Annotated in this window: 58 protein-coding genes, 1 riboswitch and 2 other annotated features (2 of these 61 running past the window's edge); of the genes, 28 read left to right on the forward strand and 30 right to left on the reverse strand. The window is 52.6% G+C overall.

Annotation, left to right across the window (positions count from 1 at the left end; genetic code table 11):
• Together KNP79_RS05920 and KNP79_RS05925 are read right to left on the reverse strand one after the other, a co-directional pair.
• Positions 1 to 784 carry the 5' portion of an endonuclease/exonuclease/phosphatase family protein gene (locus KNP79_RS05920; protein WP_215191555.1) on the reverse strand. Its footprint begins 8 nt before the window's first position, so the window shows 784 of its 792 coding nt (coding positions 1–784); it begins with the start codon at positions 782 to 784; the stop codon falls past the left edge of the window.
• Positions 785 to 836: 52 nt separating this feature from the next.
• Positions 837 to 2,465 carry a PTS transporter subunit IIBC gene (locus tag KNP79_RS05925; RefSeq protein WP_215191557.1) on the reverse strand — a complete coding sequence of 543 codons (1,629 nt, stop codon included), beginning with the start codon at positions 2,463 to 2,465 and terminating at the stop codon, positions 837 to 839.
• 221 nt (positions 2,466 to 2,686) lie between these two features.
• Here KNP79_RS05925 and KNP79_RS05930 point away from each other — a divergent pair, with 221 nt between their 5' ends.
• The 3 genes from KNP79_RS05930 to KNP79_RS05940 all read left to right on the forward strand — a co-directional run bounded on the left by KNP79_RS05930 (position 2,687) and on the right by KNP79_RS05940 (position 4,544).
• Positions 2,687 to 3,451, forward strand: coding sequence for a TrmH family RNA methyltransferase (locus KNP79_RS05930; protein ID WP_114164885.1), 765 nt, complete (start codon positions 2,687 to 2,689; stop codon positions 3,449 to 3,451).
• 58 nt (positions 3,452 to 3,509) lie between these two features.
• Positions 3,510 to 3,965: a GNAT family N-acetyltransferase gene (locus tag KNP79_RS05935; RefSeq protein ID WP_021068095.1), complete on the forward strand. Its 456-nt coding sequence runs from the start codon at positions 3,510 to 3,512 to the stop codon at positions 3,963 to 3,965.
• Between the two features lie 90 nt (positions 3,966 to 4,055).
• Positions 4,056 to 4,544, forward strand: a complete 489-nt coding sequence (locus KNP79_RS05940) for a hypothetical protein (protein ID WP_215191559.1) — start codon at positions 4,056 to 4,058, stop codon at positions 4,542 to 4,544.
• Between the two features lie 32 nt (positions 4,545 to 4,576).
• On the opposite strand, the gene KNP79_RS05945 is transcribed toward KNP79_RS05940, so the two are convergent.
• A complete protein-coding gene (locus tag KNP79_RS05945) occupies positions 4,577 to 5,086 on the reverse strand; it encodes a hypothetical protein (RefSeq protein ID WP_215191561.1) in 510 nt (169 codons plus the stop codon).
• Between the two features lie 115 nt (positions 5,087 to 5,201).
• Between KNP79_RS05945 and KNP79_RS05950 the strand changes: the two genes are divergently transcribed.
• A complete protein-coding gene (locus KNP79_RS05950) occupies positions 5,202 to 5,858 on the forward strand; it encodes a TVP38/TMEM64 family protein (RefSeq protein ID WP_138860076.1) in 657 nt (218 codons plus the stop codon).
• Between the two features lie 28 nt (positions 5,859 to 5,886).
• Here the strand turns inward: KNP79_RS05950 and queF are convergent, their stop codons facing one another.
• Genes queF through queC form a run of 4 tightly spaced genes read right to left on the reverse strand, consistent with a single transcriptional unit; the run spans position 5,887 to position 8,178 of the window.
• Positions 5,887 to 6,375 (reverse strand): preQ(1) synthase, encoded by a 489-nt coding sequence (gene queF / locus KNP79_RS05955; RefSeq protein WP_021068099.1) that lies wholly within the window; start codon positions 6,373 to 6,375, stop codon positions 5,887 to 5,889.
• 11 nt (positions 6,376 to 6,386) lie between these two features.
• A complete protein-coding gene (gene queE, locus KNP79_RS05960; protein ID WP_251132891.1) occupies positions 6,387 to 7,082 on the reverse strand; it encodes a 7-carboxy-7-deazaguanine synthase QueE in 696 nt (231 codons plus the stop codon).
• Positions 7,082 to 7,537, reverse strand: a complete 456-nt coding sequence (gene queD, locus KNP79_RS05965; RefSeq protein WP_021068101.1) for a 6-carboxytetrahydropterin synthase QueD — start codon at positions 7,535 to 7,537, stop codon at positions 7,082 to 7,084. Before queD ends, queE begins: the two co-directional genes overlap by 1 nt.
• The gene (gene queC / locus KNP79_RS05970; RefSeq protein WP_034780758.1) at positions 7,534 to 8,178 is read right to left on the reverse strand and encodes a 7-cyano-7-deazaguanine synthase QueC; all 645 of its coding nucleotides are present in this window, start codon (positions 8,176 to 8,178) and stop codon (positions 7,534 to 7,536) included. Before queC ends, queD begins: the two co-directional genes overlap by 4 nt.
• A 208-nt stretch (positions 8,179 to 8,386) precedes the next feature.
• Between queC and nhaC the strand changes: the two genes are divergently transcribed.
• The 5 genes from nhaC (at position 8,387) to KNP79_RS05995 (ending at position 13,196) form a co-directional block, all read left to right on the forward strand.
• Positions 8,387 to 9,763 carry a Na+/H+ antiporter NhaC gene (gene nhaC, locus KNP79_RS05975; RefSeq protein ID WP_034780760.1) on the forward strand — a complete coding sequence of 459 codons (1,377 nt, stop codon included), beginning with the start codon at positions 8,387 to 8,389 and terminating at the stop codon, positions 9,761 to 9,763.
• A gap of 80 nt (positions 9,764 to 9,843) precedes the next feature.
• Complete coding sequence (locus tag KNP79_RS05980; RefSeq protein ID WP_138860072.1) at positions 9,844 to 10,434, forward strand: DNA-3-methyladenine glycosylase; 591 nt, start codon at positions 9,844 to 9,846, stop codon at positions 10,432 to 10,434.
• A 69-nt stretch (positions 10,435 to 10,503) separates the two neighbouring features.
• Positions 10,504 to 11,016, forward strand: a complete 513-nt coding sequence (locus KNP79_RS05985) for a type 1 glutamine amidotransferase domain-containing protein (protein ID WP_034780765.1) — start codon at positions 10,504 to 10,506, stop codon at positions 11,014 to 11,016.
• Positions 11,017 to 11,132: 116 nt separating this feature from the next.
• Positions 11,133 to 12,272, forward strand: a complete 1,140-nt coding sequence (locus tag KNP79_RS05990; protein ID WP_251132892.1) for an MFS transporter — start codon at positions 11,133 to 11,135, stop codon at positions 12,270 to 12,272.
• 90 nt (positions 12,273 to 12,362) lie between these two features.
• On the forward strand, positions 12,363 to 13,196 hold the full coding sequence (locus KNP79_RS05995; RefSeq protein WP_215191565.1) for an undecaprenyl-diphosphate phosphatase: 834 nt from the start codon (positions 12,363 to 12,365) through the stop codon (positions 13,194 to 13,196).
• 165 nt (positions 13,197 to 13,361) lie between these two features.
• Here KNP79_RS05995 and bshB2 read toward each other — a convergent pair whose 3' ends face one another.
• The 3 genes from bshB2 to pdxK are packed head-to-tail and all read right to left on the reverse strand — an operon-like array spanning position 13,362 to position 15,261.
• A complete protein-coding gene (bshB2, locus tag KNP79_RS06000; RefSeq protein ID WP_215191567.1) occupies positions 13,362 to 14,015 on the reverse strand; it encodes a bacillithiol biosynthesis deacetylase BshB2 in 654 nt (217 codons plus the stop codon).
• Positions 14,012 to 14,383, reverse strand: a complete 372-nt coding sequence (locus tag KNP79_RS06005; RefSeq protein ID WP_034780768.1) for a YojF family protein — start codon at positions 14,381 to 14,383, stop codon at positions 14,012 to 14,014. The genes bshB2 and KNP79_RS06005 overlap by 4 nt, the downstream gene beginning before the upstream one ends.
• Before the next feature lie 53 nt (positions 14,384 to 14,436).
• Complete coding sequence (gene pdxK / locus KNP79_RS06010; protein WP_034780769.1) at positions 14,437 to 15,261, reverse strand: pyridoxine/pyridoxal/pyridoxamine kinase; 825 nt, start codon at positions 15,259 to 15,261, stop codon at positions 14,437 to 14,439.
• Between the two features lie 187 nt (positions 15,262 to 15,448).
• Here pdxK and cbpA point away from each other — a divergent pair, with 187 nt between their 5' ends.
• Positions 15,449 to 16,084, forward strand: a complete 636-nt coding sequence (gene cbpA / locus KNP79_RS06015) for a cyclic di-AMP binding protein CbpA (protein ID WP_034780770.1) — start codon at positions 15,449 to 15,451, stop codon at positions 16,082 to 16,084.
• Positions 16,085 to 16,118: 34 nt separating this feature from the next.
• Here the strand turns inward: cbpA and KNP79_RS06020 are convergent, their stop codons facing one another.
• From KNP79_RS06020 to KNP79_RS06030, 3 genes are all read right to left on the reverse strand, one after another.
• A complete protein-coding gene (locus KNP79_RS06020; protein ID WP_215191569.1) occupies positions 16,119 to 16,643 on the reverse strand; it encodes a GNAT family N-acetyltransferase in 525 nt (174 codons plus the stop codon).
• 55 nt (positions 16,644 to 16,698) lie between these two features.
• Entirely contained in the window at positions 16,699 to 17,586 is an 888-nt protein-coding gene (locus KNP79_RS06025; protein WP_034780782.1) for a diacylglycerol/lipid kinase family protein, read from the reverse strand.
• A gap of 93 nt (positions 17,587 to 17,679) precedes the next feature.
• The gene (locus KNP79_RS06030) at positions 17,680 to 18,054 is read right to left on the reverse strand and encodes a hypothetical protein (protein ID WP_034780785.1); all 375 of its coding nucleotides are present in this window, start codon (positions 18,052 to 18,054) and stop codon (positions 17,680 to 17,682) included.
• Between the two features lie 159 nt (positions 18,055 to 18,213).
• On the opposite strand from KNP79_RS06030, the gene KNP79_RS06035 reads away from it, so the two are divergent.
• From KNP79_RS06035 to KNP79_RS06050, 4 genes are all read left to right on the forward strand, one after another.
• Positions 18,214 to 18,645 carry a MarR family winged helix-turn-helix transcriptional regulator gene (locus KNP79_RS06035; protein WP_034780788.1) on the forward strand — a complete coding sequence of 144 codons (432 nt, stop codon included), beginning with the start codon at positions 18,214 to 18,216 and terminating at the stop codon, positions 18,643 to 18,645.
• A 122-nt stretch (positions 18,646 to 18,767) separates the two neighbouring features.
• Complete coding sequence (locus KNP79_RS06040; RefSeq protein WP_029596264.1) at positions 18,768 to 19,403, forward strand: FMN-dependent NADH-azoreductase; 636 nt, start codon at positions 18,768 to 18,770, stop codon at positions 19,401 to 19,403.
• Between the two features lie 80 nt (positions 19,404 to 19,483).
• A complete protein-coding gene (locus tag KNP79_RS06045; protein ID WP_215191571.1) occupies positions 19,484 to 20,161 on the forward strand; it encodes a uracil-DNA glycosylase in 678 nt (225 codons plus the stop codon).
• A 122-nt stretch (positions 20,162 to 20,283) separates the two neighbouring features.
• Positions 20,284 to 20,480 (forward strand) — a binding site (T-box leader).
• A 53-nt stretch (positions 20,481 to 20,533) separates the two neighbouring features.
• Positions 20,534 to 22,096 (forward strand): aromatic amino acid hydroxylase, encoded by a 1,563-nt coding sequence (locus KNP79_RS06050; RefSeq protein ID WP_215191573.1) that lies wholly within the window; start codon positions 20,534 to 20,536, stop codon positions 22,094 to 22,096.
• A gap of 40 nt (positions 22,097 to 22,136) precedes the next feature.
• Here the strand turns inward: KNP79_RS06050 and KNP79_RS06055 are convergent, their stop codons facing one another.
• Positions 22,137 to 23,126 (reverse strand): alpha/beta hydrolase, encoded by a 990-nt coding sequence (locus tag KNP79_RS06055; RefSeq protein WP_215191574.1) that lies wholly within the window; start codon positions 23,124 to 23,126, stop codon positions 22,137 to 22,139.
• A gap of 36 nt (positions 23,127 to 23,162) precedes the next feature.
• Positions 23,163 to 23,984, reverse strand: coding sequence for a Cof-type HAD-IIB family hydrolase (locus KNP79_RS06060; RefSeq protein WP_021068121.1), 822 nt, complete (start codon positions 23,982 to 23,984; stop codon positions 23,163 to 23,165).
• 123 nt (positions 23,985 to 24,107) lie between these two features.
• Between KNP79_RS06060 and KNP79_RS06065 the strand changes: the two genes are divergently transcribed.
• From KNP79_RS06065 to KNP79_RS06080, 4 genes are all read left to right on the forward strand, one after another.
• Entirely contained in the window at positions 24,108 to 24,800 is a 693-nt protein-coding gene (locus KNP79_RS06065; RefSeq protein ID WP_034780802.1) for a response regulator transcription factor, read from the forward strand.
• Positions 24,797 to 26,176 (forward strand): sensor histidine kinase, encoded by a 1,380-nt coding sequence (locus KNP79_RS06070; RefSeq protein WP_214754904.1) that lies wholly within the window; start codon positions 24,797 to 24,799, stop codon positions 26,174 to 26,176. The genes KNP79_RS06065 and KNP79_RS06070 overlap by 4 nt, the downstream gene beginning before the upstream one ends.
• 64 nt (positions 26,177 to 26,240) lie before the next feature.
• On the forward strand, positions 26,241 to 26,606 hold the full coding sequence (locus KNP79_RS06075; protein ID WP_215191576.1) for a DUF1499 domain-containing protein: 366 nt from the start codon (positions 26,241 to 26,243) through the stop codon (positions 26,604 to 26,606).
• Positions 26,603 to 28,027 (forward strand): dihydrolipoyl dehydrogenase family protein, encoded by a 1,425-nt coding sequence (locus tag KNP79_RS06080; protein ID WP_215191577.1) that lies wholly within the window; start codon positions 26,603 to 26,605, stop codon positions 28,025 to 28,027. Before KNP79_RS06075 ends, KNP79_RS06080 begins: the two co-directional genes overlap by 4 nt.
• Before the next feature lie 35 nt (positions 28,028 to 28,062).
• Here KNP79_RS06080 and KNP79_RS06085 read toward each other — a convergent pair whose 3' ends face one another.
• The 3 genes from KNP79_RS06085 to KNP79_RS06095 all read right to left on the reverse strand — a co-directional run bounded on the left by KNP79_RS06085 (position 28,063) and on the right by KNP79_RS06095 (position 29,937).
• Positions 28,063 to 28,839, reverse strand: a complete 777-nt coding sequence (locus KNP79_RS06085) for a flagellar motor protein MotB (protein ID WP_214788341.1) — start codon at positions 28,837 to 28,839, stop codon at positions 28,063 to 28,065.
• Positions 28,817 to 29,599: a flagellar motor stator protein MotA gene (motA, locus tag KNP79_RS06090; RefSeq protein WP_034780808.1), complete on the reverse strand. Its 783-nt coding sequence runs from the start codon at positions 29,597 to 29,599 to the stop codon at positions 28,817 to 28,819. The genes KNP79_RS06085 and motA overlap by 23 nt, the downstream gene beginning before the upstream one ends.
• Before the next feature lie 86 nt (positions 29,600 to 29,685).
• On the reverse strand, positions 29,686 to 29,937 hold the full coding sequence (locus KNP79_RS06095; RefSeq protein ID WP_233005246.1) for a hypothetical protein: 252 nt from the start codon (positions 29,935 to 29,937) through the stop codon (positions 29,686 to 29,688).
• 141 nt (positions 29,938 to 30,078) lie between these two features.
• On the opposite strand from KNP79_RS06095, the gene KNP79_RS06100 reads away from it, so the two are divergent.
• Positions 30,079 to 31,458 carry a TrkH family potassium uptake protein gene (locus tag KNP79_RS06100; RefSeq protein ID WP_214797436.1) on the forward strand — a complete coding sequence of 460 codons (1,380 nt, stop codon included), beginning with the start codon at positions 30,079 to 30,081 and terminating at the stop codon, positions 31,456 to 31,458.
• 17 nt (positions 31,459 to 31,475) lie between these two features.
• On the opposite strand, the gene KNP79_RS06105 is transcribed toward KNP79_RS06100, so the two are convergent.
• Positions 31,476 to 32,546, reverse strand: a complete 1,071-nt coding sequence (locus KNP79_RS06105; protein ID WP_138860057.1) for an SDR family oxidoreductase — start codon at positions 32,544 to 32,546, stop codon at positions 31,476 to 31,478.
• Complete coding sequence (locus KNP79_RS06110) at positions 32,543 to 34,717, reverse strand: PAS domain-containing sensor histidine kinase (protein WP_034780811.1); 2,175 nt, start codon at positions 34,715 to 34,717, stop codon at positions 32,543 to 32,545. Before KNP79_RS06110 ends, KNP79_RS06105 begins: the two co-directional genes overlap by 4 nt.
• A 119-nt stretch (positions 34,718 to 34,836) precedes the next feature.
• Between KNP79_RS06110 and KNP79_RS06115 the strand changes: the two genes are divergently transcribed.
• Positions 34,837 to 35,337, forward strand: a complete 501-nt coding sequence (locus KNP79_RS06115) for a restriction endonuclease (protein ID WP_233005248.1) — start codon at positions 34,837 to 34,839, stop codon at positions 35,335 to 35,337.
• 217 nt (positions 35,338 to 35,554) lie between these two features.
• Complete coding sequence (locus tag KNP79_RS06120) at positions 35,555 to 36,034, forward strand: LURP-one-related family protein (protein ID WP_034780813.1); 480 nt, start codon at positions 35,555 to 35,557, stop codon at positions 36,032 to 36,034.
• Between the two features lie 67 nt (positions 36,035 to 36,101).
• On the opposite strand, the gene KNP79_RS06125 is transcribed toward KNP79_RS06120, so the two are convergent.
• Positions 36,102 to 36,725: a DUF1836 domain-containing protein gene (locus KNP79_RS06125; RefSeq protein ID WP_034780815.1), complete on the reverse strand. Its 624-nt coding sequence runs from the start codon at positions 36,723 to 36,725 to the stop codon at positions 36,102 to 36,104.
• Positions 36,726 to 36,874: 149 nt separating this feature from the next.
• Between KNP79_RS06125 and KNP79_RS06130 the strand changes: the two genes are divergently transcribed.
• Positions 36,875 to 37,525: a diacylglycerol/polyprenol kinase family protein gene (locus KNP79_RS06130; protein ID WP_034780817.1), complete on the forward strand. Its 651-nt coding sequence runs from the start codon at positions 36,875 to 36,877 to the stop codon at positions 37,523 to 37,525.
• 154 nt (positions 37,526 to 37,679) lie between these two features.
• Positions 37,680 to 38,600, forward strand: a complete 921-nt coding sequence (gene murB / locus KNP79_RS06135; RefSeq protein WP_034780819.1) for a UDP-N-acetylmuramate dehydrogenase — start codon at positions 37,680 to 37,682, stop codon at positions 38,598 to 38,600.
• Between the two features lie 89 nt (positions 38,601 to 38,689).
• Here the strand turns inward: murB and ald are convergent, their stop codons facing one another.
• The 4 genes from ald to trhO form a co-directional block, all read right to left on the reverse strand.
• Entirely contained in the window at positions 38,690 to 39,820 is a 1,131-nt protein-coding gene (ald, locus tag KNP79_RS06140) for an alanine dehydrogenase (protein ID WP_034780820.1), read from the reverse strand.
• Between the two features lie 131 nt (positions 39,821 to 39,951).
• A complete protein-coding gene (locus tag KNP79_RS06145; RefSeq protein ID WP_215191579.1) occupies positions 39,952 to 41,175 on the reverse strand; it encodes a PucR family transcriptional regulator in 1,224 nt (407 codons plus the stop codon).
• Positions 41,176 to 41,277: 102 nt separating this feature from the next.
• Complete coding sequence (locus tag KNP79_RS06150; RefSeq protein ID WP_131434844.1) at positions 41,278 to 41,703, reverse strand: divergent PAP2 family protein; 426 nt, start codon at positions 41,701 to 41,703, stop codon at positions 41,278 to 41,280.
• Between the two features lie 117 nt (positions 41,704 to 41,820).
• Positions 41,821 to 42,762 carry an oxygen-dependent tRNA uridine(34) hydroxylase TrhO gene (gene trhO / locus KNP79_RS06155; RefSeq protein WP_034780826.1) on the reverse strand — a complete coding sequence of 314 codons (942 nt, stop codon included), beginning with the start codon at positions 42,760 to 42,762 and terminating at the stop codon, positions 41,821 to 41,823.
• A gap of 222 nt (positions 42,763 to 42,984) precedes the next feature.
• Between trhO and KNP79_RS06160 the strand changes: the two genes are divergently transcribed.
• Complete coding sequence (locus KNP79_RS06160; RefSeq protein WP_034780827.1) at positions 42,985 to 43,635, forward strand: TVP38/TMEM64 family protein; 651 nt, start codon at positions 42,985 to 42,987, stop codon at positions 43,633 to 43,635.
• Between the two features lie 21 nt (positions 43,636 to 43,656).
• On the opposite strand, the gene KNP79_RS06165 is transcribed toward KNP79_RS06160, so the two are convergent.
• Positions 43,657 to 44,958 carry a Na+/H+ antiporter NhaC family protein gene (locus KNP79_RS06165; protein ID WP_215191581.1) on the reverse strand — a complete coding sequence of 434 codons (1,302 nt, stop codon included), beginning with the start codon at positions 44,956 to 44,958 and terminating at the stop codon, positions 43,657 to 43,659.
• A 52-nt stretch (positions 44,959 to 45,010) separates the two neighbouring features.
• Positions 45,011 to 45,106: riboswitch (SAM riboswitch) on the reverse strand.
• Between the two features lie 96 nt (positions 45,107 to 45,202).
• Positions 45,203 to 46,882 carry a GGDEF domain-containing protein gene (locus tag KNP79_RS06170; protein ID WP_251132894.1) on the reverse strand — a complete coding sequence of 560 codons (1,680 nt, stop codon included), beginning with the start codon at positions 46,880 to 46,882 and terminating at the stop codon, positions 45,203 to 45,205.
• A gap of 152 nt (positions 46,883 to 47,034) precedes the next feature.
• Positions 47,035 to 47,247 (forward strand) — a binding site (T-box leader).
• 52 nt (positions 47,248 to 47,299) lie between these two features.
• On the opposite strand from KNP79_RS06170, the gene argS reads away from it, so the two are divergent.
• The gene (argS, locus tag KNP79_RS06175; RefSeq protein WP_215191583.1) at positions 47,300 to 48,982 is read left to right on the forward strand and encodes an arginine--tRNA ligase; all 1,683 of its coding nucleotides are present in this window, start codon (positions 47,300 to 47,302) and stop codon (positions 48,980 to 48,982) included.
• 37 nt (positions 48,983 to 49,019) lie between these two features.
• Here the strand turns inward: argS and KNP79_RS06180 are convergent, their stop codons facing one another.
• Together KNP79_RS06180 and KNP79_RS06185 are read right to left on the reverse strand one after the other, a co-directional pair.
• On the reverse strand, positions 49,020 to 49,598 hold the full coding sequence (locus KNP79_RS06180) for a metallophosphoesterase family protein (protein ID WP_034780835.1): 579 nt from the start codon (positions 49,596 to 49,598) through the stop codon (positions 49,020 to 49,022).
• Complete coding sequence (locus tag KNP79_RS06185) at positions 49,595 to 50,086, reverse strand: YajQ family cyclic di-GMP-binding protein (protein WP_034780837.1); 492 nt, start codon at positions 50,084 to 50,086, stop codon at positions 49,595 to 49,597. Before KNP79_RS06185 ends, KNP79_RS06180 begins: the two co-directional genes overlap by 4 nt.
• Before the next feature lie 70 nt (positions 50,087 to 50,156).
• On the opposite strand from KNP79_RS06185, the gene pulA reads away from it, so the two are divergent.
• The gene (pulA, locus tag KNP79_RS06190; RefSeq protein WP_215191585.1) at positions 50,157 to 52,151 is read left to right on the forward strand and encodes a type I pullulanase; all 1,995 of its coding nucleotides are present in this window, start codon (positions 50,157 to 50,159) and stop codon (positions 52,149 to 52,151) included.
• Between the two features lie 17 nt (positions 52,152 to 52,168).
• On the opposite strand, the gene KNP79_RS06195 is transcribed toward pulA, so the two are convergent.
• Positions 52,169 to 52,333, reverse strand: coding sequence for a YycC family protein (locus tag KNP79_RS06195; RefSeq protein WP_021068148.1), 165 nt, complete (start codon positions 52,331 to 52,333; stop codon positions 52,169 to 52,171).
• Between the two features lie 140 nt (positions 52,334 to 52,473).
• Here KNP79_RS06195 and KNP79_RS06200 point away from each other — a divergent pair, with 140 nt between their 5' ends.
• Positions 52,474 to 53,265 carry a hypothetical protein gene (locus KNP79_RS06200; protein ID WP_034780841.1) on the forward strand — a complete coding sequence of 264 codons (792 nt, stop codon included), beginning with the start codon at positions 52,474 to 52,476 and terminating at the stop codon, positions 53,263 to 53,265.
• 101 nt (positions 53,266 to 53,366) lie between these two features.
• A protein-coding gene (locus KNP79_RS06205; protein ID WP_215191587.1) for an MMPL family transporter crosses the window boundary here: on the forward strand, positions 53,367 to 55,383 show its 5' portion. 107 nt of this gene lie beyond the right edge of the window; 2,017 of the gene's 2,124 nt are visible here — the first part of the coding sequence; its start codon is at positions 53,367 to 53,369; the stop codon falls past the right edge of the window.

Raw genomic sequence — 55,383 nt, forward strand, 5'->3', positions numbered from 1 at the left:
AAAATGCCGTTGCTTCGACACCGGCATGATCCGAGACGATCAGACCGTTCTCGCCGTCAAAGACGACGGCATGGCGTGAGACGTGGATCGGGGCGTTCGTCAGCATCAAGTCGATGCGAAGCGCCTGCTTGTTCTCGTCCCAGCCGGCAATCTTGCCTTGGACGGTCGCATCGCCTTCACGCTCGGTCGCTAAATGGAACAAGTCTTGAAGACCGTGCTCAATCAAGTAATCGTAACCTTCGCCACGGATGAACGCGTCGTTGTTGAAGTCGCCGAGCAGTAAGGCGCGGTCGTCGTCCTCTACGCGGCGCAACAGTTCATCGAGCTGATGGCGCACCGGTTCATCGGCATCATGCCACCAACCGAGGTGACACGAGTAAACCGCCGTCGGCGCGTCCATGCCGTCCACGACCGCCTTGACGATTTTCCGAGATTTGTAATCGTTCGGGTCGGTCGTCTGGGAGACGAAGAACGATTCGGTCGACACGAACGGGGTGCGCGACAAAATCGCGACGCCCTCCTCGTAGATGTCGTATCCATAATGGGCGAAGTCCCACGTCATGTAGTAATCGACGCCTTGCTCTTTCAAACGCTCGACGAGCACATAGGCGAAGTTGTTCTCTCGAATCAAGCCGTCGATGAGTGGGGCCTCTTTATGTTGATTCACTTCTTGGAGTGCGATGATGTCATATTCCTCGCTCGCGATCCGTTCAACGATCGAGTCGATTTTCTCTTGTTGACGGTCCTCTAACCAGGCGTGACAGTTCAGCGTTAAAATATTCACGATAGTCCTCCTTTAGAAAAAACAGGCCAACTCGTACGAGCTGGCCTGTTGATTATGCACCGATGACGTCTTGAATATCAGACTTCAATACGTCGGCTTTCGGGCCGTAGATTGCTTGGACACCGCGGTCTTTCAAGATGAGACCCATGGCGCCGTTCTTTTTCCATTCGCTCTCTTCTGAGACGAGCGACATGTCTTTGACTGTGACACGGAGACGCGTCATGCAGGCATCGACGTCTTCGATGTTCTCTTCCCCACCGAGTAGAGCGATAATCCCCATGACCTGTTCGTTGCCTGTCACGTTCGACTTCTCTGTTGTTTCTTCCATGTAGTTCCCGTTACGGCCAGGCGTCGGAAGGTTCATCTTCTTGATAAAGAAGTTGAACACACCGAAGTTCAAGAAGAAGAAGGCAGCCGAGACGAGGAAGAAATTAATCAAGTCTTGCAACAGTCCCGCTTTGACAATCATCGGGATGCGTGTGAGCAATTCAATCGCACCGAACGCGTGGACACGAAGGTCGATGACATCCGCCAAAGCGAAAGCGGCACCGGCCAAAAGCGCGTAGATGACGTAAAGGACTGGCGCGACGAACATGAACATGAATTCGATTGGTTCTGTGACACCCGTCAAGAAGACGGCGAGACCAGCCGACAAGAACATCGGCTTGTATTGCGCTTTTTTGTCTTCGTCGACGTTGCGGTACATCGCGTAGGCTGCACCAATCAAGGCAGCGAATGACAAGATGACTTGACCGACTTTGAAGCGGGCTGGGACGACGTCAGCGAGCAAGGCGTTGTAAGCAGCTGTATCACCAGCGGCGCGCAGGTTAACGAGGTCTGTGACCCAAGCCAACCAGAGCGGATCTTGACCCGCAACGACCGAACCGGCTGTCGCACCTGTCAAAATCGTGTACGTGCCACCGAGTTCCGTGTAGTTCATCGGCACAGTGAGCATGTGGTGAAGGCCGAACGGCAAGAGGAGACGCTCGAGCGCCCCGTAAATGAACGGTGCGAGGACCGGTGCCGTGTTACGTGACGTCGCGATCCATTCACCAAAGCTGTTGAGCGCACCTTGAATCGTCGGCCAAATGATGGACAACGCGATGGCGGCAACGACCGAACCGAGGATGACGACGAATGGCACGAAGCGCTTCCCGTTGAAGAACGAGAGGGCGTTCGGCAATTTGTTGAAGTTATAGAACTTGTTATAAAGGGCTCCACCGAGGAAACCGGCGATGATTCCGACGAACACGCCCATGTTGAGGGCAGGTGAACCGAGTACCGATGTGAAGTAGTCAGCGACGACAAGGTCAGCCCCGAAGAGAGACTGGACTGTCGCTTCCGGGTCTTGGAGCATCGCTCCGTTGACGCCGAAGATGGCGCCTGTGACACGGTTGATCAAGATAAAGGCGATGAGTGCAGCGAAGGCACCACCGGCTTTATCTTTCGCCCATGAGCCACCGATGGCGACCGCGAATAAGATATGTAAGTTGACGATGATTCCCCAACCGAGGTCTTCGATGATGCGTGCCGTCGTGAGCAAGATGCTGACGTCTCCGGCTGACATGCCAATCAATTTACCAATCGAGATCATGAGACCTGCGGCCGGCATGACGGCGATGACGACCATTAAGGCCTTACCGAGTTTCTGCCAAAAGTCGAACGAGATGAGTTGTTTCATGCTATACGCTTCCTTCCTGTACGGAACTTTTTATCTGTCTATGGCGACTGTCAATGCAATCGCTTGCATAGATAATTGTAATCGATTGCATAACTTTGTGCAACCGTTTTCCTAATTTTCATGGATTTTCATAACGAGAGGATATTCGACTCGTTTCTCACCTAGCTTGTCAGTCGGAACGAATCTCGCTACAATACTAAAGGTTGAAAGGGGCGAGAACGATGGGATGGAGACAGACAACATCGGCATTATCAAAAGAAGAGCAAGCGGCATTACTCGATGAATTGTTGCAGTCGGGCCTGTTATTAGAAGAGGATCGACTGCTGTACAGCATGTTGATGCCCGACCGCGTCAAGCGTATGCAGGAAGTGCTGGAGTTACGGACGAACCATATCACGATTTTGACGGAAGGGGTCGATGACCCGCACAATCAGTCGGCCGTGCTCCGTTCGGCGGACGCGTTCGGTGTCCAGACGTTGCACGTCGTCGAGGGACGGGCCAAGTTCAAGCCGAACTCGATTATCGCCAAAAGCGCCGATCGCTGGGTCGACGTGGTCGAACATCCTTCAATCGAGGACGCAATCGATCGGTTGAAGGCGGACGGTTACCAAGTGCTCGCGACGGCACTCAGTGAAGAGGCGGTCCCACTTGAGGACATCGATGTGTCAAAACCGACCGTGCTCTTGTTCGGGAACGAACATCACGGCGTATCGGAACGAGCGCTCGCCAAGGCAGACGGCAATTACTTGATTCCGATGCAAGGATACGTCCAAAGTTTGAACATTTCTGTCGCTGCCGCCATCTCGTTGTACGATGTGACGACGCGGGCGCGCCATGTCGTGACGGACGGATATGGACTGAAGGTGGAAGACAAGCAGCGCATCTTAAAAAATTGGATGGTAAAGAGCCTTCCGAAGCGGTCGCTCGGCGTGTATAAGCAAAAAGGTTTGACCGCTTTTGCGCGTGAGACAGGAAAAACGGAGTAAACGGCGAAAGGTACAGGCGTACGAACAACTTGTCCATATACTGAAAGGGGATGGAAAGATGAGTACGACCAGTTCATTTATCGTGAAAGATGTGACGACGAATTTCAAAGACTACGAAGAGGAATTCTTTAACCTGTACCGAACGCTTTACGGGGACATCGATCAACTGCGTTTTAAAGAACGGCTGTATCGTCATGCGAATCCGCTCGTGTTGCTCGCATTTTCAGATGAGCGCCTCGTCGGCTTCAAAATCGGTTACGAGGCCGAGCCGTATCGCTTCTATAGCTGGGCCGGAGGTGTGCACCCCGAGTTTCAAAAGCATGGCATCGGCCGCAAGCTGATGGACACGCAACTCGAGTGGGTGAAAGCGCAAGGGTTCCATTCGATTCGAACGAAAGCCCGTAACACGAACAAAGGGGTCATCATCTTGAACCTGTTGTGTGGCTACGACATCATGGGGGCGTATACAGAGGATAACGAGCCTCGCATCATGATGGAGAAACAATTGAACTGACCGCTGAGCCGTGGCGCATGCCACGGTTTTTTTGTTGGCATGAAACCAAATGGGGCTGCATCCGTATTATAGAAAAAAGGGGGAGACATCATGGTCCATACGTTTGCATTCGGGGAAGAAGTATACATCGATTCAACAGGGATGGGGGACTCGTTTTTTAGTGGAGTACCAATCATTTTCCCGATATTCTTTTTCCTGATTATCGGTATTATCGTGTTCGCTGTTATTGGAGGCATCGGTAAGCAAGTGAAGACGAACAGTCTATTGAAAGACATGCAACAGTTCGCGTCAGACTTGGCCGACCATCCGAGTGACGAATCGGCAAACCGTCTCGCTAACTACTTGCGAGACGTGACGTCGTTCCCAGTCGAGCGGACACAGATGGAGCCGTTCCGGGTCGCGCTCGGCAGCTATCACTTGATTATGGAGTCCTCGCACGTGCACGACGAGACGAAAGAGCGGGTCGACCGCCAATACAAACGGCTCGGCATCTTGGACGGGGAGAAGTTCGCCGATGAGCCGGTCCCGCGACGCCGTTCGAGCTCACACCATCATGACCACCATAATCATCACATGTAAAAACGCGTCGGGACGTTCCCGACGCGTTTTTGTTACATATAACGACTTGCGTCAAACTCGATTTCGGTCCGATGATTGGCCGACTCGATGGCGCTGGCGATGCGGTTGGCCCGTTTCTCGACGTCACGGGCTTTCAGCCGATACAGTTCCGGGTCATAGAGCGCATGCTTGATGACGCTCGTCCCTTCCCCGTAACCCGTTTGGAACTCGCGTTTCGGACGCTCGGCCAAATCTTGATACATCCGAGCCTGAGCTCGTAATTGAACGGCGAACTCCATCGCTTCGACGAGTGGGAGCGGTCCGTCATTCGTCTCGATGACGGTATGCAGGTTCGCCTCACAGACGAGACGATCAAGACGGCGTAAATCGGTCCGGATTGCCTCGAGCTCAACTTCGATATCCTCGAGTGAACGGGATTGGATCGTCGGGAGCGGCTCATCTTTCTCGAGTTCGATGAATGCGACACGTTCGACTTCTTCGAGCAACCTATCAATCTGCTTCAGAAGCAGGTGTTTCAACTTGATGGCATCTGCCAAGTACATAGGGATTCCTCCTTCTGCTTTTTTTAACCGTACCATACTGCGATTCCTAAAAAAAGGAAGGCGTTACTTTTTCGAGGTGAGGCGATATGATGGAAGAAAGAGAGGAGGTCGACCGATGAACAAGTGGAAAACGCAATGGATCATTGCCATCGTCTTGCTCGTCTTCGGTACCGCGACGTTCCTTTATCAGTGGATCGACTTGCGACCGGGTGAGATTCGCGATTATATCGTTCAATTCGGTTGGCTCGCCCCGCTCGTCTATATTTTACTGTTCACCGTTCGCCCGTTGATTTTATTTCCGACGTCGGTCTTGTCCGTCGCCGGTGGATTGGCGTTCGGGACGCTGCCTGGTGTCGTCTATACGGTCATCGGGGCCACGCTCAGCGCGCTCGTCGCTTACTATATCGCGATTCGCTTCGGTGACCGCTTTCTCCACCATTTCGAGACGAGCAACTATGAGAAGGTGCAGCATAAGATTGAAGAGGACGGGTTCTTCTACGTCTTGATTTTACGCTTGATTCCGCTCGTCAACTTTGACTTGGTCAGTTATGCCTCAGGGCTCGCGAAAGTGAGGCTCCCGGGTTATGTCTTCGCGACCACGGTCGGGATGATCCCGGGTGCGTTCGCCAACAATTTCCTCGGCAGTAGCCTCGCGAGCGGAGACTTTAAGTTAATCATCCTCGCCCTCGTCGTCTTGGTCGTCCTGACGCTCGTCGCGACGGTGTTCCGGGAACCGATCAAACGACAAGTTAATCGCTATAAAAAGAAGTAGGCGCTCCCGTTGAGCGCCTACTTTTTGGTTAACGGTTGTCGACCGTCTCAGGATACAGGTCGTGATTGAACAAGCGATGTTCAGCCATTCTTTCGTATTTCGTGCCCGGTTTGCCGTAGTTGTAGTACGGATCGATCGAGATGCCGCCGCGTGGCGTGAACTTGCCCCACACTTCGAGATAGCGTGGCTCCATCAACTTGACGAGGTCTTTTCCGATGACGTTGATGCAGTTCTCATGGAAGTCCCCATGGTTGCGGAAGCTGAACAAATATAGCTTGAGCGATTTTGACTCGACGAGCTTCTCGTCCGGGATATATGAGATATAAATCGTCGCGAAGTCGGGTTGGTTCGTGATCGGGCAGAGCGACGTGAACTCCGGTGCGTTGAACTTTACGAAGTAGTCGTTCTCCGGGTGACGGTTCGGGAACGCCTCGAGGACGTCCGGTGCGTATTCAAAAATGTATGGGACGCTCTTCTGTCCGAGGAGCGACAAGTCTTGTAAGTCTTCTGGTCTCATAGTTATTCTCCTTAGACGCCACGTTCGTTGGCGTACAGTAATGTGTGCAGCTGCGGCAGGACACGGACACTTTGCCATGACGGGTCGCGGGCGACGTCCTCCCATAGTTCTTTCAAACGACGGAGCTGGGCGTCGGTGATGTCACGGTCCGCACCGGGCTCGGGATTGCCGGCCGATAAGTACATGACGTCCGGGGTGTAGCGCGTCTGTACCGATTTCGCATAGGCGAGGTCGATCTCGTCGAAGACGGCGACTTTGAACGTCATCTGTTCGGGGCGCAGCCGTTCGACGATGGCGTCGAGTTTCTCCCAGTCGGTCGTCATGCCGGAAGATGGTGGTTTCGGGCTGAGCGTCACGTCGTCGATGTCAGCGAGCCAGTCCTGATAGCGGCTGCCTTGCGTCTCGACGGCGAGTTTGACGTCGCGCGCCTTCAGTTTCGTCACCAAGTCTTTCATCGCGGCGATGAGGAGCGGATTGCCGCCCGAGATGGTGACATAGTCGTACACGCCGAGCGCGTCGAGCCGTTCGATCACTTCGTCGGCTGTCAGCATGTCGGGTTTCTCCGAGCCGTCCCACGTGAAGGCGGAGTCGCACCACGAACAGCGATAATCGCAACCGGCGGTCCGGACGAACATCGTCTTTTGTCCGATGGCGCGGCCTTCCCCTTGAAACGTCGGGCCGAACACTTCGAGGACAGGGATTTTCATCAGTCCACCAACCATTCGCGGCGGAACTCGGCGTACGATGTCGGTGTCTCGTACAGTTTGACGAATTCGACGCGGACGTCGCGCTCGTCAGGCAAGTGTTTGGCGAGCTGCTCGAAAATCCAGTAGCACATGTTTTCGGCAGTCGTGTTCATATAAGGTAACGACTCATTCAAATAACGATGGTCGAGGTATGGTTCGAGTTCTTCTTTAAAGATGGCTTTTAAATCGCCAAAATCGAGCGTCATGCCGCGGTTATCGAGAAAACCGCTGATGCCCATTTGCAATTTATACGTATGTCCGTGTAGCGCTCGGCACTTGCCATCGTAATCGAACAAATGATGGGCGGCGTCAAACGTCACTTCTTTGACGATTTGGACGCGGTGCGGACAATAGATGAGCGAGCCGTCTTGTTTGGCTTCGACACTCGTCGGGGCGAGGAATGGGGCGTTCTTCATACGCGCACCTCCTCATACGCGGCGAGGCCGTTTTGACGGAGCACACAAGCCGGGCATTCACCACAACCTGATCCGAGGATGCCGTTATAGCACGTGAGCGTCCGTTCTTTGACGTAATCGAACGCACCGAGTCGGTCCGCGAGTTCCCACGTCTGCTTTTTGTCGAGCCACATGAGCGGTGTGTCGATGACGAACGGATAGTCCATCGCCAAGTTGAGCGTCACGTTCAAGGATTTGACGAACTGGTCCCGGCAATCCGGATAACCTGAGAAATCGGTCTCACATACGCCGGTGACGATGTGATGCATACCGAGCTGTTTGGCCATGACGGCCGCAAAGGATAAGAATAAGTGATTGCGTCCATCGACGAACGTGTTTGGGACGTCCGCATTGTCGATGTCGAGATCGTGTCTCGTCAACGCGTTAGAGGTGAGTTGTCCGAGTAAGGACAAGTCGAGGATGTGGTGCGGGACATCGAGTTCGGCCGCAATCTCTTTCGCGACCTCGATTTCCGCGTCATGGCGTTGCCCGTAGGCGAACGTCACCGCTTCCACATGAGAGAATTGTTGTTTTGCCCAAAATAGGCAGGTGGTTGAATCTTGACCGCCGCTAAAGACGACCAATGCTTTTTCGTGTTGCAACGTGCACACTTCCTTTTTCGCTAGTTTTGATGTCGGAGGAGGTTACGAACTCCGGAGGTCACCCTCGAGCGTTTACTTTACCATAAAAAGACGTTTGACAGGGAAAAGAGAAGCAGGTATAGTAAAGAACATCACTGAAACACTTTCGCGCATAAAAGCGTTTAAGCGGTTAGGTAGAAAATAATGGAACTGAAAGGAGGGGACGTCGATGCAGATGAAAGGAAAAGAGGCTGTATTCGTCGTGCTGATGAGCGGTATTTCCCTGCTCGCACTGATGTTTTTGGCCAAAGCGACGCCACACATGGCGATCTTTGGCACAATGGTATTAATAGGGGGTTACGCGTATTATCGCACGCGTGATTTTAAACGAATCGAAGCCGCGATGATCAGCGGGATCCGTGAAGCCATCATGCCGGTCTTGATTTTACTGTTGATCGGGATGTTGATTGGTGTATGGCAGATGTCTGGTACGGTGGCGACGATCCTCTCCATCGGTTTAGATACAATCTCAGCGCAATGGTTCTTGCCGAGCGTCTTGCTCATCACAATGATTGTCTCGTCGTTCACGGGCAGTGCCTTTACGACGGTCGGTACGGTCGGGGTCGCCTTGTTCGGTATCGGGATGGCGCTCGGGATTTCTCCGGCGCTTGCCGCAGGGGCAATCGTCTCAGGTGCATTATTCGGCGACAAAATGAGCCCATTGTCAGATACGACGAACTTCGCGCCGGCCGTGGCCGGTGTCAAACTGTTCGACCATATCCGTTTCATGATGGGGACGACCGTCCCGGCTTTCCTAATCACCCTTGTTTTGTTCACAATCCTCGGTCGGAGCGGGCAAGCGGCGGATACGACACAAATCGCTGAGGCACAGGCGGCGCTCGCCGGGCGGTTCAACTTATCATGGCTGACTTTGCTCGCGCCGATCCTTGTTGCCGTTCTCGCCTTCCGCCGGATGCCGGTCTTGCCGACGATGCTCGTCGGCATGTTCGCCGGTGTGTTGACGGCTGGATTTGTCCAAGGCAACTGGAACGTCACGAACTGGTTTGGCGTCATGCAGGCCGGCTTCAAGTCAGGCGTTGAGAATGAGACGATTGCGGCCGTACTCGACCGTGGCGGTCTCGAATCGATGCTCTGGTCGGTCAGTCTCGTCTTGATCGCACTTGCGTTCGGTGGATTGCTCCGTGAACTTGGTGTGTTCCAAGCGATCGTCGACGCATTGCTCGAACGGTTGAAGTCACCAGGCAGCTCGGTCTTGTCGGTCGTCCTCAGCTCGATTGGTGTCAACTTGCTCGCGGGTGAGCAGTACTTGTCGATCTTGCTTCCAGGTCAGGCGTTCAAGCAAGGGTTTATCGATCGCGGCATCGATCCCCGTTACTTGTCACGTGCTCTTGAAGACGGCGGGACGGTGATCAACCCGCTCATCCCATGGGGCGTGTCGGGTGCATTCTTCGCGGCCACGCTCGGGGTACCGGTACTTGAATATGCACCGTTCGCCTTCTTCCTCTGGCTCAGCCCGATCTTCTCGATCATTCTCGGATACGTGAAGTTGGGAAAGCAACGTGAGGCGATGCGGATCGCATCATAATTTAAAAGATGTCCTGAATCGTTCAGGGCATCTTTTTTGTGTCTTTCCGTCTTCATTTGAGAAAATGAGACCGAGGAGGGATGACGATGAAACGACTTGATCCATCATTTTATGAGCAACCGACGCTCGAATTGGCCCGTTCGTTACTTGGTCACTATCTCGTCCATGATCATCTCGACGGTCAAATCGTCGGAAAAATCGTCGAGACGGAAGCTTATCTCGGCGCCATCGACCGGGCGGCCCACAGTTTCGGCGGCAGACGGACGAATCGGACCGAGGTGATGTTCGGGTTACCTGGACACGTCTATACGTATCAGATGCATACACACACGCTGCTCAATGTTGTGAGCGGTCCGGTCGGCACGCCGGAAGCCGTCCTCATTCGGGCCATCGAGCCGATTGAAGGACAGGGCATCATTGAGGCGAATCGTCCCGGCATCAAGCGATTCGACCAGACGAACGGACCCGGAAAACTGACGAAAGCGCTTGGCATCACGATGGACCTATACGGACATTCGCTCCAACATGAGCCACTTTATATCGTTGAAGGGAGTGCCATCCCGGAAATCGAGGCCGGTCCGCGCGTAGGGATTCCGAATACGGGCGAAGCACGCGATTACCCGTACCGCTTCTTCGAACGAGCCAATCCGTACGTCTCGAAGTTTCGTTGAATGTTTATGGGCCGGTTAGGTGTGGAACACTCCTTATGTGCATAAAAATAATGAGGGAGTGTTTTCAATATGGCAAAAGTAGCAACGCTAATCACAGATATGTTTGAAGACGTAGAGTTCACGGGTCCACGCGACGCATTGGTGGAAGCGGGGCACGAAGTTGTCACGATTGAAAAGAAAGCCGGTAACACGGTTGAAGGCAAACAAGGCGAGTCGAAAGTCACGATCGACAAAGCAATCGATGACGTGTCGCCGGAAGACTTCGACGCGTTGCTGTTACCAGGTGGGTTCTCACCCGACTTGTTACGTGAAGACGAGCGATTCGTTCAATTCGCGAAAGCGTTCATGGACGCGAAGAAACCTGTGTTCGCTATCTGTCACGGCCCACAACTGTTGATTACGGCGAAGACGCTCGAAGGCCGCGATGCAACCGGTTATAAGTCGATTAAAGTCGACATGGAGTATGCCGGTGCGAAGTATGCGGACAAAGAAGTCGTCGTCTGCCAAGAACAGCTGGTGACAAGCCGTCAACCGGACGACATCCCGGCGTTCAATCGCGAAATCCTTAATCTGCTCAAATAATCGTCTGGCCACGGAATTTCCCGTGGCTTTTTTTGTGCAATCGGGAATAGGTGAATAAGGAGGAGATTTAGATGAAACGAGCACGTTCACCTAGCTAAGTCGGTCGAAACGTTACGTTGCTTGGATGGATGCGTTGGTTCGAGGCGCTCATCCCAGCCTACACGATTGAGCGTCTGTTTTGGGAGTCGCGGACGATCACGATGCAAGAAGTCGTCTATCTCGAAATGCTCTATGCCGTCCTTGTCGTCATCCTCGAAGTGCCGACCGGGGTGTTAGCCGATCGCTTGGAACGCCGACGTCTGTTGCAAATCGGGACTGCACTCGAGTGGGGTTCCTTTGTCGTGTTACTTGTGTCCTTTTCGTTCGGCGGTTTCGCCTTAGCCATCGCTTTGTCAGGCATTGGAGCGGCGCTCCGGAGCGGGGCGGAGAATGCACTGCTCTACGAGACGCTTGAACAGGATGGGAAGACGGAGACGTTCGAGCGCTGGGTCGGCCGATTGAATGTCATCGGAATCGTTGCCGCCGTTCTCGCGGCAATCAGCGGCGCCTTGCTGGCCACACGCTTCCCGTTTGAACTGAACTATGTGCTGTCGATTGTCAGTTTGTTTATCGCGACAGCATGTAGCCTCGGCCTTGTCGAGCCGAGACGAGTCGTGACAGAGGAACGAATGACATGGGCGGATATCGGGGCAGGTTTTCGCTTCGTGTGGCACGACCACCAGCTACTTGCCTTGTCGTCGGTGTTCATCGTGACAATCGGTGCGTTCAACTTCATCGATGAGTTTTGGCAGTTGTACGCCCGTGACGTCGAAGTTCCCATCTATTGGTTCGGAATGATTTCGACTGTCCTGTTGCTCATTCAAATACCAGGGCAACTGCTCGCCCCGGTCCTGTTACACATCACGACGGTCGATCGTTGGTTGCACGGAATCGGTTGGGGCATCGGTCTCGGTTTTGTCATTCTCGGCTTTTTCCCAGGACAAGTCGAACTCGTCTGGATGGCAGGCATGGCGTTTCTTATCGGCATCGTCGAACCGCTCTATCTCGGGGCATTGCATCACCGTGTCCCGTCTGTCATCCGGGCGACGACCGAGTCATCCGTCTCGATGTTGCTGCACGTTAGTATAATCCTCATCGGACTAGTGTTTGTAATCGGGGCCGGTATGACGCTCTTCGTTGCCTTTTTATGGATTGGGATCGTCGTTTGTATGCATCAATTGCTCATCATATTCGTTACTTGGAAAAAGGATGCTTAAGCGAGCATCCTTTTTTTACGCCTCAAGACCGAGGCGGGCGGAGAAGCAACCGTGTATGATAAGAAACAATACTGGAGTAGGAGACAGACGATGGAATGGTATGAGTTACTGATTGGATTTTTGTTAGGGGTCGTCGAAGGGATGACAGAGTTCGCCCCGGTCTCGTCGACGGGGCACATGATTCTTGTGGACGACCTATGGCTCAATTCGAGCAGCTTCCTCGGTCAAGAGGTCGCGAACACGTTTAAAATCGTGATTCAGCTCGGTTCGATTTTAGCGGTCATCGTCGTGTTTCGAAGTCGGTTCAAAGAGTTATTGAATCCGAAAGAATTGCTGGCGATTCGTAACAGCGGGCCGACGAACAAATTGAATGTGTTACATATATTGATTGGGCTGCTCCCGGCCGCTGTGCTCGGGTTGATGTTCGAGGATTATATCGACACACACTTGTTTTCGATCAAGACGGTCTTAATCGGGCTCGTCATCGGCGCGTTCTTTATGATTGCCGCCGATTTGTCAGGCGTGAAGCGTCAGACGACAGCAACGCTCGATGAGATTTCGTACAAGCAGGCGCTCGGTGTCGGCTTGATTCAATGTTTCTCGCTCTGGCCAGGTTTTTCACGCTCAGGGTCGACCATCTCGGGCGGTGTCCTCTTAGGGATGAGTCACCGGGCCGCGGCGGACTTCACGTTCATCATGGCCGTACCGATTATGTTCGGTGCTAGTGCGCTCTCGCTCTACAGCAAATGGGAGTACTTCACGATGGCGACCCTCCCGGTCTTCGTCGTCGGATTCATTAGCGCGTTCTTATTCGCGCTGTTGTCGATCAAGTTCTTCTTGAAGTTGATCAATAAAGTCAAATTGACGCCGTTCGCCATATATCGCATCATGTTGGCGGCTATCATTTACTTCTTGTACTTCTAAGAAAAAAAGCGCATGTCAGCACATGCGCTTTGAAACCAATGATCCATCAAGTTCGTATAACCAAGTAGAGGTGAGAACATGGAACATATCGTTGTCGTATTGGGAACGTTGATTGGCCTCGGGGCTGTCGGTGCACTCTTGTACATGACGCGTCTCGCTTACGAATCATGAGAACGGATAGTGATAGAAACGCTCACGTTGGAGTAACTCCATGACGTGGGCGTTTTCTGCGTTGTCGATGGCCCGCAGCAATCCTTCCGTCTGAGAGCGGTGGGCGAGCAACGCCTCGCGTTTCGCGGCACTCTCGTCGCCGACTTCGATGAGGACGTGCGGCTTTCCGAGTTCCGCTTCGGTGCGATGGTCAAAGGCGACGCCTAAAAACTCTGGACGACTCGCTTCATCCATCTCTTGGAGCGCTCGAACGACCGCTCGTGCTGTCGCCTCATGGTCGGGATGGACGGCGTAGCCCGGGTAGAAGGAAATGACGCGGGCCGGTTTCACTTCTTCGATTAACGCGCTGAACCGTCCAGCGAGTTCCGCTTCGTCTTCGAACTCGACGGTCTTATCGCGGAGTCCCCACATGCGGAGGTCGTCGATGCCCATGACGGCACATGCTTCCTCGAGCTCATGCTTGCGAATCTTCGGTAACTCTTCCCGTGTTGTGAAAATCGGCGAGCCCATGTTGCGGCCCATCTCACCGAGTGTCAGACAGACGTACGTGACCGGGAAGCCGTTCTTAAGGTGTTGGATGATCGTCCCGGCCGAGCTGAACGCTTCATCATCAGGATGCGGAAAAATAACGAGTAACGGTCCATTCATTGGCTTTCCACCTCCGAGGCTCCTTGTGGGAGCGGTTTGATATCTAAGTGTAAGGCGCAGGCGAGGCGACCGAGCCGGTCATGACCGGCGAGCAGGAGCTGGTCCCCATGCTGTTCGTAATCGGTCAATCCTTCGACGTAAAGCCAACCGTGATCGAGCTTCAAGCCGACCCGATATGGACCGTTGCCTTTGATTTGGCCGATGCTGTATTCGATGACGACGTTCCGGATGAACATGCCGGCGTTATGAAAGTCAGGGTCGTTATGCGTCGCATACGCCCCGTTCGTCGTCTCGACGTGGACATAGAGCGGCATGGATACATGCGCGTCCAAGTATGTCTGGATAGTTGTAGGTTGAATCGATTTCACGCGGTTCCCTCCAATGGAAACGATGACCCGAGACATACGTCCCGGGCCACCCGTTAAGATTGTGTTGCTAGTTTTTTACGGTAACCGGTATGGTTCGTCGGGCCAACGTATTGGTTGAGGCGGAACGAGTGACGGACCGCTTCAGTGATAAACTCTTTTCCGATTTGGATGGCCTCGTCGACCGAGTGACCGTTCGCGAGTGAGGCCGCGATCGCTGACGAGAACGTGCAGCCGCCGCCATGTGTGAAGGCAGGCTCGATTTTCTCGCTCTCAAGGAGACGATACTCGTTACCGTCGTAAAGCACGTCGAATGCTGTATCAAACCCGAGCTTGCCGCCGACTTTGACGATGACAATCTCAGCGCCGAGCTCATGGATCAAACGAGCAGCTTCTTTGATTTCATCCATCGTCGAAGGTGTTTTATCGAGACCTGCGAGCATGCGCGCCTCGAACAAGTTCGGTGTGATGATTTTAGCGACCGGTACGAGGTGCTTGCGCATCGCGACCGCGACGTCCGGGTTGAGAATCTCGTCTGCACCTTTACAAGCCATGACCGGGTCAACGACCGCGTTCTGGATGCCGTATTCTTTAATTTTACGAGCGGCGAGTTCGATGATCTCTGGCGTCGGGAGCATGCCTGTCTTGACGGCATCGACACCGATTCCGGCGAGGACCGTATCGATTTGTTTCTCAATCAACGTCGTGTCGATTGGGAATACTTCGTGGTGCCACGCGTTATGCGGGTCTTGAGCCACGATGACCGTGAGTGCGGTCATCCCGTAAACACCGAGCTCTTCCATCGTCTTCAAATCAGCCTGGATGCCTGCACCGCCGCTCGTATCCGAGCCAGCGATCGTTAACGCTTTTTTCATTGTCATAGTCGTTCAATCCCCTTTGTCTGTTTGGATAGTTTCACTATAACGACTTTTTGACGCTACGACAAATTCCGAGGTCGTTTTCGCGCCGGAATAAGTTTCGAAAATTGATGGCAGGATTTCAATCATATTTGGGGAATAGTAATGAATAGGGTGTAGACCACTTTCAATTGGCTAGGAGGAAAACCGCATGTTAGTGCATAGCTTATGCATTCCGAAGAAAGATGTCGTCACAATCAGTGAAAAGGCGACATTACGCGAGGCGCTCGACACGCTCGAAAAGACAGGCTACCGCTGTGTCCCTGTGCTCGATGAGACGGGAACGTTTTTCCGCGGTAATATCTATAAAATGCATATTTATCGCCACGGGATGAGTGGGGCGAGCCTAGACGACAACGTCATGGAGCTCATCAAGAACACGCAAAAGTACGTCCATGAATCGGACGGTTTCTTCAAAGTGTTCTTCTCGATCAAAGAATTACCGTATATCGCGGTCTTGAAAGATGAGAGCAACGAATTCTACGGGATTTTGCCGCACGGGAAGATGCTCGGCATGCTCGAAGAGGCATGGAGTCGTGACACGGGGAGTTATGTCGTCACAATCGCACTCAGTGAGCAAGCGGGGGCGCTTGAGAAGATTACGAAAATCATCAGCAAATACTCATCGATTGCCAGTCTCATGACGCTTGATGCCAAGAGTAAAGTCTTGCGCCGGGTATTGATCACGTTGCCGCCTGATTGCGACGAGCCGAAGAAAGACAAAATCGTCGCGAAACTCGAACAAAAAGGGTTCCGCGTCGTCGAAGTCGAGAATTTAAATAACTGACGAAAGGCCTTCCTCGATGCGAGGAAGGCCTTATTCAATCCAATCGTTTTTCCATCCGGATATCCGGCCAAAATTGACCGTCCCAGTACGTGAACGCCTCGATACGGGCAATCTCCGTGTAGCCGACCTTTCGATAAAGGTGATGAGCCGCTTCATTGAATCCAAACACACCGAGCTCGATGCGAGGCACATTTTGTGCACGCAATCGTTCTTCTAACAGGGTCAGGGCCGTTGTACCGACACCTCTCCCGCGACCGGTCGGCTCTCCAATCACGAGTCCGAGCCAGGCGCTTCCGCGTTCGTTGTCGTACAGATGCGGGGTATCATAGATGATATTCACCTCACCGACGAGCACGTCATCTGCGTAGATGAGGAAGATGTCATGGGTCCGGAGGCGGTCCGTCAAGTCCTCGACCGTCATGTGATGTTCGGCGGCGAGTTCTTCCTCCGAGCGGACGGGACGAATCAAATGGACGATTGTCGGGTCGTTGTTCCAACGGTTGAACGTTGCGGCGATGGCGTTCGACGCTTTCAGTAAAGGGACGAGCGAGATGGTCATCCTTTCCCCTCCTTTCCGTGACACTCTTTCGCGTTTAAGGGGGAAAATCCTTGTTTTACTCGACCGGCTTCAAAACGTTCAAATGACTCGGTAGTACTTCAAACGTGAGCGGCAGCTGCCCGCCCGTGTCGCCGTCAGCATTGACCGGAAGCGATTCTGGTGAGTCGACATGCACGCGTTTCGTCGTGAACGACGTGACGCTGTCCGTTTCTTTCAACTTGCCGGTGAACAGGGCCGGTGCGAGTTGGACCGCGTCTTTGAAGCCGAGGTTTTCAAATAAATAGACATGAAGCAAGCCATCGTTCAACTCAGCGTCCGGTTCAAAGTTCTCAAACCCGCCGACCGAGTTCGTGAGGGCGATGACGACCAAATAGGCGTCTCCGTCGAACGTGTGCTCATCGGCTTGGACCGACAGCGCATACGGGCTATGTTCGCGGAACGCTTTGATGCCTTCGATCAAGTAGGCGAACGGGCCCCATTTCGTTTTCTCCTCGACACTGACCTCGTCGACGGCCTCGGCGATGAGCCCGATGGCGATGACGTTCATGAAATAGCCATTCTCGTATTTGCCGATATCCATCGGTGTCGGTTGAGCTGTCTTGAGCGCCTCGATGGCATCTGCGGGATCGCTCGGGACGCCGAGCGCGCGGGCGAGGTCGTTGACGGTACCGAGCGGGATGATGCCGAAATCAGGACGATGGTCGGCTTCGGCGAGACCGGTGACGGCCTCGTTCAGTGTCCCGTCGCCACCCATCGCGATGACGGCTTTATATTGTTTCGATGCCGCTTCTTTTGCGAAATGGGTGGCATCGTCAGCTTTCTCCGTGAACCGGACATCGACGTTCCCGTAACGCTCACGTAAGACTTCCTCCGCTGCCGCGGCGTGTTCTTTCCCTAACTCTTTCCCAGACGATGGGTTGACGATTAACATGACTGTATCCATCAAAGCACATTCTCCTTTTCACACTCAGATATTGTCATCTATTCCCGTCATATGACCAGACTAGTCATAAAAAAAACAACACAGATGTGTTGTTCAGTAGTGCCGGAACGCCGACATATCAAGATGGCTCGCATCCGATTCGTCGACGGCGAGTTCAATCTTCAAATGCTCATGGAACGGTGAGTCAAACGCGCCCATGCAGGCGACCGGTTCATGGTCCGGGACGGGGGACTTGCGTTTCGTTTTGACGAACAAATAGTCCTCACGCGCCAACGTCAACAAAAAGCGCTCGACCGCATGGGGTTCGCGCGTGACGTTCGGCCATGGTAAGTGGTTGAACAATAAAAAGACCGCGCCTTCTTTTTCGAGCGCATAGTCTGGGGCGATCCCTTCCCGGTTCAACAACTCGATGACCGTACTCAAATAGGCTTGTTTAATCGTCAATGAAATCTCGTAATACTCACGCATACCGTCCACCCTTTCTAAAAATCGCAATAATTCCATTCTATACGTTTCAGACAGGGGCGACAATGAAGAAGTTTCTTGACGAAGCGTTTTTCCCACCGTATACTGCTCATGTCCTGCTATACTAAAGGTAAATGATGAACGAATTGAGGTGAAACCGACATGATTGAATCACTCGAATTGAAGGCGTGGATCGTTTTAGCGCGGGCGATGGACGCGATCAGTGACCGTGTAAAGGACGATTTAAGACGCCACCAATTGAATTCAACAGAGTTCGGTGTTTTATCCGTATTGTATAAACGAGGGGATACCCCGCTCCAGCAAATCGGAGATCAAATTTTGATTACGAGCGGCAGTGTCACATACGTGATCGATAAGCTTGAAAAACGTGGCTTGATTGAACGTGTGGCTTGTCCATCTGACCGACGCGTCACGTATGCTTCGTTGACCGAAGAAGGCAAGCGTTTGATGGACGTCGTCTATCCCGAACATATCGAAATCTTTAAAGACATTTACGGCCCACTTAGTGAAGAGGAGACGGAAATGCTGATCGACCTATTAAAACGGGTCGGTTATAACGCGGCAGGCAAATGACGCCTGCCGGTTTTTTTTTGACTCATTTATCTTGAAGTTAAAATAATTGACTGTGAGATATACAGATGATATAGTTCAAACTGTTGTTACAAATAGAGATTACTTTTATGGAGGAACCCATTATGAAAAAGGTATTATACGTATCTGCTAACCCGAAACCGACAGAATTGTCATACAGCAAACAAGTCGCTGAAACATTCATGACGACACTCACGAACGAGAATGCGTCACTCGAAGTTGAAGCGATTGAACTTTACGATGTCGATGTCCAAGAAATCGATGGCGACGTCCTCAGCGCATGGGGCAAATTCGCATCAGGCGAAGCACTCACAGACGTCGAAGCGGCTAAAGTCGCAACAATGAACGGTATGCTCGAGAAGTTCATGGAAGCTGACATGTATGTGTTCGCGACGCCAATGTGGAACTTCTTCTTCCCAGCACGCATGAAGATGTTCCTCGACAGCGTCTTGACGGCTGGTAAAACATTCCGTTACACAGAGCAAGGTCCAGTCGGTCTTCTCGAGAACAAACAAGCGATCCACATCCAAGGTACGGGTGGCATCTACACGGGTACGGACCTCAACTTCGCAGACGCTTACCTCCGTCAAGCGCTCGCATTTGTCGGCGTGACAGAAGTGACGACACTTCCAGTTGAAGGAATGAACCAATACCCAGACAAAATCGAAGAAATCGTTGCTGACGCAAAAGCGAAAGCAGAAGCACTTGCGAAAGAAGTCGCAGGCGCAGTCACAGTATAATTGTCAAGGCGAGTCCAATCGGGCTCGTCTTTTTGTGTGCCATCGATTCGGGTATGATAAGACGGAAAGGGGAGAAGAACATGGGAGAACAGTTATCAAATCGCCTGCTCGGCGATTGGAGTGAAATCATCGCGACCGAGATGAGCGAACCATATTTTGCCGAGCTAAAGACGTTCGTCGATGAAGCGTATGCGACATCGACCGTCTATCCGGAGCGAGAAGATATTTGGAACGCGTTCGTCTATACGAAGTTCAAGGACGTCAAATGTGTCATCCTCGGGCAAGATCCCTATCACGGACCGAACCAAGCGCATGGACTCAGTTTCTCGGTCCAAGACGGCGTCCGCCTTCCGCCGTCACTCCGTAATATCTTTAAAGAATTGCAGGACGATGTCGGCTGTCCGGTCCCGACCAGCGGCAATTTGGAGAAATGGGCCCGACAAGGCGTGCTATTGCTCAACACCGCCCTCACGGTCGAGGCAGGCAAGGCTGGGTCTCACCGCGGGAAGGGCTGGGAACAGTTCACCGACTCCATCATCGAGCGACTCGGGCAGCGTGAAGAGCCGATCGTGTTCGTCTTATGGGGGAACGACGCGAAGAAGAAACAGAAATGGATTGGCCCGCAACATGCCGTCTTGACGTCGGTCCATCCGAGCCCGCTCTCGTCCCATCGCGGCTTTTTCGGATCGAAGCCGTTCTCGCAAGTGAACGCGAAGTTGAGTGAGTGGGGACAACCTGAAATTGATTGGTGTTTGTGACAGTCTGCAGATGCGGACTGTTTTTTTGTTGACGACATTCAAACGGTCTGTTATCGTTACTACCAACAAGATACTTTATCGCTTAAAAGCACATGTGCATAGAAGCATAACTGTATAACAGTATAAAAGCGATGACCGAACCGAAGTAGAGACATCTTCCCTGGCCCAGAGAGCGTGTGGTGCTGTGAACACGCCCAAAGGATGAATCGAATTACAGTTCGCGAGCTCTCACGTGTTGAGCGGTCCCCCGTTATCGGAATAGAGTGACTAGACGTCCGTCTAGTAATCAGGGTGGTACCGCGGCATCGTCGTCCCTATCGAGTGAATCGATAGGGACTTTTTTACGTTCAGTCAATCAAAGGAGGAAACATCATGCTCACACAAATCATTCCACGCCATTTGGCCCCACATATTTCGCCACAGTTCTACGACGAGTATACGCCGACGGATCATGCTGTCTGGCGCTTCGTCTTGCGACTGAACTTGCACACGCTTGAAGGGAAGGCCCACCCGTTCTACATCGAAGGGTTGAAAAAGACGGGCATGGGGCCAGAGCGTCTCCCTGACGTTGAAAAGATGACCGAAGAGATGCGAGAGGCCGGTTGGTCGACGGTCGCGGTCGATGGACTCATCCCAGGCGTCGCTTTCTTTGATTTCCAAGGCAACGGCATGTTGCCGGTCGCGACCGATATTCGTAAAGTCGAGAATATTTTGTACAGTCCGGCACCAGATATCATCCACGAGGCGGCTGGTCATGCACCGATGTTGATGGATCCGGAGTTCTCCCAAATCGTGAAGCGGTTCGGACAGCTTGGAGCGAAAGCGTTCATGAATCGTGAAGAACACGCCTCGTTTGCAGCACTGAAACGATTGACCGTCGTGAAGGAGAATGCGAACTCGACGGACGAGGAGATCGCGGCAGCCGAAGCGGCGGTTCATGCGGCCAAAGCCCAAGTAACCGGCTTCTCTGAAGCGCAACAAGTCGCTCGCATCTTTTGGTGGACGGTCGAGTTCGGTCTCATCGGTGAGGTGGACAACCCGCTCATCTACGGGGCAGGACTGTTATCATCGGTCGGGGAGAGCCGTCATTGTTTGACTGACGCCGTCACGAAACATCCGTTCAATTTAGAGCACGCACTCGAAACGAAACAGGACGTGACGAATATGCAACGCGAGTTGTTCGTCATCCCGGACTTTGAAGCGTTGAAGGACGCGCTAGACGAACTCGAGTCACGGATGGCGGTCAACCAAGGTGGAATCGCCTCGCTCGAGAAAGCGCTCGCGTCGGGCAGTCAATCGACCGTCCGGCTTGAAGACGGGACGGACCGCGTCGGTGTGATTCGTCACGTGACACGCTCCGGGGCCCATGCGCTCGTCCAGTGGGACGACTGTGTGAACGTCAATCACGGTCAATTGACGAACTTACAGAACCACGGCGTACTCGTTCTCGATGGACCGCTTCAAGACGTATTGGCGACGGCAGAGATTCGACTGGACGGACGCCTCGTCAGCGAGACGACGGAAGCGTTACAGTTCGAAGACGTCATCGTCACGATTGAAGACCGGCAAATCCATCTCACGACACTTGAAGTGAGACAAGACACGCTCCCATCGATCTTCCCAGGCACCGAGATTGAAGAGCTCATCATCTTGGAGAAGCCGGTCCAAATCGAACGTGACGCCCGTGTTTGGACGAACGATGACCCGATGTTCAATCGAATTCGCAATATGCGGGAGCAAGGCGAGTCGATTGATGAGCTCGTGCCGACGATTCTTGCTGATCATCCCGATGCTTGGTTGCTCCACATCGAATGCTTGGAGCTCGTCGAGTCTGATGCGCTTCGACAGGCGTTGACGGAACGGTTGCACGCGTTACGTGAAACGTCGCCATCGCGTCATGAGTTGATCGGCCGCGCGCTCGCATTGCTCAACTGACAAAAATAATCCCCGCCCTATCATGGGCGGGGATTATTTGTTAACGTGTCGTTTCACGCAAGAACGTGATTAAACGGCGATACGTGGCACTGGCGGCTGGCTTATCCATTTCGAAATGGTAGTCATGGCCGAGCGCATGTTCGTTTCGGTCGTAAAAGACGCTCGTGACGTCAGTCCGACCTGAGAGGATCGTCGCAAATTCTTTCGCTTGCGTTTCGAACGAACCGGTGTTGCCATCGGTGATAAACGTCGGAACGAACGTGGCCGGGATATTTACGAGCGGCGACGCTTCCGCGACGACCGGCAAGTCTTCCCAATTGTACGTTCCGAAGTAAGCCCAACCAATCCGTTTGAACAAGAAGCGGTTGACCGCCTTCGATGACTCGACGATGCTCCGTTTCAAATCGTACGGACCCGACATGAGAACCGTGCCGAGAATCGACGATTTCGGGACGATTTGCTTCACTTCGGCAGACGGTGCGTAGCCATCGTTCAATTGGATTCCGACGAATTGGGCCACAAGTTGGGCCCCGTTCGAATCGCCCGCAAAGAAGACGCGGTCGAGGTCGAGACGGAAGCGGTCATTGTTTTCCGCGATATACGTGTATGCTTCTTCAAGCTGCTGGAGCGGGACGGGGTACGTGACGTCTGGAGCGAGCGCATAATTGACGCTGACGACGTTGTAGCCGTTGCTTGCGATCGACGTCGCATACTTGAAGACGTCGGCCTTATCGCCACCGACGAATGAACCGCCGTGCACCCAAAAGATGGTTGGGACAATCTGCTTCTCACCTTCGTAGCGAATCAAGTCGAACGTTCCGTTCTCGTAAGCCGAATGATAGTCGATGTCTTTACGGACCGACGTTTTTTGTACGACTTCCTCGAACCCTTTAATGGCCACTTCGTTCCCGCCGGCAAATGAGGTTTTGACGAGGCGTGAGGTCGGTTTCGGGGACAAGAATACATAGGCGGCACCGGCGACAGCCGTGCCGACGAGTCCGAGTCCCGCCCGTTTCAATCCTTTATTCATCGTAATTCCTCCTTGAATTCAACCTGAGTTGTCCGTTTATCGATCGACGAGGACAGTTCCCATGAACGTTTCGATAACGTGCGCGATCCCGTCTTCATTGTTTGATTTCGTGATGAAGTCGGCTTTGCCTTTGACCGTTGTGTTGGCGTTGCCCATTGCGACCCCAAGCCCGGCCCATTCAATCATCGTCAAGTCGTTGTTCCCGTCTCCGCAAGCGATGACGTGGGCTTGCTCGATGCCGACGTGCTCCGCTAAGAAGGCGAGGCTCGTCCCTTTCGTCACACCGGCTTCCGTAAATTCGAGGAAGAACGGTTTCGAACGGGCGACGGCGAGTTTGCCTTCGAGTTCGACTTGGAGTTTCGTTTCAATCGGGGCAAGCGTGTCGCCGTCACCGAGCATGAGACATTTGACGACAGGCGTCGTGACCGCTTCTTTGAAGTCGGCGACATGGATGACCGGCATCCCCGTCAATTCACCTTCGATATCAGTATACGGGTTCGGTTGATCGGTTACGATTTCGTTACCGATGTACGTATGAATCGCGATTTCTTCCCGGACACTGATATCATGGAGATGGGCGACCGTTTCCGGAAGCAACGTACTCGAGAAGATTTCTTCATTCGTCTCACAATTGATGATTGAGGCACCGTTAAATGAGAGAATATAGCTACCATATTTGGCAAGTTCGAGTTCACGGGCGGCATCCCACATCGCGTATGTCGGGCGACCGCTCGCGAGCACGACTTTATGTCCGCGTTCTTGTACATCTAGCAAGGCAGCTTTCGTCTTGGCGGAAATCGTGTGATCGCTCGTGAGGAGCGTATCGTCCATATCTAAAACAATCATCTTGTAACTCATAATGGTAAGGAGTCCTCCTTCAGAATCTAATGACTCCATCCTAATACGATTTGAGGTCAATTGACAACCTTGTCGCAAAAACGTAACTATTAAGAAGTAGTGAATTTCAGAAGAGGTGGAATGATGAATCGAATATTAGTAGCCGAAGATGAGCATGCGATTCGCAGCTTTATCATCGTTAATTTAAAGCGGGCCGGATTCGACGTCTTTGAGGCGACGAACGGACGCGAGGCGGTCACGGCGTTTGATCGTGAACCGTTCGATGTCGTGTTATTGGATGTGATGATGCCAGAGATGGACGGTTTTGAGGCATGTGCGGCCATCCGTGATTTAGATGAGAATGTCGGCATTATCATGCTGACGGCGCGCACACTCGAAGAAGATAAAATCGAAGGACTCGGCCGAGGGGCGGACGACTACATCGCCAAGCCGTTCAGTCCCGGCGAACTCGTGGCGCGGATTCAAGCACTCCTCCGACGTGTCGAGAAAGTGAAACGAAAAGAGAAGAAGCGATTGAAGTCCGGACCGTTCGCCATCGACTTGGCAGCGAAGCAAGTGACGAAGTATGGGCAGTCGATTGATTTGACCCCGACCGAATACGATTTGATTTGTCACCTCGTCCAAAACGAGGAAGTCGTCTTATCACGTGACGCGCTGTTAGATGCCGTTTGGGGCATCAATTACTTCGGGGACAGAAAGACGGTCGACGTCAACATTCGTCGCCTCCGTCAAAAAATTGAAGATGATCCGAGCCACCCGGCTTATATCGAGACACTGTGGGGGCACGGGTACAAATGGCGGAGACATGACGGATGAAGCAACAGCTCGTCATTCGGATTATGCTCGTCATGACGTTCGTGCTCGTCTTGCTCGTGAGCGTCTTGTCGTACGGAACGTACCGCTACTACTATGAATATGAATCAGAGGCCTTACTTAGCCATGCGACGACGAGTGCCTATCTCTATCCCCAGGCGCAAGTCGGTTTTGAAACACCGAGCGCGTTCTCGGTTCTCGTCCGGACGTTCGGGTATCCAGGCACCGATTTGACGATTGTCGACCGGACCGGTCAAATCATTAAAACGACGGGACAGCGGGCGCAGCAGGCGGCCTTCACACCGGAACAACTGCAAGACCTCGCCCGCGGTGAGTCCATCGTCCAAGATTACGATGCGGAAGGGAACCACTATTTGTCGGTGACGAGTCCCATCATCACGGACGGCACGAGTGAATTCGCCATCAGCTTCACGCGGCCGCTCGCCGATCTCGATACGTTGATTCGCGAGATTTGGATGGCTGTCGTCATGATTGGCGTCTTGATTTGGCTGGTCGCGCTCTATGCCGTCATTCGGATTGCAGACCGCTTCGTCCGACCGATTCGAGACATCATTGAGACGGCTGATGAGATGGCGCAAGGTGATTTTGACGTCGAAGTCTATTCCAATGAAAAACATGAGCTCGGGGCACTGGCCCGGACGCTGACGTATTTAGGAGCGAAAGTGCAGCAGCATCAATCGACACGAAATGAATTTCTATCAAACGTGTCGCACGAGTTGCGGACGCCGCTCACTTCGATCAAAGGATGGACCGAGACGATTCGCGGCGGGGACGAGAAAGTGTCAGAGGAGACCGAGCTCGGTTTGAGCATCATCCATTCGGAGACGGAGCGGATGATTGGGCTCGTCGAGCAGTTGCTCGATTACACGAAAATTGAAGAGAGCCGGCTCGTTTTGTATCGGCAAGAACTCGACCTCGTATCGCTGTTACGGAAAGTGACGATTCAGTTGAAACAGTCGCTCGAGGATAAACAGATCACCCTCATCGAACGGTACCCCCAAAAATCGATTGGACTGTTTGATGAGAACCGGTTGAAACAAGTATTTTTAAACTTACTCGAGAACGCCATTCGCTTCTCACCCGAAGGTGGGACGTTGACCGTACGGTTCGTGCAATCGGAGCGGGTCGCGTTCATCTCGATTATTGACGAGGGGCCTGGTATCTCACGGGATCACCTGCAACGCATCACGGAAATGTTCTATCAGGCGCAAGTGACGAAAGGCAGCAGTGGTCTTGGTCTCGCGATTGCGAAGGAGTTGATCGAGGCGCACGAAGGAAAGCTCGTCATTGAAAGTGAGGTCGGTCATGGGACGACGGTGACTGTTTTGTTGCCGCTCGATCCGAGCGAACTGCATTAAAAGGGTTAAACCTTCCGAATTCAGGATACATGTAATTGTATGTAGAATGAGGGAGGTTTTTTTCGTGGCAACGAAATCATTGAAGCCATTATCAGGTAGTCCGAACGCTGTCTCGACCGAAACAGAAATTGAGGCGCTACGCATGGAGCCGCTCCCATACGGGGAAGACCGCGCTGAGAGCATCGAGACAATGAAGATGGTGATGGGGCAACTGCCTCGGACCGAGCTCGTCAAGGAGACGGATGACACGCTCCATTATGTCGTCACGTCGAAAATGATGCGCTTTAAGGATGACGTTGAATTCCGATTCGACGATGAGACAAAACAGATTGAATTCCGCTCGGCATCACGACTCGGTCACTCTGACTTTGGGGTGAACCGGAAACGGATGCAGGATGTGAGTGAACGCTATCGGAGGTTGATGAGATGAAGGATTATCAGTTGATTGTGATTGGTGGAGGCGCGGCCGGGATGACGGTCGCGGCTGGTGCCGCAAACTTAGGCGCAAAGGTCGCCTTGGTCGAGAAGAAAAAACACCTTGGTGGAGACTGTCTTCACGTCGGGTGTGTCCCGTCGAAAGCGCTGATTGCCGCTTCGAAAGAAGCGAGTAGCATGATGCAGGCGGCGCGTGTGCTCGGAGCTGAGTTTGATGGCCGCGACCATTACCAGACGACGAAGGCGCGTGTCGATCGTGCCCGCGCCATTATCCAAGATCATGACGGAACGGAGCGTTTCGAAAAACTTGGTGTCGATGTGTATATCGGCGAGGCATCATTCCAAAGCCCGTACGAGCTTAAAGTCGGAGACGATTTGTTGATTGGGAAAAAGTTTGTCATCGCGACCGGATCGAAACCGACCGTACCGCCGATTGATGGATTGGACAGTGTGCCGTACTTAACGAACGAACAAGTTTTTGAAGAAGAAACGCTGCCAGAAAGTATCATCGTCATCGGCGCCGGCACGGTCGGGCTTGAACTTGCCCAATCGTTCGCTCGTCTTGGAAGCCAAGTGACCGTGCTTGAGGCACAGGACACGTTCTTACCGAAAGAAGATGAGTCTGTCAGCAAATTGCTCCGCTCCCAGCTCGAGATGGCGATGCGTCTGAAAATCGGGGTGAAAGTGAAGCAGATTGCGGAAGAGGACGGACGTATTCACGTCACGACTGAAGTCGATGGCGAGACCGTGACGTATGAGGCTGACAAACTGCTCATGGCGACGGGCCGTAAACCGAGAATTGATGAACTACGGCTCGACCGGGCGCATGTGAACGTGAAAGACGGGTACGTTGATGTCACTTCGACATACCGGACGTCCCAACCGCACATTTTCGCGATCGGTGACACGATCAAGACGTTACCGTTCACCCATGCGGCCGGAGAAGAAGGGAAAGCCGTCGTGGCGAACGCCTTGTTCGGACTATGGAACAAGGTCGACTACACGAAGATGCCGTGGATCACGTTCACGGACCCGGAAGTGTTCCACGTCGGCATGACCGAGGCCGAGGCACGTGAGCGTCACGGCGATGACGTCGAGATTATTGAAGCGAAACTGTCTGAGGTCGATCGGTTCGTCGCCGACCGTCAAGAGACAGGATTCGTCAAAATCATCACCCGGAAGAACGGTAAGATTATCGGTGGGCACGCGGTCGGAATGACGGCCGGGGATTGGATGCAAATCGTCGTCTATGCGATGCAGCGGGGCGATAAGATCGGTAAACTGTCCCGGATGATCTATCCGTACCCATCGCGTAGCGAAGCGGTCAAAAAGGCGGCCGACTTGTACTGGCGGAAACGTTTGTTCAACAGTCCGCTCACTGAGCTCGCTCGTAAATATTTTGAATGGACGCGGTAACGAAAAAATCCCACTCTCGATCGAGTGGGATTTTTTTATGGCAAAACGATCGTATCAATCATTTTGGGCGATCCTTCTGACAAATCGACGAGTGGTTTAATCAACACTTCGACGCGGCGGTTTTTCGAACGTCCGGCTTCCGTGTCGTTCGTCGCAATCGGTTTGTATTCCCCGTAGCTCGCAAGTGTGAACTGCCCAGGGTTCAAGGCGTCGTTCGTCAACAAGCCGCGCATGAAGGCGGTGGCTCGGGCTGAACTGAGTTCCCAGTTCGACGGGAAGCGGGCCGTATTAATCGGGATGTTATCCGTATGACCCGATACGACGATTTCACGATTGCCGGCTTGTTCGAGAATACCGCTGATGGAGCGGGCGACTGCTCTAGCATCGCCATCGAGCGTCGCTTCACCCATGCTGAATAGAGCCCGGTCTTGGATCGTCAGGACGAGACCGCTCGAATTGATGGTCGCTTCGATCTCATCCTCGAGTCCATTCTTTTGAATGTATTGATTGACCTCTTCTTTCAACTCATCGAGCTTGGCGAGTTCGTACGTCCGTGGATTCGCCGTCGTGTCCGTTTTGTTCGTGCGGCTAATATCGCTGTTCGAGGCGGTCGAGGCTTGAAACACACTCGTCCCGCCTGAGAACACTTGATTAAAGGACTGGGACATCTTTTCGAGCTTCGTCTGGTCGACGTTACTCGAGGCGAACAAGACGATGAACAAAGCGAGCAGAAGCGTCAGGAGATCGGCATAAGGAATGAGCCAGCCTTCAGGGATATGTTCTTCATGATCATGCTTCTTTTTGCGCTTCATAGTTCGCTCGCTCCTTTGGAGACAAATACACGGCCAACTTATCTTCTAGCGTCTTTGGTGATTCTCCGCCTTGGATGGATAAAATTCCTTCAATCATCATTTCCTTGACGACGACTTCGCTCTTCGAATATTGCTTCAACTTGTTAGCGAAGGGGAACCAAAGGACATAGCCACTAAAAATCCCGAACAGTGTCGCGACAAAGGCAGCTGAGATGGCATATCCGAGTTTGTCGATATCCGATAAATCTTTTAATGCGGCGACGAGTCCGATTACGGCCCCGAGGACACCGAGTGTCGGCGCATATGTCCCCGCTTGCGTGAACACGTCAGCGTTCGCTTTATGGCGTATTTCCATGTTCTCGATATCACGAGACATCACTTCGGCGATGTACTCGGACGGTTGGCCATCAATGACCATCATCATGCCTTGCTTCAAGAACGGTTCTTCGACTTGTTCAAGGGCTGTTTCAAGCGATAACAAACCTTCTTTACGCGCTTGCGTCGATAAATCGACGAATTGCGTCAACAGGCCCGATTTACTCGGCAACTCTTGCTTCTTGAATAAAATTTTGAACAGTTGGGGAACCGTCTGTAACTGTTCTTTTGATACGGCGATGCTGACCGCGGCAGCTGTACCGACAAAAATAATGACCAGTGCTGCTGGGTTGATCAGCGGGGCGACCCCCGCGCCTTTCAAAATCATACCGCCGATAAGCGTGAAGAAACCGAGTAAAAGTCCTATTAAAGTGACGACATCCATGTCTATGTTTTCCACCTTTCTAAAGAGATCGGGAGACAAAAAAAGCGAGAGACTTAACTCGTCTCCCGCAAATGCGTTCCCGATGGTTAAGCGCCGTTTTCGTCAATCAGCATTTGAATGCTGATATTTCGTTCTTCACGCTCTATATCGGTTAACACGTCGTATTTTTTTAATAATGCGTACAATTGATTCACAACTTCTTGATCGAGTGACCAATGTAGCAGTTCTTCAAGTTGGAAATAAAGATGGGCGGGCATACATTGTGACTGACGCTCCAACCTTCGCGAGACATCCGTTAGCGAATGATCTACCGTACTAGGGTCCACGGTTTCATTCAACCTCCTCAACATTCTTAAAGTCTATCTCTCATATTACCAAAAAAATCGACAAACAGTTAGCGATACATTTTTCTAGTTGGCAATTTTAAAAGTGAGGAGTAATATGAGCCTTAGAAAACTAGATATGAAGGAGATAGCGAGATGCGACATCGATTGACCGTGCGGGAAATGCGCATAAAACGAATTGAAGCGCTCTACCGGCTCGTGTTTGAAAAGCCGGCCCGTTTTATCGCGACTGGATTTTTACTCGCCATCTTGACTGGTGCGACCCTGCTCTACATGCCGTTTGCACAGACGCAACCCGTGTCGTGGATTGACTGTCTCTTTATCGCCACGTCGGCCGGTACGGTGACCGGGTTGTCGACGATTGATATCGGCTCTTCCTTCAACACGTTCGGCGAGCTCGTCATCGTCGCCTTGATTCAAATCGGAGGTCTCGGCTTCATGACGGTCGCTCTCATGTTACTCAGCGTGCTCGGGAAGAAAATCGGCTTGAAACAGCGGATTCTCCTTCAAGAATCGCTCAACTTGTCGGGGCCTGGCGGCACGGTCCGGCTCGTCCGCAACATCGTCTTCACGACACTGATCGTTCAGTTTCTAGGCATGCTGTTTTTAACGTTCGAACTGTACAGCACCGGTGATTATCGCTTCGGCGAGGCATTGTATTATGGCTTCTTCCATGCGGTATCAGCGTTCAATAACGCGGGGTTTGCCCTTTGGCCAGACAGTTTGATGCAATTTGAACAGAATACGGCCATCGTCATCACGATTGCCGTCCTCTTGATGATTGGAGGGCTCGGCTTCACGACGATTGCGGACGCGACCGAGGTGAAGCGCTGGAAACGGCTCGCGCTGCATTCGAAAATCATGATTGCGTCACTCGCCATCGTCAACGGCATTGCCTGGTTCGCGCTCATGCTGTTTGAATGGGTGTCGACGGAAGGGAGTTTATATGGACGCCCGTTCGGTGAAGCGTTGCACGTTACTTTCTTCCAGGCGGTGACGACACGGACGGCCGGTTTCAACACGGTCGACATCTCGACGATGGCGCCTGTGTCGATCGGTGTCGTCTTGATTCTCATGTACGTCGGTGCAGGGGCCGCTTCCACCGGGTCCGGGATTAAAGTGACGACCGTGGCTGTCATTTTGGCGGATATGTGGGCGTTCATCGTCGGTAAAAAGGAGACGGTCATCTTGGAGCGGACGATTGACGCGTTCCAAATCAAAAAAGCGTATATGGTGGCCATCACCAGTTTCATCTTTATTTTATTGATTACCGCACTGACCATCTTGACGAACGGCCACATTTCGGCGACCGCGCTCCTATTCGAGACGGTCTCGGCGTTCGGCACGGTCGGGTTATCGCTTGGAATCACGGCAGAACTGAACGATGCCGGAAAAAGCTTTATCATGTTCATGATGTTGCTCGGCCGCGTCGGCTCGTTGACGATTCTATTCACGGTCGCGAGACAAATGGACCGGAAGATTCGCTATCCAAAAGAGAAGTTGTTAATCGGATGACACACAAAAAGCCCTGTTCAGGGCTTTTTGTGTGTCTCGTAATAGGCGACGACTTTCGGCAAGTAGTCTTTCAAGTCAGGACAGACGATGTCCGTCCCGCTCAGTGCCCGCAACGTCTGGGTCGTATCGAAATGGACTTGATGTTTGAAATAGGCGAGTAGTTCGCGCGGAACGCCGTAACGTTCCGACAGATGCAGCGCCGAGAATCCGGTCTCCGCGACTGCGTGTGGAATCGTCCCGCGTGGAGGACGACCGAACATCTCTTCATGAATCATCCGGTACACTTCGCGTGCGCCGTGCGGGAACGGGTCCGTCAAATGGAACGTCCGTTTTAAACCGACCGGGGCGTGGGCGAGATAAGCGGTCGCCTCGACGACATAATCATACGGGACGAGGTTCACTTCGATATTCTGTCGTCCAATGTAAGGCAGCGGGGCGGCTTGGCGGAGTTGGTCCATCAGCTTCAAGACGAAGTAGACCCCGTCAAACTTTTTCGTCTCGCCGGTCTCGCTATGGCCGATGACGATGCCGGGACGGATGATGGTCACCGGCATCGAACCGAGCTCCCGCGAGACGATGGCCTCGGCTTCATACTTCGTCGCCTCGTAATGATTTTTAAAGCGGACACGGTGCCATAACTCGTTCTCATAAACGGTTCCTTGACGGCGTCCGGACACATAGGCGGTGCTGAAGTAGACGTATCGTTTCAAGTGCGGGGCCCGTTTCGCGAGCGAGGTGATGTGTTTCGTCCCAAGCAGATTGATGCGATACCCGACATCATAAGGGATGCTCAAGTCGTACGCAGCGGCCAAGTGAAACACGTAATTCACTTCACGTTCGATGACCGAGCGCATGATCGGGTCGAGCACGACTTCAGGCAGCGTGATATCGGCCTCGACGAGCACGAGTTGGTCATCTCGTAACGATGTCGCTTCCAACAGCTCCTGTTTTAAAGCGAGTGCCCCGGAACGTTCGGTCGGGAGGTGGAGCGCGTAAATCGTTCCGATTTGATTCGGCAAGGTTGCGAGGTGCGTGATCATCTTTCCGGCTAAAAAGCCGGGGAAACCGGTGAAAGCGTAATGGTTCATAATGTCTCCTCCGCTAAGTCCAACGTGAACGTGAATGTCGAGCCGACGCCGACGCTCGACTCGACCTCGATACTACCGCCGTGTGATTCGATGATTTCCTTACAAATTGACAGCCCAAGACCCGTCCCGCCAATTTGACGTGTGTCCGAGTTGTCGACGCGATAAAACTTTTTGAATAACTCTTCGAACGCATGCTCGGGAATCCCGATGCCGAAGTCTTGAATGGAGACGTGGGCTTGGTTACGTTCATGGCGGACCCGTACCTCGACTTCGTGGTGATGAGGCGAGTACTTGATCGCGTTCGAGAGCAGGTTGATGATGACTTGCTCGATGCGGTCTTTGTCGGCGATGAGGTGAAGCGATTCATCGGCGTCATCGAAATGAATCGAGTGATTGCTCGTCTCGCGGAAGCGTTCGACAACATCGCGGACGAGTTCGTTCAAGATGAAGTGGTCTTTTTTATACTCTTGATTGCCGTCTTCCATTCGTTGAATATCGAGAAAATCGTTCAACAGGTCGGTCAGACGCTTCGCTTCCTTCGCCATCGTCTTTAAGTAGCGCTCACGCTTTTCGGGGTTCAAGTCGCGAGTGAGCATCAATTCGATATATCCCGACAGTGACGAGAGCGGGGTTCTCAGTTCGTGGGACACGGTGCTGACCAATTCGTTTTTGATTTGGTCCATCCGTTCTTCTTCGGTCCGGTTGCGAAAAACAAACAAGAACCCACTGTCCATTCCGATTTGGCGTTTCGTATCCATACCAGTCCCATACATCTCGTAATATTGCTCGTCCCGATCATTCGGTTGCGGAATCGAGAAGCGCATTGACACTTCTCGCGCCGATCCGTCGAGCAACAAATCGATTTTTTTCAACATCTCGGTGCGGTCACGCGCGCGGAATGTCGTCAGGAGCGGAATTCGCTCTTGCATCTTGTTCGGGGCGATACCCGGCAAATCGAGCAGACGACGGGCGTGCACGTTCATGAAGAGGACGCTGCCGTTCGATTCGGTCAAGACGAACGCTTCATTGGACGCCTGTAAAATCGATTGGATGATATCCCGTTGCCGGGCGATGGCGTTCTTCTCCCGCTCGAGCATGCGCTCGACTTTCTTTCGGTCGCTGATGTCGCGCATGACGGCGACACGAAGCGTCTGACCTTGGAACGTCACTTCTTTCGGGTACACTTCCATCTCGAGGAACGTCCCGTCCTCACGACGGCCGATGACCTCATACGGTGTCTGGATATGATTGCGAATGCGGCGCAACACATCGGCCCGGTAGCCTTCGGCGATGAACTCGATCGTTTGACGGCCGACCATCTGTTCGGCCGGGATGCGAAAAATCGTTTCGGCCGCCTTGTTCGCGTCTAAAATCGTCCCGCCTTCATGGAATAGCACAGCTTCGATGACTGATTCGGCAAACATGCGATAGCGTTGTTCTTTATGAAGCAATTCGCCTTTCAAGGCAATCTCAGGACTGACATCGAACACGAAAAAGAAAAAGCCGATGACGCGTGCCTGCTCATAGACAGGGTGCATGAACAGTTTTCCGACGAAATGGGTCCGGTCTTTTCGTTGGAACTTCCATTCACGGTCGCCTCGGTCTAACGCCACACGAAGCATCTGTTCGAATGACAAGAGCCGCTCCGTTTCGTCTTGATAGTGGGTCCGCTTCTCGCTCAGTTCTCTTGACTCGAACAGACCGAATGGGGTCATTTCATAGAGTACTTCGTGCGGCGCATATCCGAACAGTTCGGTCGCGCCTTTATTGAAGCGATTGATCAACAGATTGGCATCGGTCATGATCATCGCCATATCAAGCTCCGTGTGCATCATGGCTTCGAACGCGTTATGTTGTACCGTCACCCGTGTATCGAGCGGGAGCGGCTCGATTGAGAGGATGTAGACGTCACCATTGGGGATGGCGTGAATCCGGATCGTCGGCATCTCATACGTCCAAGATAGTCCTTGCTCCATCCGTCGTGACAGCTCCATCGTGATCGGTGACTGGTTGACCATATGAAAAATGTTTGATCGCGTTTGTAAGTCTTCAGGGAATTGCTCTAAAAACGGACGGTTTGCTTGGACGATTGTCCCATCCGTCGTGATTAACGCTACACCGTAAGGTAAGGCGTGTAGCAGTTCGCTTTGGAGATGTCCTCGGTTCTCCATTAACGATGATCCCTCCTTCTCTATATCAAACGGGTACATCTTCAATACATTCGACAGCTCCCCCTTTGTTTTCCTGCCTTCAAACGGTAAAGTGAAGATAAGAACACATAGAGAGGGCGATGGACGTGAAAGGAATGGGGCTCAGCTTAATGATTGCCCTCGGGTTATGGTGGTGGGATGCACCGATTTGGAGCATCATCGCTTGCGTGGCAGTCGGCCTGCTTTGGCTCATTTGGCGGATGCGTCTCTCGACGATCCACCGCATCGACCGGATGGACGGCCGAGAATTTGAACTATTTTTAGAGGAAGTGTTCACCGCGCTCGGGTATACCGTGACGGTGACCCCGGCGTCACGTGATTTCGGGGCGGATTTGCTCCTTGAAGCAGAAGATGGATGGTCGATCGCGGTCCAAGCGAAACGCTATGAAAAGGCGGTCGGACTCGAAGCCGTCCAGCAAGTCGCGGCGTCTGTTCCATACTATGGCGTGAACGAGGGCTGGGTCGTGACGAACTCATCGTATACCGATAGTGCGTACGAATTGGCGGAACCGAATCAAGTTCGTCTGATTGCAAGAATGGAGCTCGAACAGTTGCTAAAAGAGGCCGGTTTTAAGCGATAAAATCAGGCGTGTTCACAACTTTGACAGAATGGCGGATTGTGTCGAAGAAAAAGGGGTTGTCTTTTTCATCAATCGATGCAATAATCATCTTCGTCATATGAAATATGTAGTCGCTGAAACGAGGAAAGGCGGCTAGCAGTACCAATTTGGGGGTTTCATAGAAAGACCAACCAAACACACACAAATCCAAGGTTGGAACGTATTAGGAGGAAAAGCGGTGCGCAAATTAATTTATGTAAAAGGTTGTGTCTTTACGCAAGGCGAAGCAACCATTTATGACGAGACAAATGATGCGATCGGATCTGTTCACCGCGACGCGGAGGGCAGTGTTCAAGTGCACAACTTGTCAGGCCGTCAAATCGCTCACGGGAAGTACATCCCGAACTGTCAAAAGTGGGTCGTCATGAACCACGACGGGCAGGCGATTGGTCAGTTGAAGGACAAATTCTCGTTATTCGGGAAAAAGTGTGAGTACAACGTCTATGAACGCGGACTCTATACGATTCAATACGATGTCGAGCGCTATAAGTTCAGCGTTCGAGACAAAGCAGGCAAGCTTGTGGCGGAACTCCGCAAACAAGAGGATGACTGCTTCTGCTTGACGAAAGAGGCCGACCAACTCTCGATGTTCGAGTTGTTGTCTGTCCTTAAAACGTTGACAGTAAAATCACGGATGCCCATCGCGGTATCGGTGTGACCAATATGACGAACACCAGTCACGGCGACTGGTGTTTTTTTATGAAAAAAAGCTCCATTCGACGTGGTCAAATGAAGCGGTTCAAATAATGTTTGGCCTCGATCTCGAGGGTCGTCACGCGGTGCGCGTATAAACAGAGTTTAAGGACGTGCAAGATGTTCGGGTGAGTATAGCCCATCTTCTCGATTGAACGCTTCGCACGGGTGTCGAGGAGCTCGATCGGGCTCGTCGACTTGGCGTACTCGGCGTAGAGACGATAAAAGTCGATCGGTGAGATGAGGTCGTCTTCATCACGGTCAGGGTTGTTGAAGATGAGCGCCAGGAGCGAACTCGTCTCTTCTAGCGAGAACAAGTGCTTCAAATCATCGAGTAAATAAATGATGGCCGCTTGTTGGAGCGAGTACTTTTTACCGACCCGGGGCACTCCGATGATTTTCCGGACCTCTCGTTTCGTCCAGTTTTGGATCGTGGTGGCGGATAAGTGTTCCCCCGTCAACGTGTTCGCCAAAGCAACGATTTGATTGATCGACAATCCGTTCTTTTCAATATGAAACAAATGAATTTTGCGAAGTTCTTTCGGGAAATGCTCACGCACGTCCTCTGGGAAGAGAGAGATGGCCCGGTCTACGTCGCCAACCCGCATATAATGAAGGCAATCAGCCAAAGTTTGAATCGAAATTGCGTCGCGCATACAGGCATCCTTTCTATAGCCACCTACGTCCGTTGGCTATACAGTCATTTGACCTCATTCTACCAAATGTTTGAAAAGGAAGCTAGGCTATCGCCTGATTAAGGTATAATGGAAACGTATAAAAAAATGTAGATAAAGGTGGTCCAACGATGAATGAATGGGTCAGTTCCATCCTGTCCATCGTCATTGTCCTGGTGTTTCTCGTCGGTCTTGAACAGATTGGCAAACGCCTCGGCTGGACGGATGAGACAATTCGAAAGAGTGTACATATCGCGGTCGGCCATTGGTCGCTGCTTGCAGTCTGGTTAATGGAGACTTGGTACGTCGCAGCCGTCCCGCTCGTCTTCTTCACGTTTGCGAACGCATTGCTTCTTTATAAGAGTCCGTCACCGGTCCACCAGACGGAGCGCAAATCACTCGGTACCGTCTATTATCCGATCGCCTTGCTCGTCATCCTGTACTTTTTCTTCGAATCGGAGCCGCTCGCTTTTTTGGCCGGATCGCTCGTTTTGGCGTGGGGAGATGGGTTGGCCGCTCTGATTGGACGTAAATATGGTACAGTGACGTACGACTTATACGGACAGAAACGCTCGTTTCAAGGGAGCATGGCCATGTTCCTCAGTTCGTACGCTGTCCTCTTTTTATTGTTTTTGTGGGATGATGTTCCACTTTGGCAAGTGGTAACATATGGATTCATCATTTCCATTATCGCTACGTTGACAGAAGCGATTTCGTATCGGGACTGGGATAATTTCACAATTCCTATCGTGGTGGCAGTAGCTACATCATTATTGCTATAAACTAATTGCTTCATTGTAAAGAAAACGTTGCTTGTCACCCCTGTCAAAGATTTGTATACTGTGTTTCGTACTGAAATCATTCAGTGACGTGTTTGCCTCTCTCTTGACAAACCGAGGCATGCTTAAAATAGAACGTAAAGGATTGAGGCAACGCATGAGCTTTTTAGACCAACTACTTACTATCATTCCGGCCGATCGCGTCAACCAAGACGAACCACTGTCGGCACACACGTATACAAAATTAGGCGGGAAGGCCGATTATTTCGTGGCCCCGCACACGTACGAGGAAGTACAAGCCGTGCTTGAACTTGCTCATCGCGAGAGCGTCCCGTTCATGATTCTCGGGTTTGGATCAAACTTGATTGTCCGTGACGGCGGCCTTCGCGGAATCGTCTTGAACTTGAACGAGTTGAAAACGATTCGTCGCGATGGGAATCAATTGATCGCCCAAGCCGGCGCGGCCATCATCGATGTGTCACGCCAAGCGCTCACCGAGGAACTATCAGGCTTAGAATTCGCCTGTGGCATCCCGGGGACGGTCGGTGGCGCAGTCTACATGAACGCAGGCGCCTACGGTGGAGAGACGAAAGACGTCATCGCGAGCGCGGTCGTCTTGTCACCAGAAGGCGAACTCATGACGCTCACGAAAGAAGAGCTCGACCTCGATTATCGGACGAGCCGAGTTTCTAAAGACGGGCTGATTGTCCTCGAAGCGACGTTCGAACTCGAGCCGCTCGGCTATGAGGCGATCAAAGAAGTGATGGATGACTTGACGCACAAGCGCGAGTCGAAACAACCGCTTGAATACCCATCGTGTGGTAGCGTCTTTAAACGACCGCCTGGTTACTTTGCCGGTAAATTGATTCAAGACTGCGGCCTACAAGGGAAGCGGATTGGCGGGGCGGAGGTCTCGCTCAAGCACGCCGGATTCATCGTCAATATCGATGAAGCGACGGCGACTGAATATATCTCGCTCATCCGTCACGTCCAAGCGACGGTGAAGGCGAAGTTCGAGATTGAGCTTGAACCAGAAGTCAAAATCATTGGTGAGGATATCGCCGTCGAAAACGCATAAGCACGAAAACGCTCGAACCAACCGGTTCGAGCGTTTTTTGATGATGTGACGACATAAAAACCGACAGAATAGTTCTGTCGGTTTGGTCCTTACGCTTGTAATTGTTTTGTGACCGCTTCAGCAGGCGCCACGAACGTGTAGCCGAGGTCACGCGCGACAGCCTCATACGTGACTGTCCCGTCGATGACGTTCAAGCCTTTGAGTAACGCCGCGTTTTCACGAAGCGCCGGGAAAATCCCTTTTTGAGCGCACTCGACGATATACGGCATCGTGGCGTTCGTCAAACCGAGTGTCGACGTGCGTGGGACGGCACCAGGCATGTTGGCGACGGCATAATGTTGCACGCCATAGCGCTCATACGTCGGTGCGTCATGCGTCGTGATGTGATCGATCGTTTCGCAGATTCCGCCTTGGTCGATGGCGACATCGACGATGACCGATCCTGGTGACATCTGTTGGACCATTTCTTTCGTGACGAGTTTTGGTGCTTTCGCGCCCGGGATGAGCACGGCCCCGATGACGAGGTCACTGTCAGCCACTTGTTTGGCGATATTGTAGCTGTTTGAGATCAGCGTGTTAATCGTGTTACCGAATTGGTCGTCGATTTGGCGCAGGCGGGCTGGACTGATGTCCATGATCGTGACGTTGGCACCGAGACCGATAGCGATGCGGGCTGCGTTCATCCCGACGACACCGCCCCCGATGACGGTGACGTTCGCACGCGGTACGCCAGGCAAGCCAGACAAGAGAATCCCTTTTCCGCCGTGCGGTTTTTCAAGGATTTGGGCCCCGATTTGAGCGGCCATCCGTCCAGCCACTTCGCTCATCGGTGTGAGGAGCGGCAACGTGCGGTCGATTTCAACCGTCTCGTAAGCGATCGCCGTCACGCCTGAATCGACGAGTGCTTTCGTGAGTTCTGGTTCGGCTGCCAAGTGCAAGTAGGTGAAGAGCGTCAAGTCCGGACGGAAATAACGATATTCAGACGGTTGCGGTTCTTTTACTTTCAACGCTAATTCGACGTTTCCCCAAACGTCTGCGGCTGTGTCGACGATTGTCGCCCCTGCATCGACATACTCCATGTTCGTGAAGCCGCTCCCGACACCGGCTTCCGTCTCGACGAGAACCTCGTGTCCAAGCTCAGTTAATACGGCTGCACCCATCGGCGTCAAGGCGACGCGGTTTTCATTGTTTTTGATTTCTTTCAATACCCCGATTTTCATGTAAAGTTCCCCTTTCTCTCTACTGATACAATTTGTTCACACCTCTAGTATAGCCCCATCCGAAAACGCTGTCTTTAGCATGGATTCTAAAAATGACAATGCCCACTTTGTGAAAAATCACAAAGCAGGCATCAATCATCTTGTCGGTATTGGCCTGCCTTGATGGCGAGGTAAACAGCGGCTCGTTCGGGCAGTGAGACTTGCGTAATATTCGTCAGTTCCTCGATGCGGCGAATCCGATAGAGCACGGTATTCGGGTGGATGTGAAGATGGGCGGCGACGCGTTTGACGTTCCCATCAAAATAGAAATACCACTCGAGCGTCGTGACGAGCTCGGTATGATGGGCGACATCATATGCCTGCAAACGCTCGATGGTCGGATGCGTTTCGAGCCGAAGCCCGATTCGGCGAGCGAGATCTGGGACGAGCTGATAAATCCCGATTTGTTCGAACGTGTGCGTCGCGGCAAGCTCATAGGGGAACTTCCGACGAAGCGACGTGACCTGTCGTGCTTCTTCCATCGCGGCATACAGCATGTCGCTCTCAAAGAAACGACGGCTGACGCCTAAACGTGGATCGACTTCCGTGAATTTCTCTCGGAGCTGTGTCTCGAAGCGATTGGCCCACTGCAAAAGTGCCGTCTCTTCCTCGGCTAACTCCGATTTCATATAATGCCAGACGAGTAGCTGTTGACCATCGATGGCGTGCAACACGACCTCGATCGCTTGTTGGGTCGCGAGAACATAAAACAATCGCTCCGCCAGCTGTGGGGTGATCGGTTGGCCGCACTCGATGATGGTGAGTCGGCTGGCGACAGCAATCGGGGCGAGTTCGTTCAAACGATCGCGATGAGCGGGCGACAAATTGGGGCTGGCCAACACCTCTAAAAAGAAACGCTCGAGCTCGGCATCGATGCGCCGCTCATGCATGGCGATGGTCATGAGCAATTTTTTAGCGATGCTCGCGCCTTCTTTTAACACAGTGAGCTCTTGTTCCGAGAACGGGGTCGTTCGGGCCAGGCTCCAAATATAACCGAGCACATCGTCCTGTTGTTTGATAACGACAGCGGCACGTTCGCCTAAACCGACAGCCACCCGGGCTGGGATGACGACCGGTTCGTCTCGGTCGATCACTTCTTGCAGGATTCCACTTTCCCATAAGTCCTCGATGACCGCTTCCGGCACACGACGGCCGATGATGGTCGCGATGCGGGCCGGGTCGGTCGAGTCGGGGTGGGTGCTGTAGGCGAGCAACTGGTGGTGGCGATTTTCAATCGTGATTGGGGCCCGAATCGCTTGTCCGATTGCTTCGGCGAGTGTATCGAGCGATTCATAAGATTTCTGCAAAAAAGGCATGTCGATTCCTCCTCTCTCTCACTATACCGTCTCTGTTGTGAAAGTTCACAAAAAGATGGAAGTGTTTTGAGAAGAAGGGGCGACATGCCTCTAAAATTCAGCTTAAATCGGGAAAAACAATCCGATGACGAGACCGAGCAGGGCACCGACGATGACTTGGAACGGGGTGTGACCGACCAACTCATTTAAAATCGGTGTCTCATGTTTGATGCCTTTGAAATAGTCGTTCAACAAACGGGCTTGGAACCCGACCGCTTGCCGGACACCGGTCGCATCGTACATGACGATCGTCGCGAAAATCAGGGCGAGCGCGAACATGCTGGAGTCGAGCCCTTCGATACGCCCGATCACGGTCGTCAATGCGACGACGGTCGAGGAGTGGGAACTTGGCATCCCACCTGAGGCAAACATGATTTCAAGTTCAAAATCTCGTGTTTTAATGAGTTCGGTTACGAGCTTGGCCGCTTGGGCGATGAACCACGCGAGCAAGGCGGCGAGTAAAGGTTCGTTAAAGAGCAATCGATTCACTTCCTGTCTGACAATGGTATCTACACTATACCCGATTCTTTCAGGCACTAGACGTAAAGTTTTTGTCAAAAAAAGCACCTCGAGCATAGGCTCGAAGTGCTTCTCGGTCGATTTTTGTTACCCGACGACGCCTTCAGTCTCCTGAAGTTTGTCCGCGATATTCTCGATGATATAGCGGTTACGTGGATGCTCCTGGCACTCTTTCGAGCATGAACGCATTTGTTTCGGTTCACACTCTTCACAACAGAAGTGTTGAGCATTACACACCGGGTTGGCACAATTAACGTAACGGACCGTCTTCGTCCCACAGTGCATGCACTCGGAAACAACCGACGGATTGACCGTGTTGACTGGGACGTTGATGCGCTCGTCAAAGACGTAGAGCTCGCCTTCCCAATTTTCGCCTTTCGTGGCGTCGTCTTTGCCGTACATGGCGACGCCGCCTTTTAGGTGGAAAATGTTGTCGTGACCTTGGTCACGCATATATGCGGTAAATTTCTCGCAACGGACGCCTCCGGTACAGTACGTGAGTAAGGTTTTCCCTTCGTAGAGGTCCTTGTTCTCTTCGAGCCAATCTGGCATGTAACGAGAAGCCTCTACGTCGATTTTGATCGCATTTTTAAAGTGACCAAGATCGTACTCGTAGTTGTTACGAACATCGAGGATGACGACATCGTCGCGATTCATCATCTCTTTCCATTCTGCCGGTTCGAGGTACGCACCGTGCTGTTTAGGAACGTCGAACTCACCATCAAAGCGCCACGTCACAAGCTCTTTCTTATGACGGACAAAGATTTTTTTGAACGCATGCTCTTCGACTTCATCGATTTTGAACTCGATATCGCTGAAAAGCGGGTTCGCTTTCAAGTCGTTCATGTATTGCTCGGTCTGTTCCCAAGTCCCAGAGCACGTTCCGTTGATTCCTTCGGAAGAAATCAAGATCCGTCCTTTGATGCCAAGGTCCTTACAATACTTGAGGTGCTCTTGTGTGAGCGTTTCTGGGTCTTCGATGTTGACGTACTTATAGTACAGCAAGACCCGCATTGGTTTTGTTTCCATGTTATTACTCCCCTGTGTTCAGTTTTTTGCAGGAAAACGAACGTTGGGTTGTGTCGTTCGACGAGCGGACTTGCCTGCAACCACAAGTCCATATTATATGATAGATATCACAGCGAAATTTCGCAAATACTTTTTATTTTTTTTACTGGCGTGCAGGGGGATGCGTCTTCCTGAGCGAAATCGGGTAAAAGGTATTAATGAAAGTCGAAGGTGGAAACTGATATGCTCACATCACTCCAACAATGGATTATCCAACTGATTGAATGGCTGCAAGAGCTTCCGGGAGGCCCATGGGCAGGACTAGGGGCGCCGTTCCTTGAGGCGATCTTTCCATTTCTTCCGCTCGTCCTCATCATTTCGGCGAACGCGGCCACGTATGGGTTCTTGCTCGGGACGTTATTGTCTTGGGTCGGTAGTTTACTAGGGACGATTCTTGTCTTTACAGCCGTCCGTTACGTATTCCGTAAACCGATGACACGGTGGCTCGAAAAACATAAACAAGGGGTATATTGGCTGGAACGCATCAACCATATGAGCCCGATCTCGCTTGGGTTTTTATATTCGCTCCCGTTCATCCCGGTCAGTTTGATCACATACTTACTTGCCCTCATTCAAATGCCGCTTCGGACATTCATCATGGCGGCGGGGTTCGGGAAACTGCTTGTCGTCTTGATTTTTTCGGTCATTGGTGACCAGTGGGAAGAGTTTATTCAAAGTCCGTTCCGCTTATCGATGCTTGGACTGTTACTGTTTGTTCTTTGGGCGATCAGCCGTGGCCTCGAGGAATTGCTCAAGCGGCGCGCCTTCAAAAAACGCAACGAACAACTTCAACGTGAACGTGAAACGAAACGTCAAACGACCCTTCGAAGCTAGTGCTTCAAAGGGTCGTTTTGGTCAGGCGCGCTTTTTGAAACGCGGGAAGTTAAAGACGATGGCCAGCCCTCCGCAAATGAAGAGCAGGAATGGATAGAACATATACGGGACGAGCGCTGGTGACGCCGTATTCGTCAATTCGGCGGCGATGAGCAGCTGTGCCCCATAAGGCAACAGGCCTTGGACGCCACACGAGAAGATGTCGAGCACACTCGCTGATTTCTTTCGCTCGATGTCATACGTGTCGGCGATATTGGCGGCGAGCGGACCGGCCACGAGAATCGAGATCGTGTTGTTCGCCGTCGCAACGTTCGTCGCGCTGACGAGCCCGGCGATGCTCCATTCGGCACCGGCACGTTTTTGAATCCGCGACGTGAGCGCGTCACGCAAGTAAGTGAGCCCGCCGTTATGCGAGATGAGTCCGACGAGTCCGCCCATGAGGAGCGTCAAGAGCGAAATCTCGGCCATACCCATCATCCCGTCTGCCATAGCCGTGACGTATGAAGTGACAGCCAAACTCCCATCGATCAAACCGATGATGCCGGTCAAGGCAATCCCGCCAAGCAAAACGAGAATGACGTTCAACCCGGTCAAGGCGAGAGCGATGACGGCGAGGTATGGAATGAGTTTATACCATTCGAACGCGGCTGCATCGACAGTCGATTCTCCACTCGATAACACCGATAAGAGGACGATTGTGATAAGGGCGGCCGGGAGGACAATCCAAAAGTTGGTTCGGAATTTGTCACGCATATTGGTACGCTGGGTCCGGACGGCAGCGATTGTCGTGTCCGAGATGAACGACAAGTTGTCCCCGAACATGGCACCACCGACGACGGCAGCCGCCGCGATGGCGATATTGACGACACTTTCTTCGTGGATACCGAGCGCGATCGGGGCGAGGGCGGCAATCGTGCCCGTCGACGTTCCCATCGCCATCGAGATGAAAGCCGCGATGACGAATAAACCGCTCAGTAGAAGCGAGGACGGTAAAAATGTCAGCGCCGCATTGACGGTCGCGTCGATTGCGCCGATTGCTTCGGCGACACTCGAGAACACTCCGGCGAGCAAGAAGATGAAGACCATGATCAAAATGCCGGGGTTCCCCGCACCTTGGGCGACACGCTCGACCGTCTGAGTGACGCTGCCTTTCGTCATCATCGCCGCGACGATGACCGCGATCAACGCCGCGATCAGGACCGGGAATTTATAAAAGTCGTTATAGTAGATGCCTGCCCCGATAAAGAAGACGAGGAAGACGAGCAAAGGCAATAGTGCCCATTTGTTAGCTGTCGGTTGTTCCAATCGATTCACCTCATTCATAAAATAAAAAGAGAGCCTTCTGAAAAAAGGCTCTCTCTACAAGAAAACACTTTTTTCATCTTTCGAGCAGACTGCTCGCTGGATTTGGCACAGGTTACCCGCTGCCGAGACGTCACTGGGCCAGTCCCTCAGTCTCTCTTGATAAAAAAGTTGTGATATTTAATTATAAGACACGTTCCCTAACGTACCTGTTTCAAATCCGCTTGTCAATAGCAAACCCCCACGCGGTGAACGTGGGGGTGAGTCAGGTCGTTAAGAAATTGTAATGGGCGACGCGGTTGCGTCCGGCGTACTTCCCGCCGACGTAGAGGGCCCGGTCAGCGTTACGGATCGTATCGTCGAGGCGTTTGTCACCGAACGCCTGAATCGTGTCGACACCGATCGAAGCGGTGACGGGGATATCGATTCCGTCGACGTGGAACGGTTTGTTCTCGATTTGTTGCCGGATCCGTTCGGCGATCTCGATTGCCTGTTCGACATCGCAACGATTCAATAGCAAGATGAACTCTTCACCGCCGTAACGGGCGGCAAAATCTTCGGTGCGGAGTGCCTGGCGAATCCGCCGTCCAAACTCTTGGAGCACACTGTCCCCGACTTGATGTCCGTGCACATCGTTGATTTTTTTGAAAAAGTCGATGTCGAGCATCGCGACCGAAATCGGATACATCGAACCGTCCGAGATTTGTTGAATCCCGTATTCGTAAAACGCGCGTGCATTCGCGAGCAGCGTCAAGCTGTCGGTCCGACTTTCCGTGTAAAGACGGTCGCGCTCATGGCAACGGCTGATCGTCCGGTTGAACGACTTGAGAAGTTTGACGATTTCACGTTGGATGGTCGGGGGATACCCATAGACGTGTTCACCCGTCATGACGAGCCACGTGCGAATCCCTTCGATCTCCTCGGACCGAACCGAGATGAAACTATGATAGTCGTCGTCAAATTCGTTCGACAGTGGTGCGTCCCATTCGAAGCGCATCTCATATTCGACCGAGGCTTCGTTCGGATAAGCGTGATCGAGCAAATCGAACACGATGTGACGGTCAATCGGCTGACGCGTCTTCAAATCAAAGTACAGGGTACGGTCGAACAGTTTAAACTCGACGAACCCTTCGTCATAGTGATTGAGCCGCTCACATTGACTGAGAAACACTTCGATGGCTTGCGCCTCGCTCTGCGATAACGACACGGCTTCTTTTGCCTCATCATACTGTTCAATCAACGATTTAAAGGCGTCTTGCCGGCCTTTTTGGATGATGAGCCGCTTGATGAAGAACGTCAACGCGGCAGCGATGCTACTGACGACTAGTAAATTCGTCTCCCGGAACAACGAGGCCGCCAAAATGAAGACGAGACTGACGATATACGTATAAAACGCGATGCTCAGAAAATCGCGGACCGGGATGTCGACGCGGAACCACCAACCGACTTGATACTTTTGCACGACCGTGTTCAAGATGATGGCCAGAATCAAACCGGCGAGCGGCAGGAACGAGTCTTGAGAATAGAAGCCGAGACCGGTCACACCACCAAGCGCCAAGTAAACACCGGCTGGGATGGCAATCTCCAAGAAAGACGTGATGGCGTTCCAAGGATACGTGAAGCGGAAGCGTCGAAGCGCGACGCGCGGTTTCAAGTTGACGAACTGGAAGACGAGGAGACCAATCTGATTGACGAAAAGCGCCGTCTCGAAATCAAAAAACAAGAAAATGATGAGGACGATACTTTCCGAAAACGTGAAGTAGACGCCTTTCCGTTCGATGGAGTCCATTTGAAAAATGATGACAAGGAGCGCGATCAAGATGAACGGCAACGGCTCGATGGCGGGTATGTTCAATACGCCTGTGGCGAACAAGGTGATTGTCGATATGAGTAAAACACTCCATATGCTCCAACCAAGGACGGACATCTTGCGAAAATGGTTCATGGTTCCCTCCTATGTGGGAAAATTCGATATGTATGGTAGGAGATTCGGCACAATCATGCCCGAGTCCTGCCTATTCATCATAATGGCGGAATTCTAGCATTGAGTCTATATGAAATATCCTCTATAATGAAATTGCTTTTCAACCACATAGACGAAAGTCGATGAAAAAGAGAGTAACGATCGTTCCGTCAACAAAGCGACCTAGGGATTGGTGAGAGCCTAGGCTGACAAACATCGCGAAACGCACTTTTGAGATGCTGCCCGAACCTTAGTAGGCGTAGCCGGGGGACCCCCGTTATCACCGATAAAGCGGTCTGCGTCAAGCAGGCAAGAAGAGTGGTACCGCGGGCCATCCCGTCTCTTTGCATCTGTGCAAAGGGCGTTTTTTTTATGAAAATTTTATAAGGAGGAATTGTAATGAGTTATGAACGCAAATATGCGGAAGCCTTGTCCCGTGTCATCGGGGACGAGTTGACGCTTGACCAAATTGAAGCTCTAATTGAAAAACCAAAACATGAGGCACACGGGGACCTTGCTTTCCCTTGCTTCCAACTCGCGAAAGCCTACCGGAAAGCGCCGGTCATGATCGCGACTGATATCGCGAACGATTTGAACGATGAATTGTTCACAAAAGTCGAGGCGGCTGGACCATACGTGAACGTCTTCTTGAGCCGTGACGTCGTGTCACAAGAAATCATCAACATGGTGCTCGACGAAAAAGCGGACTATGCGACGCACGCAACCCGCAACGAGACAATCGTGACCGACTTCTCGTCACCGAACATCGCCAAACCGTTCTCGATGGGACACCTCCGTTCAACGGTAATCGGGAACGCCATTAACCAGATCGCCCGTAAAAACGGCTACGACGTCGTTGGGGTCAACCACCTTGGGGACTGGGGGACACAGTTTGGAAAACTGATGGTCGCCTATAAAAAATGGGGCAACGAGGAAGCGGTACGTGAGCATCCGATTGCCGAATTGTTGAAGCTTTACGTTCACTTCCATGAAGAGGCGAAGACGCAACCGGAACTTGAGGACGAAGGCCGTGCTTGGTTCAAGAAACTTGAAGATGGCAACGAAGAAGCGACAGAGCTATGGACGTGGTTCCGTGACGAGTCGCTCAAAGAGTTCCAAAAAGTATACGACTTGCTCGGCGTCGAGTTCGACAGCTTCCACGGGGAGGCGTTCTACAACGACAAGATGGACCGCATCGTCGCCATGCTCGAAAAGAAGAACCTTCTCGTCGAAAGTGAAGGGGCGATGGTCGTCTCACTCGAAGACGAGAACTTGCCGCCATGCTTGATTAAAAAGAAAGATGGCGCGACGCTTTATGCGACACGTGACTTGGCAGCGGCCGTTTATCGTCATGAGACGTATAACTTCGTCCAAGCGAACTACGTCGTCGGCGGCGAACAGGCGCTTCACTTCAAGCAGTTGTTCTCGGTCCTCCGTAAACTCGGCTACGACTTCGTCGATGGCATGCACCACGTGCCGTTCGGTTTGATTTTGCAAGAAGGGAAAAAGATGTCGACACGTAAAGGTCGCATCGTCCTGCTCGAAGAAGTGCTGAAAGAAGCAATCGAGAAAGCTCAAGGCAACATCGCCCAGAAGAACCCAGAACTTGCGAACGCGGACGATGTGGCACGTATGGTCGGTGTCGGCGCGGTCATCTTCCACGACTTGAAGAACGAGCGCATCAACAACATCGAGTTCGACCTCGACAGCATGCTCAAGTTTGAAGGCGAGACAGGCCCGTACGTGCAGTACACGAACGCGCGTGCGAACTCGCTCCTCCGTAAAGGCAACTACGACGGCTCGACATTCACGGGTGCGGATGACGACCACACGTGGGGCGTCGTGACGATGCTCAACGCGTTCCCACACGTGATCACACGTGCCCATGAGCGCCGTGAACCGTCTATCATCAGCCGTTACGTCCTCGACTTGGCGCAATCGTTCAACAAGTATTACGGCCATGTCCGTGTACTCGAAGAAGATGCTGGTAAACAGTCGCGTCTCGCCCTCGTCAAAGCGGTGACGATCGTATTGACAGAAGGACTCCGTTTGATCGGTGTTCAAGCTCCAGAAGAAATGTAAGCACAAACAAGGGACCCTTTTGAGGGGGTCCCTTTTCCTATGCCTTCATTCGTGTGACTGTCCGGGTTTTTGTATCGTACAAACACCATTCCCGGTCGAAGATGACGGCGCCGACGTTGATGACGTACCGTTTTTTCTTCAATGTGAACGGTTTCCCGATTTCCCAGGGAATCGAACGGCCTTTCCGGTAAATCCCCGGGATATGGCTGTGGCCGATAAAGACGAGCGGATACTTGCCTTTCTCGACGATCGGTTCCCAGTCCGGACTCCAGTTCACTTGATGGCCATGCAAGAACAACGCCTCATCGAGCGTCGTCTGTTCCGGTAATAATGAAATCCGCGTCTTAACTGGATGCGACACGACGAGCACCTCGTCAATCCGTTCTTCTTGATTGCCACGCAGGCTCGGGAACGTGAGCAGCGCCTCGTAATCCGGATCGTACGTCACGACGTCGGACACTTCGTGGAACCGTTCGTTCCGTCGCTTTTTGCCAATGTGGCATTCATATAAATCGCCGAGGCAGAGGATATGCTCTGTCTCACGCCGGACCGACTCGAGCACGGCTTTCAAATCATCAAACGAACCATGTGGGTCACTGATGATGGCGAGTTTCATCGGTAGTTTGTGAATTGGGCATCGACGGACAATTCGAGCTCACGGACGAGCTGCATGACGGCTTGAAGGTCATCGCGCGACTTGGCTGTCACACGGATTTGATCGTCTTGGATTTGCGACTTCACTTTCAATTTTGATTCTTTAATGGCGTTGTTGATTTTTTTCGCATCGTCTTTATCGATACCGCTCTTCAACTTGACGCGTTGACGGACGGTGCCACCGAGGGCGCGCTCGATTTTCTGGTAGTCAAGGTTTTTCGTCGGCACGCCGCGCTTGATCAATTTCGAGATCATGACGTCCTTCAATTGCTCGAGCTTGTAGTCGTCATCTGAGACGAGGACGAGGTCGCCGTTGTCGAGTGACATCTCACTCTTCGATCCTTTAAAGTCGTAACGGTTTAAAATTTCTTTCTCGGCGATTTGGATCGCGTTCTTCACTTCTTCGAGGTTCATTTCTGACACGATATCAAAAGAATTGTCTTTTGCCATGTTTCATCCATCCTTTACAAGGGTTTTGTTATAATGATAGCAGATTTGAAGTAGTGAAGGAGTGAAAGAGATGGAACATACTATCGATCAACAGACAAATGTAGATTTAGACCATATGGCGTATCACGGCAAAGACCTCGGGGTGACGTTTAAAGGTGATATCATCCGGGTGCGGGTCTGGTCGCCAGTCGCCGAAGAGATGACCGTAAAACTATACCGGACGCCGCGGGCACGAAAGTTCGAACGGATTGAGCTCGAACGGGCCGAGAAAGGGACGTGGGTCCTTGAACTCGACCGCGCTTCATTCGAAGGATATTTTTACGTGTTTGAAGCTACCGTCGAAGGCAAACGTGTCGAGTCGCTCGATCCGTATGCGAAAGTCGTCGGTGTCAATGGGAAGCGCGGGTGTCTGCTCGACCCGTCAGCGCTCAACCCGGACCATTGGGTCAAAGAACGTCCGCTCTTCCACTCTTCACAAGAGGCGGTCATTTATGAAGCGCACGTCCGTGATTTGACGAGCCATCCCGACAGCGGCGTCATGCATCGTGGCAAATTCCTTGGGATGACCGAGGTCGGCACGAAAACGCCGAACGGCTATCCGACCGCGCTCGACTATATCACCGCGCTCGGCGTCACGCACCTCCAACTCATGCCGTTCTTCGATTACGGTTCGGTGAACGAGTCGCGTGAGAGTGAGGCGAATTATAACTGGGGTTATGACCCGGTCCATTATTTCGCCGTCGAAGGTTCGTACGCCTCGTCTGCCGATGATCCGGCTGCTCGCATCATCGAGTTGAAGGCGATGATCCAGGCACTGCACGACCGTGGGATCCGTGTCATCATGGACGTCGTGTTCAACCATACGTATGACGCATTGACGACACCGCTCGGTCAGTTTGTGCCCGATTACTATTACCGCTTGAACGAGGATGGAACGCTCGCCGATGGCTCGGCGTGTGGGAACGATACGGCTTCAGAGCGCGCGATGATGCGGAAGTTGATCGTCGAATGTGTCTCATACTGGGCGAAAGAGTTCATGATCGATGGCTTCCGCTTCGATTTGATGGGGCTCCATGACGTCAAGACGATGAACCAAGTCCGGAAAGCACTCGATCGCATCGACCCATCGATTCTCGTCACCGGAGAAGGATGGGATCTCGACACGCCGCTCTCGGTCCGCAAGAAAGCGAACCAGCATAACGCCCATAAGATGCCACGTATCGCCCAGTTCAACGACGCGATTCGCGACGGCGTCCGTGGGGACGTGTTCATCGAGGACTTGCCAGGCTGGATCAGCGGTAACGCGGATATGACGGCGGACGTCAAGCGCGGCATTGCCGGCGCGGTGACAAGTCAGAGTTTTGCCGATGAACCGAACCAAGTCGTGAACTACGTTGAGTGTCATGACAATTTGACGCTTTGGGACAAGCTCGCCGTTACGAACCCGGACGATGACGAGACGACACGTCGTCGCCGGCATCGCCTCGCGACAACGATCGTCATGCTCGGTCAAGGCATCCCATTCTTGCATAGCGGTCAAGAGTTCTTCCGAACAAAAGATGGGGACGAGAACAGCTTCAACTCGGGTGAGGTCGTCAACCGTTTGGACTGGACACGGGCCGAGCAGGAGACACCGAGCGTCGAATACGTGAAAGGATTGATCAGTCTGCGGAAACAATATCCGTTGTTCCGTCTCGAGAACACGGAGCAGATTCGCAAACATTTGCGCTTCTTCGATGAAGAAGAAGGGGTGATCGCCTTTGAACTGAGTCGCCACGTCGAAGGGTATGTCGAACGTCACCTCGTCTACCATAACGGGCTCGAGGAAGCGGTCGAGGTGAAGCTGCCGGCCGGTAAGTTCGAGGTCCACGTTGAAGACCACACCGTCAATTTGACAGCGCCGCGACTCCTTGAAGAACGACATGTCACGGTGGCACCGCTCTCGACGCTCGTCGTGACGGAACGCCGCCCGGATTACAGCAAATATGCGGTCGCCGGCGGGGCTGCCCTTGCGATCCTTGGTCTCTGGTACGTCGCGAAAAAACGCAAGAACAAACAGCAGTAACCAAAAAAAAGGAGACGTCATTCCGTCTCCTTTTCCTCGTTCGTTTCAGTTTTGGCTGCCTCCAGTTCCATCATCTTCTTCACGATGATGTGTTTTGGCATATGCATGAGCTCCTCGAGCGGAACGTTCAGCTTTTTAGCAAGCTCGACCGCCGTCTCGGGAGAGAGTTGAAGTGGGCGCATTGAGGTTCCTCCTTTCACATTCAGGGTATGCTAATGCCAGTATACAGGAAAATCAGGCGCATGGAGAATGTGTTCTGTGAACACATTCAAAATCGAAAAATGCGTGGGGCGTTGCTAAGCTGAAACTAGGAAGTGATCAAATGTACAAACAAGTAGCAGACTATCAATTTCATCAAACGGTTGAATGGTTGGAGCGCGTTGGTGGAGGATGGATGTTGTATTTGGCGCAAACCGGTTTTCTGTTTTTTGACGAGACGTTCCAAATCCGATGGGAACTCGAGTGGAAATGGGCACCGTGCGCACTATATATTGAGCCTCATGGCAGACGAGCCGTCGCGCTGTTTCGGGATTTACAGACATACGGAGTCATGGATTTAACAAACGGGACGATGGAACGTCATCCGATCCCACGGACGTTTCATGACGATTGGTTCAGTAACCTGCACCACTGGTCAGGAGACGACCTGTTTCTTTACTCGGCCGAATCAGACATTGTCGCTTTGAACTTGAACGACCACACGTTCCGGTATAGCCGCTACGAAGAGGTCCCCGAGTTCGGGAGTATCATCGAACTTGCCTATCAGCCGACCTATGATTTCGAACGATTCACGGCACCGGGCCTCGTGACGCTGTACGACGAACCGAATCAACAGTTCGTGGTCGAGAATGTTGCGTCGAGTGCGTCTTGGATGATTCCATACGGAGGTGACCGCGATCTGGCCATCGTCGATCAAATCGGCGAGACGACCGCGATCACATCGATGACGTCGTTCCAACTGTTTGAACGCGATCGCGAAGTGTTCTCGTCTGAAGTGTGTGCTGAAACTGAATTACTGAAAGTCGTCTTATTGGATGAACCGGGCGACCGACTTGTCGTCTTGTCAACGCCACGCCGCTTTTGCCATAGTTGGCTTCAAGTGTTCGAGCGTTGACGCTCCTGGACCAGACCATGGTTCAGGATTTTTTTACGAAGACTTGGTGAATCCCGAAAAAAACGGGAACAGTCTTCTTAGATGGAGAGGAGTGGACAGGGATGGAACGATTAGGACAAGCGTTAGTCCGATGGCGCTACGCTGTCGTATTGATTTGGACGGTGTTGCTCGCGGTATCGGTATATTTCGGATTACAGTTGCCAAGTGAACTGCGCGGCAACGGGTTCGCAATCCAAGACGGGCGTTTCGCCCAAGTGGAAGACAAGTTGAACGACCGGTTCGACCGGGCCGGTGCCTCGATGATCGTCTTGTTGGAAGGTGGGGACCTTGATACGGTCATCGAGCAGCAACGCGATCGACTCGTCGAAGTCGATGGGGTCGATGGCGTGATCACGCCAGCCGAGAATCCGGAGGCACGCGATGGGGACGTCGCCTATTTATTGCTCGAGTTCGAGGACTACGATACGGCCGAGGCGTCGATTGAAGACGTTCGCAGCGCCTTGATTCGCGACACGGACACAGACGTGCGATTGACCGGAGAGCCGGTGTTCGCGGATGACTTGAACGAGGCGTCAAAGAATGACTTGATTCGGGCCGAGCTGATTGGGATTCCGGTCGCGTTGCTCGTGCTCTTGCTCGTCTTCGGGACGCCGCTCGCCGCATTTATGCCATTATTCGTCGGTTTAATCACGTTCATCGTGGCAGCGGGCTCGTTATTCTTCTTTGCCCAAACGATGGAACTGTCCATTTTCGTGTTGAATGCGGTCGCGATGATTGCCATCGCGCTCGGCATTGATTTCTCCTTATTGCTCGTCAACCGGTACCGGGAAGAGCTCGCGAAAGGGAAGTCACGTGAGGCGGCCATCGTCCGAACGGTCGCGACGGCCGGACGATCGATTCTATTCTCAGGACTTTGCGTCTTCGTCGGACTGGCTGGGTTGTTGTTCATCCAAGTCGATGTGTTCCAAGCGATTGCCCTCGGTGCGTTGATTGCCGTCGCCGGTGCGGTCTTGTCCGCGCTCACGTTGTTGCCGTCTGCCCTATACATCGTCGGAGACACGATCAATAAAGGACGGCTCGTCAAGACGAATGAGACGCGCTCGGAAGTGCGTTGGCAGAAGTTGGCCCGCTTCGTCATGAGACGTCCCGTCACGATGACGCTCGTCGCGCTCTTGCTGCTACTGCCAAGCCTCTGGTTCGTCCGTGACCTCGAACTGAACATCCCAGACGCCGATGCGCTACCGACCTCGTATGAGTCACGGGCCGCCCTTGAGCGCTGGGACGACGTGTTCGGAGAGACGTCGACCGACGCGGTGCTCTTGTTTGAGACGAATGACTTGACCGATTCGATGATTCTCGACGAATTGACGTCGCTCACTGATGAGCTATCCGAGGATCCGATTGTCGACAACGTCACGACGTTCTTGACGGCATCCGGTCTCGAACCAGCCGAGTTCCAACAACTCGCTGAAGCGGCACCAGAGCAACTTGAGGCGTTCGAACGTCTCGTCACGCTTGAAGGAAATACAGACCTTGCCCTCGTCAACGTTAGTTTCAACGTCCCGCCGAGTGATAAAGACGCGCAGGCGTTCGTCCGAGATTGGCGCGAGAACGGTTTTGACGTCGGGGGACCAGCCGCGTTCAACGAAGAAATTTATGAAGAGATTTATGACAGCATCCCATATGCGGTCGTGACCGTGATCTTGGCGACGATGGTCATCCTCATGTGGGCGTTCCGTTCCGTCTTGATCCCAATCAAGGCGATCATCATGAACGTGCTCGGTCTCGGGGCGACGTTCGGGCTGCTCGTCATCATCTTCGAATCGGGTTACGTGTATGACGCCGAGACGATCAGTATATTGACCCCGGTGTTTATCTTCTCGCTTGTGTTCGGCCTATCGATGGACTACGAGGTGTTCCTCGTCTCGCGGATCGAGGAATATTATCGGGAGACCGGGGATAACGATTACGCGACGGAGATGGGGCTCGCCAAGACGAGTAAAATCATCACGTCGGCCGCGGTCATCATGATCGTCGTCACGGGGGCGTTCGCCTTCACAGGCGTCAGCCCGATCAAACAGCTCGGTGTCGGGATCGCGCTCGCCATCTTCATCGACG

Origin of the sequence: Exiguobacterium sp. s7 (genome assembly GCF_018618195.1) — a bacterium.
Lineage (GTDB): Bacteria > Bacillota > Bacilli > Exiguobacteriales > Exiguobacteriaceae > Exiguobacterium > Exiguobacterium mexicanum_A.

What these genes read in the sequence shown, in the direction of transcription:
- KNP79_RS05925 (WP_215191557.1), bottom strand. Translation starts at nt 2,465, where the DNA reads ATGAAACAACTCATCTCGTTCGACTTTTGGCAGAAACTCGGTAAGGCC.
- KNP79_RS05930 (WP_114164885.1), top strand. Translation starts at nt 2,687, where the DNA reads ATGGGATGGAGACAGACAACATCGGCATTATCAAAAGAAGAGCAAGCG.
- KNP79_RS05935 (WP_021068095.1), top strand. Translation starts at nt 3,510, where the DNA reads ATGAGTACGACCAGTTCATTTATCGTGAAAGATGTGACGACGAATTTC.
- KNP79_RS05940 (WP_215191559.1), top strand. Translation starts at nt 4,056, where the DNA reads ATGGTCCATACGTTTGCATTCGGGGAAGAAGTATACATCGATTCAACA.
- KNP79_RS05945 (WP_215191561.1), bottom strand. Translation starts at nt 5,086, where the DNA reads ATGTACTTGGCAGATGCCATCAAGTTGAAACACCTGCTTCTGAAGCAG.
- KNP79_RS05950 (WP_138860076.1), top strand. Translation starts at nt 5,202, where the DNA reads ATGAACAAGTGGAAAACGCAATGGATCATTGCCATCGTCTTGCTCGTC.
- queF (WP_021068099.1), bottom strand. Translation starts at nt 6,375, where the DNA reads ATGAGACCAGAAGACTTACAAGACTTGTCGCTCCTCGGACAGAAGAGC.
- queE (WP_251132891.1), bottom strand. Translation starts at nt 7,082, where the DNA reads ATGAAAATCCCTGTCCTCGAAGTGTTCGGCCCGACGTTTCAAGGGGAA.
- queD (WP_021068101.1), bottom strand. Translation starts at nt 7,537, where the DNA reads ATGAAGAACGCCCCATTCCTCGCCCCGACGAGTGTCGAAGCCAAACAA.
- nhaC (WP_034780760.1), top strand. Translation starts at nt 8,387, where the DNA reads ATGCAGATGAAAGGAAAAGAGGCTGTATTCGTCGTGCTGATGAGCGGT.
- KNP79_RS05980 (WP_138860072.1), top strand. Translation starts at nt 9,844, where the DNA reads ATGACGATGAAACGACTTGATCCATCATTTTATGAGCAACCGACGCTC.
- KNP79_RS05985 (WP_034780765.1), top strand. Translation starts at nt 10,504, where the DNA reads ATGGCAAAAGTAGCAACGCTAATCACAGATATGTTTGAAGACGTAGAG.
- KNP79_RS05995 (WP_215191565.1), top strand. Translation starts at nt 12,363, where the DNA reads ATGGAATGGTATGAGTTACTGATTGGATTTTTGTTAGGGGTCGTCGAA.
- bshB2 (WP_215191567.1), bottom strand. Translation starts at nt 14,015, where the DNA reads ATGAATGGACCGTTACTCGTTATTTTTCCGCATCCTGATGATGAAGCG.
- pdxK (WP_034780769.1), bottom strand. Translation starts at nt 15,261, where the DNA reads ATGACAATGAAAAAAGCGTTAACGATCGCTGGCTCGGATACGAGCGGC.
- cbpA (WP_034780770.1), top strand. Translation starts at nt 15,449, where the DNA reads ATGTTAGTGCATAGCTTATGCATTCCGAAGAAAGATGTCGTCACAATC.
- KNP79_RS06020 (WP_215191569.1), bottom strand. Translation starts at nt 16,643, where the DNA reads ATGACCATCTCGCTCGTCCCTTTACTGAAAGCGTCGAACGCCATCGCC.
- KNP79_RS06025 (WP_034780782.1), bottom strand. Translation starts at nt 17,586, where the DNA reads ATGGATACAGTCATGTTAATCGTCAACCCATCGTCTGGGAAAGAGTTA.
- KNP79_RS06030 (WP_034780785.1), bottom strand. Translation starts at nt 18,054, where the DNA reads ATGCGTGAGTATTACGAGATTTCATTGACGATTAAACAAGCCTATTTG.
- KNP79_RS06035 (WP_034780788.1), top strand. Translation starts at nt 18,214, where the DNA reads ATGATTGAATCACTCGAATTGAAGGCGTGGATCGTTTTAGCGCGGGCG.
- KNP79_RS06040 (WP_029596264.1), top strand. Translation starts at nt 18,768, where the DNA reads ATGAAAAAGGTATTATACGTATCTGCTAACCCGAAACCGACAGAATTG.
- KNP79_RS06045 (WP_215191571.1), top strand. Translation starts at nt 19,484, where the DNA reads ATGGGAGAACAGTTATCAAATCGCCTGCTCGGCGATTGGAGTGAAATC.
- KNP79_RS06050 (WP_215191573.1), top strand. Translation starts at nt 20,534, where the DNA reads ATGCTCACACAAATCATTCCACGCCATTTGGCCCCACATATTTCGCCA.
- KNP79_RS06055 (WP_215191574.1), bottom strand. Translation starts at nt 23,126, where the DNA reads ATGAATAAAGGATTGAAACGGGCGGGACTCGGACTCGTCGGCACGGCT.
- KNP79_RS06060 (WP_021068121.1), bottom strand. Translation starts at nt 23,984, where the DNA reads ATGAGTTACAAGATGATTGTTTTAGATATGGACGATACGCTCCTCACG.
- KNP79_RS06065 (WP_034780802.1), top strand. Translation starts at nt 24,108, where the DNA reads ATGAATCGAATATTAGTAGCCGAAGATGAGCATGCGATTCGCAGCTTT.
- KNP79_RS06070 (WP_214754904.1), top strand. Translation starts at nt 24,797, where the DNA reads ATGAAGCAACAGCTCGTCATTCGGATTATGCTCGTCATGACGTTCGTG.
- KNP79_RS06080 (WP_215191577.1), top strand. Translation starts at nt 26,603, where the DNA reads ATGAAGGATTATCAGTTGATTGTGATTGGTGGAGGCGCGGCCGGGATG.
- KNP79_RS06085 (WP_214788341.1), bottom strand. Translation starts at nt 28,839, where the DNA reads ATGAAGCGCAAAAAGAAGCATGATCATGAAGAACATATCCCTGAAGGC.
- motA (WP_034780808.1), bottom strand. Translation starts at nt 29,599, where the DNA reads ATGGATGTCGTCACTTTAATAGGACTTTTACTCGGTTTCTTCACGCTT.
- KNP79_RS06100 (WP_214797436.1), top strand. Translation starts at nt 30,079, where the DNA reads ATGCGACATCGATTGACCGTGCGGGAAATGCGCATAAAACGAATTGAA.
- KNP79_RS06105 (WP_138860057.1), bottom strand. Translation starts at nt 32,546, where the DNA reads ATGAACCATTACGCTTTCACCGGTTTCCCCGGCTTTTTAGCCGGAAAG.
- KNP79_RS06110 (WP_034780811.1), bottom strand. Translation starts at nt 34,717, where the DNA reads ATGGAGAACCGAGGACATCTCCAAAGCGAACTGCTACACGCCTTACCT.
- KNP79_RS06115 (WP_233005248.1), top strand. Translation starts at nt 34,837, where the DNA reads ATGGACGTGAAAGGAATGGGGCTCAGCTTAATGATTGCCCTCGGGTTA.
- KNP79_RS06125 (WP_034780815.1), bottom strand. Translation starts at nt 36,725, where the DNA reads ATGCGCGACGCAATTTCGATTCAAACTTTGGCTGATTGCCTTCATTAT.
- KNP79_RS06130 (WP_034780817.1), top strand. Translation starts at nt 36,875, where the DNA reads ATGAATGAATGGGTCAGTTCCATCCTGTCCATCGTCATTGTCCTGGTG.
- murB (WP_034780819.1), top strand. Translation starts at nt 37,680, where the DNA reads ATGAGCTTTTTAGACCAACTACTTACTATCATTCCGGCCGATCGCGTC.
- ald (WP_034780820.1), bottom strand. Translation starts at nt 39,820, where the DNA reads ATGAAAATCGGGGTATTGAAAGAAATCAAAAACAATGAAAACCGCGTC.
- KNP79_RS06145 (WP_215191579.1), bottom strand. Translation starts at nt 41,175, where the DNA reads ATGCCTTTTTTGCAGAAATCTTATGAATCGCTCGATACACTCGCCGAA.
- trhO (WP_034780826.1), bottom strand. Translation starts at nt 42,762, where the DNA reads ATGGAAACAAAACCAATGCGGGTCTTGCTGTACTATAAGTACGTCAAC.
- KNP79_RS06160 (WP_034780827.1), top strand. Translation starts at nt 42,985, where the DNA reads ATGCTCACATCACTCCAACAATGGATTATCCAACTGATTGAATGGCTG.
- KNP79_RS06165 (WP_215191581.1), bottom strand. Translation starts at nt 44,958, where the DNA reads ATGAATGAGGTGAATCGATTGGAACAACCGACAGCTAACAAATGGGCA.
- KNP79_RS06170 (WP_251132894.1), bottom strand. Translation starts at nt 46,882, where the DNA reads ATGAACCATTTTCGCAAGATGTCCGTCCTTGGTTGGAGCATATGGAGT.
- argS (WP_215191583.1), top strand. Translation starts at nt 47,300, where the DNA reads ATGAGTTATGAACGCAAATATGCGGAAGCCTTGTCCCGTGTCATCGGG.
- KNP79_RS06180 (WP_034780835.1), bottom strand. Translation starts at nt 49,598, where the DNA reads ATGAAACTCGCCATCATCAGTGACCCACATGGTTCGTTTGATGATTTG.
- KNP79_RS06185 (WP_034780837.1), bottom strand. Translation starts at nt 50,086, where the DNA reads ATGGCAAAAGACAATTCTTTTGATATCGTGTCAGAAATGAACCTCGAA.
- pulA (WP_215191585.1), top strand. Translation starts at nt 50,157, where the DNA reads ATGGAACATACTATCGATCAACAGACAAATGTAGATTTAGACCATATG.
- KNP79_RS06195 (WP_021068148.1), bottom strand. Translation starts at nt 52,333, where the DNA reads ATGCGCCCACTTCAACTCTCTCCCGAGACGGCGGTCGAGCTTGCTAAA.
- KNP79_RS06200 (WP_034780841.1), top strand. Translation starts at nt 52,474, where the DNA reads ATGTACAAACAAGTAGCAGACTATCAATTTCATCAAACGGTTGAATGG.